We start from the raw sequence: 42,799 nt of genomic DNA on the forward strand, positions 1-42,799 counted from the left end.
CATCCCGAAACCCAATGCCCGACGCGCAGTAGCGCGGGCGATTCGACCGAAGCCGGCCAGTCCCAGCACCCGGCCCGAGACATCGCTGCCGAGAAGCAGTTCGGGCTCCCAGCCGGTGAACGCGCCGGAACGGACGAACGCATCGGCCTCGACGGCGCGGCGAGCCGTCGACAGGATCAGCAACATCGCGATGTCCGCGGTCGAATCGGTCAACACCCCGGGGGTGTTGGCGACAGTGATGCCCCGCTGGGTTGCCGCCGCGATATCGATGTTGTCGAATCCGACTGCATAGTTGGATATTCCGACCAGAGACGCCGACTCCAGCAACTCCGCGTCGAACCGATCACGCAATTGAGAGACGACCACGGAGTACTCACCCGATGCGCAGGCCTCGACCAACTGCTGGTGATCGACTTCCCGCAGGTCTACTTCTCCTGCGGCGCGCAGGATGTCCATGCCCGGCGCGGGTATCTCGGTGGTGACGAGGATTCGACTCATGCGACCCACTCGAAAGCACGGGCCTCGGAACGTGCACCTTGAACGGTTTTCGAACGCATGGGCTCGTTCAACTCGGTGAGCAGCTCCTCCGACAGAGTTGCTATGTCCGCCAGGGTTTTCGGCTCGAACCAGTCCGGTCGCGTCGCGAACAGGATGTCCTCCGACGAGGTGTTGCCGCTGGCCCCCGGCGCAAAGGGACAACCGCCGAGCCCGCCGAGCGAACCGTCGACCATCGTGGCTCCGGCCGAGATCGCGGCAAGGGTGTTCGCAACGCCCAAGCCCCAGGTGTCGTGACCGTGGAACACCACTCTGCGATCCGGAGTTTCGGCACGCACCCGAGAGATCAGCGAAGACACCTGAACCGGCACGGCCTGTCCCAGGGTGTCGCAGATGACGATATCCGTTGCGCCGGTTGCACGATCGTCGTTGGCTATCTCGATGACGCGATCCGGCGACACCTGCCCCTCGAACGGGCAGGTGAAGGAGGTCGCGATACACAGCTCGATCTCACCGTCCACCGATCGAGTGATGTCCACGGCGTCGGGCATCGCGGCCAGGGACACCTCGGTGGTCCGACCGATGTTGGCCTGATTGTGCGAGTCCGACGCGGAGAAGCAGTACTGAAAGTTGCGAGCCCCAGCGGCAGCGGCCTTCTCGACATGGCGTGGAGTGGCAACCCACACCCAGCATCGGGCGAGTTCGGCGGCGGTGAGCTCACCGATGACCTCGAGAGTGTTGGCCATCGGGGGCACCTTGTCGCCCCGCGCCATCGACCCGATCTCGAGCGACGGTACGCCGAGTTCGATGAGGGTCCTGATGATTTCGAGCTTGCGATCGGCGGGGAGCATCTTGCCGGTCAGCTGCAGACCGTCGCGCATCGTGACGTCGCGCAACTCTGCGGCGGGAGCGAAGCGATACATTTACAGGCCCATCTCTTCGTCGGTGCGGCCGAGCAGAGTCGAGAGTACTTCCCTGGTGTGTTCGCCCAGATCCGGTCCGACGGAACGAATCGGCAGGGACGCGTCGCCGATCACCGGGACGACGCCGACGAATCCGACGTCGGTCGGCTTGTCGCCTCCGGTGTCGACCGAGAAGTGCTGAATCATGTTGCGGGCGGCGTACTGCTCGTCGGCGACGATGTCCGCGGCGGTGTAGATCGGGCCCGACGGCACTCCGGCGTCGTCGAGAATCTTCAAAGCCTGCTCGCGCGAATGCAATCCGGTCCAGGCCGAGATGGCGGCGTCCAGCTCGTCGCGTCGACGCCATCGGCCGGCGTTGGAAGCCAGGTCCGGATCGGCTCCGAGGTCGGGGCGATCGATGGTCTCCATGTAGCGCTGGAAGATCGCGTCACCGTTGCCGGCGATGATGATCGAGTGACCGTCGTTGCACGGGTACGCGTTCGACGGGGCGATGCCCTCCATGCGGCCGCCCGTGCGCTCACGTTCGACTCCGTAGGCGAGGTAATCCGGAATCAGCGATTCCATCATCGACAGGATCGATTCGTTCAGCGCCACATCGATGGAACGCTGAGCCAACGTCAGCGGCGACTGCTCGTCGGGTGCCTGCGCCGCGCGCTGTGTCTGCCGCTGGAACAGTGCCATGACGCAACCGAACGCGGCGTACAGTCCGGCGATCGAGTCGCCGATCGAGACTCCCACTCGGACCGGTGGCCGGTCCGGATCACCCACGAGATTGCGAAAACCGCCGTATGCCTCTGCGACAGCGGCGAATCCGGGTCGCTGCGACATGGGGCCGGTCTGCCCGAAAGCCGATATGCGCGTGATGATCAATTCGGGATTGGCGGCAGACAGCACCTCCGGCGAGATACCCCATTTCTCCAGAGTGCCGGGCCGGAAGTTCTCGAGCACGATGTCGCACTTGGCAGCGAGGTCGACGACGTCCTTGCGTCCCTGTTCGGTGCGCAGGTCCAGCACGATCGACTTCTTGTTTCGATTGATCGTGCGATACAGCATCGACGTGGTGCCGGAGTAGAGCCGCCAGTTACGCAGTTCGTCTCCGGTTCCCGGCCGTTCGACCTTGATCACCTCGGCACCGAAATCGGCAAGCATGCGCGCCGCGGTAGGGGCGGCGATGTAGTTGCCGAGCTCGAGAACTCGAACTCCGCTGAGCGGCAATGCCATCGTGTTCCTTTCGATACTCACAAAATCAGGGCTCACAGGATCCAGCTCATCGGCACGATCAAGGCGATGGCGATGACCGATGCCACCGAGACGCCCACCGAGCACGTCTTGAGTGTGCCCCTGGTCGACTGTCCCATCAAGGACTGCAGCAGCCAGAAGGTGTTGCTGGTGACGTGCACGGCGAACAGCGATCCGGCACCGGCGGCGAGCGCGATGAACACCGGATCGAGCCCGATCAACGGAGCGACCGGTGCCAGAATGCCCGCGGACGTGATGGCCGAGATCGTCACCGAGCCCACGGCGATGTGCAACGCGGCAGCGATGACCCACACCATCAACAACGGAGCCGCGGTGCTGGCGGTGAAGTACTGGCCGAGGATGTCGCCGAGACCGGCCTCGTTGATGACGGCCGCGAGCGAACCACCGACACCGGTGAGGATGAGAATCTGACCGCTCTCGGCGAAACCACGGGCGAGAGCCTTCTCCACCCGGGCCTGACCGACGTGATAGCGGCCGATGAGGCAGGTCCCCACCAGGCCGATGAGCAGCGCGATGACCGGGCTGGCGATGAATTCGACCACCGGAACCGAGATTTCGGCGACTTCGAGAACCGCTCCGACTGCGATGAGAACGAGCGCGAGCAGCAACGGCGAGAGCAACACCAGCAGCGACGTCTGCTTCTCGGTGCGCACCTTCTGCGCCACGCCACCTCCGGTTTCGAGGGGCTCGTCGTCGGAATCGGCGGGCTCGGGAACCACAGGCTGCTCGACTACGGTGATCTGTTGCTCGTCCTTCTCCTCGTTCCACCAGCCGTGTCGGAAGACGAACGACATGATGGCCACCGACAGCACGACGACGGGAACGATCAGGATCAACCCGTAGATCATCATCTTGCCCAGGGGCACTCCGAGCAGTCCGGCCAGCGCGAGCGTCGCGACACCGGGGACCATGAACACGATCCCGCATTCGAGCGAAATAGCCAGTGCTGTAGCCATTCTCGCCGTACCGTACTTACCGATCTTGGGGGCGAGGTTTCGAGCGAGCGGAGCGGAGATCACCAGCAGCACGTCGAGGAAGATAGACTGCAGCACGGTCGCGATGGTCAGCGACAACGCGTACGGGAGCCGTTTGGGGCCGAACGTTTTCAGCAACGTGCCGACGAGTCGTTGAATGGCGCTCATCTCCTGCAGCACCGAACCCATCAGGACTCCGAAGGCGATGAGCAGCCCCACCTCGGCCATGATCTCGCCGAATCCGCCCGTGATGGTGTCGACGGTGGTCGACACTCCGAGCTTTGTCGCCAGACCCAGATACGCGGCCCCGAGAACCAGCGAGATCACCGGATTGAAGTGAAAACGAACGATGAAGACCACCACCGCCAGCACAGCGACGACGGTGTTGATCACGATCCACATGTCGGACATCGGCAGTTCTTCCCACCAGAGAGAGTGACCGTCGCCATCGAAGACGGACCGGTGTGATGCGTCGCACCATTGCTCACATTATGGGCACAGATTTACTTCGTGAGCAAGAGTGACCCCGACTTGCGGTCAGATGGGCTGTGCGCGCCGAACCGACAGCGCAGCTCGCGAGGCATCGAGTTCGACCGGGGAGCGCACCGCCAACTCGCCGACCCGCAAGATCCCGTCGGACAACGGTTCCACGCGAAGCCCGCCGCGACCGATCAACGCTTTACGGGCACCGTCGACCACCATCCGGTCCATCCACGCGCACGGGTGGGCCGGTCGTCCACCGCGAAAGCGGATCCAGCCGTCACCGGAGTCGAGCTCGAATTCCAGACCTCGCAACGGGTCGAGCTCGAGCCCACGCACTACGACGTTTCTTCTGGCCACGGCCGGGTCGGGGACCTCGACGCCGAGCACATCCCCCACTGCCTCCCAGGCCTCGACGGCCAGAAAGCTCACCGCCGCCTCGGTATGCGCCCGCACGCCGAAGAACCGATCGCCCCGGATGCCCTTGTGGGCCACGATCTCGACACTCTCCGGCAGGTCCGTCGGTACGTCGGCCGGGCCGTCCTTGGATCTGCCGAAATAGGCGTGTGTGGGCGCTCGCAGCAGCTGCACGATCTCGGCGCGGTACTCGAAGGACATGCCTTCGAGTCTGCCGTGTGCCCGTCCCCCGCTGTTCTCACCCGCGGGTAAGGAGAGATCAGTACACTCGCGACATGGCTGTGACGACCCGCGTGACCACATCGGACGGCATCATCGAGGGAAAGCCGGTGGGTGATCTGACCACCTGGCGAGGCATTCCCTACGCCGCCCCGCCCGTCGGACCGCTTCGTTTCAGAGCGCCCCAACCCACCGAGCCCTGGTCGGGTGTGCGCGACGCCACCGAGTGGGGCAATGCCTCCGTTCAGCACAAGCGCGGCACGATGCTCGCAGTGGGCAAGTACCAACCGTCGAGCGAGGACTGCCTGACGCTCAACGTGTTGGCCCCGAGCACACCGAGCGCGAGCCCGCGGCCGGTCATGGTGTTCATCCACGGTGGTGCCTACACGCTCGGCACATCGGCGACCCCGCTGTACGGCGGCGGCTCTCTGGTCCGCCGCTCGCTGAAGGACGGCGACGGCATCATCTACGTGTCGGTCAACTACCGACTCGGCGCACTGGGGTACCTCGACATGTCCCAGTTCTCCACTCCCGAGCGGCCGTTCGACTCCAACCTGGGCTTGCGGGATCAGGTTGCGGCGCTGGAATGGGTGCAGCGCAACATCGCGAACTTCGGTGGCGATCCGAACAACGTCACCATCTTCGGCGAGTCCGCAGGCGGCAATGCGGTCACCACTCTCATGACCGTTCCCGCCGCGAAAGGCCTGTTCGCGCAAGCTATTTCCGAAAGCTCCGCCCCGGGAATGACGGCCACCAAGGAGCGCGCCGATCAGTGGGCGCGCGAGTACGTCGGCTACCTCGGCGGCACGGTCGAGACCGCCACCGAGACCCTCGACAACGCCGAGGTGCTCCGGCTCGGCCGGGCGGGCACCAAACTCGGCCTCACCACCCTGCACCGCACCCCGGGGCTGCTCCCGTTCGGCCCGGTGATCGACGGCGACTTCCTCCCGGTCAGCCCGGTCGAGGCATACGCGAACGGAACGGCGCACCGCGTCCCGCTGATCATCGGCACCAATGCCCGTGAGGGAACACTGTTTCCGAAGTTCCTCGACGCTTTGCCCACCAACCCCGAGCGCATCACCAAGCTGTTCTCCCTCACCGATCCCGACGCCGAGGCCGTGGTCACATCAGGCTACCGGGGCTACCCCAACGAGCGGGCAGCCATCGACTTCGGCGGCGACTTCACCTTCTGGAAGCCCTCGCTCGAAGTGGCCGAAGGACATTCGCGTCATGCACCCACGTACTTCTACCGGTTCGACTTCGCCCCGCGGTCGATGAAGCTGCTCGGATTCGACGCCACCCACGGCTTCGAGTTGTTCGCCGTGTTCGGCATCAGCGAAACACTGTTCGGCAAGGCGCTGACGCTCGCAGGCGGACGGAAGGCCTTCGCCGAAGTCACCGAGCAGGTCCAGTCGAACTGGATTGCGTTCGCCACCAACGGAAAACCCCTCGAATCGTGGCCGGAGTACAACGAGACCGACCGCAAGACATTGATCTTCGACACCCGCACCCGGGTACAGAAGGACCCACGGAGCGACCGTCGCAAAGCGTGGGAAGGCTACCGGGGCTACGACAGCCAGAAGCTCGAGCCCGTCACTTGAGCAGTCGTGACATGCGACGGTCGGCGAGAATCTTGCCGGCCGTCTGGCACGTCGCGCAGTACTGAAAAGAGCGATCGACGTAGGCGACTTCGCGTACCGGGTCGCCGCACACCGGGCACGGAAGTCCGGTCCTGGCGTGCACGCGCATCCCCGATCTCTTCTCCCCCTTCAGACGCGCCGCATCCTGCCCGGCCGAGCGGGCCACCGCGTCGGACAGCACCGAGCGCATCGCCGCGTACAGCGCCCCGACGGCCTCGGGATCGAGCTTGCTCGAGGATGCGAACGGCGAGAGCTTCGCCACGTGCAGTATCTCGTCCGAGTAGGCATTGCCGATGCCGGCCAACAGCGACTGATCCACCAACGAAGTCTTCAGTCGCGCGGTGGTGCTGCTGAGGATCTCGGCGAATTCGAGCTCGGTGACCGTCAGCGCGTCGGGTCCGAGCCGGGCGATACTCGCCACCTGTTGCGGATCGCGTACCACCCACACCGCCAGCCGTTTCTTGGTCCCCGCTTCGGTGAGATCGATCGCGGGCGTCGCTCCCTCGGGGGTGAAGAAGTGGATCCGCAGCGCGAGGGGCCCTTTGCCCGGCTTCGGCGGCGCGGCGCTGGGGTTGTCCACCCACCGCAGCCATCCTCCACGCGAGAGATGGGTGATCAGCCAGAGGTCACCGGCTCGGAGCGCCAGGTGCTTTCCGAAGCGGGCGGCATCGGTGACGTCCTTGCCCTGCAGCTCGGTGATCGGCGGATCGAACGTCTTGAGAACGCTCAGCGCAGCGATGTCGATTCGGCCCATCACGGCTCCGACGGCATGCTCGCGCAGAAAGCCGGCAAGGGCTTCCACCTCGGGTAATTCCGGCATGCGTCCAGTATGCAGCTACGATGACCGTCGTGATGGTTCCGACTCCGTACGAAGATCTGCTGCGCCGCATCCTCGATACCGGGACGGCGAAATCCGACCGCACGGGAACCGGCACCACCAGCGTGTTCGGGCATCAGATGCGCTTCGATCTGGCAGCGGGCTTCCCGTTGATCACCACCAAGAAGGTCCACCTGAAATCGATCGTCTACGAGCTGTTGTGGTTCCTGCGCGGAGACTCGAACGCCACGTGGCTCCAAGAGCGCGGCGTCAGCATCTGGGACGAGTGGGCCGCTCCGGACGGCGAACTCGGCCCCGTCTACGGAGTGCAGTGGCGGTCGTGGCCCACCCCGTCGGGCGAGCACATCGACCAGATCAGCCAGGTCATCGAGACCCTGAAGACCGATCCGGATTCGCGGCGAATGATCGTCTCGGCGTGGAACGTCGGCGAGATCCCGCGGATGGCGCTCCCGCCGTGCCACGCGTTCTTCCAGTTCTACGTGGCCGACGGAAAACTCTCCTGCCAGCTCTACCAGCGCAGCGCAGACATGTTTCTCGGCGTGCCGTTCAACATCGCCAGCTACGCACTGCTCACGCACATGGTGGCGGCGCAGACCGGCCTCGAGGTCGGCGAGTTCGTCTGGACCGGCGGCGACTGCCACATCTACGACAACCACCGCGAGCAGGTCACCGAGCAGCTCTCACGCGAGGCGTATCCGTACCCCACTCTGAGACTGGCGCAACGGGATTCGATCTTCGATTACACCTACGAGGACATCGAGATAGTGGACTACCGGCATCACCCGGCGATCAAGGCCCCGGTAGCGGTGTGAGTGCACCGCACTTCGTCGGCCTGATCTGGGCTCAGACCACCGCCGGCGTCATCGGAGACGCGGGATCGATCCCCTGGCACGTCCCCGAGGACATGGCGCACTTCAAATCGAAGACGGCCGAGCATCCGGTGATCATGGGCCGTAAGACCTGGGACTCACTGCCCGCGAAGTTCCGTCCACTGCCGGGCCGTCGCAACATCGTGGTCACTCGCAACCCCTCGTGGACCGCCGACGGTGCCGAGAACGCACCGAGTGTCGCCGACGCCGTGGCCCTGGTAGGCGAGAGCCCGGTCTGGCTCATGGGGGGCGGCGAAATCTATCGCAGTGCAATGGATATCGCGACCCACCTGGAAGTGACCGAGGTCGATCTCGACGTCGAGGGCGATACGAAAGCCCCCGAGATTCCCGACGGCTGGGTCGCGACGGCAGGTGAGTGGCAGAGCAGCCGGGTCGACGGAACCCGATTCCGCTGGGTCGAGTACGGAAAGCCTACCCAACCTTCTTGAGCGCGTTCAGGATTCCCCCGTCGCGACTGCGAGCGGTGCGTCATACTGACGATCATGGACAAGAAGTCACTCACCGCCCTTGCCCGCCAACAGCTCAAACTTGCAGTCGGCGCGTCGAGTGGCCGCAGTTCACAGACGGTGTACGGCGGTCACCGACGCCACCTGCGGCAGACCGTGGTGGCACTGGCCGCCGGCAACAAGCTGGCCGAGCACGACCTCTCGGGCGAGTCCACCGTCCTGGTGCTCAGCGGCAAGCTCGAACTGATCTCCGGTGAGCGCTCCTGGAAGGGCTCGACCGGCGACCTTCTCGTCATCCCCGACGCCCGACACAGCGTCGAGGCCCTCGAAGACGTGAGCTTCTTGCTGACCGTCGCTATGTGAGCGCTTTCCGCACGACCAGCACCGGACAGTCCGCGGTGTTGACGAGCGCGAAACTGGTGGAGCCCAACAGCATTCCACCGAATCCGCCACGCCCCCGGTTGCCCACCACGATCAACGCCGCGGTTTCGGACAGTCCGCTCAGAACCCGCACCGGACGGTCCTGAGCGACGACGCGCTGCACCTCGACGTCGGGGAATCTCTCCTGCCAGCCGGCGAGGCTCTCTGCCAGCAGAACCTCCTCGCCGTCGGCGATGGCCTGCCAGTCCTTGGGCGCACGGCCGAACGACTGGGTGAGATCGACATCGGACCACACGTGAACCGCGATCAGCACGGCGTCCCGAGCGGATGCTTCGACGAACGCCCACTCGACCGCAGCCTGGTTGACGTCCGAGCCGTCGATACCGACGATCACCGGCCCCTCGGCAACCGGGCGGCCATCGATGTCGCGGCCTCGCACCACCGCGACCGGGGACACGCTGTGCGCGGCCAACGAGAGTGTGACAGCGCCGGTTTCGCTGGCCCCGATCACCAGCATCTCGGCCTGTGCCGAGACGCCGATGAGAACATCCATCACGCCGCCCTCGACGGCACTGGAGGTCACCTCGAAGGCTGGATCGTCGACGACCAGTGCGGCCAGCGTTTCTGCCGCCACCAACCTCGACTTGGCCGTGGCAACGAATTCGGTTGCTTCTCCTGCGAATTCGCTCAGGTCGACCACCCCCGGCATGTCGACGGCAGTGACGATGTGCAATCGCCGATCCCGTCGGTGAGCGCAGAGAGCCGCCCAGATCACGGCCTTGTCCGCTGCAGCGGATCCGTCGATACCGACGATGATCGGTCGAGAGCCTGTCACGTTTCGGGCCTCCGGTCTTGCGCGAGAACCAATCCTCGCGCGTATGACGAATAGGCGTTCAGGCTAGTCGATGGGGTCCGCCCGAGCGCCTCTTCGATTCGAATCGAACCGAAGAGGCACCGTTCCCACGGACCCCCCGGGGTATGTGGTGTCAGCTGGCGCGCAATGCGTTCGAGTATTCCCGGACTCGTGTGCGGCCGAGCTGGGTTGCGGCGTCCTGGGCGCCGAGATGATCGAGATAGTCGACCAGTTGGTCGCGACTGCGGGCTCCGGCACCGAGATCGGTGCGCTCGAAGATGCGCCACTGCGCCAACAGGGGTCGCAGAACATCGTCGAGATGGCGGCGCAGATCGTAGATTCCGTCCCGCGAGATGAGCATCGCGCTGCGCGCGAACCCCGGCAGGTTGGTGCCCGGCAGCTGAAAGTTCATGACGACCTCGGTGATCGCCGTGACGGTGAGCGACGGTGCCACCTCGAGCGCCGCAGAAACAAGGTCCGAAAAGAAGCGGACATGCAGGTCCTGATCGGCGACGATGCGTCCGAGCAGGCGATCGGCCACCGGATCGTGGCACTGAACGGCAGTGTTGCGATGGCAAATGCTCGACACCGACTCGTCGAGGGTGACCTGGGCCAGCGACCGGAGCAGATGCGCTCCGTTCATCGGGGCGTCGAAACCCACCGTCATGCACTGCGCTCGGGCTCGACCGAGGGCGACCGGATCGACGCTGCGGGTGGCGACCAGGTAATCGGTGACGGCCACTGCATGCCGGGTTCGTTCGTCGCTCCACTCGGTCAGCCACGACGGCCAGACCCCGTTCTCGAAGGCTGCAGTATCCCGCCGATACAGCGGAATGTTCTGTTCGACGAGCAGGGTGGTCACGAGTGCCGCTTTGGCAGCTTCGGTCAGGGTCGAGGGACGCGAACCCCAGTACATCTCGGCTCGGACGTAGTCGGCCGGTTCCCACAGAACGGCCTCGGCGCGATGCCGAGCCAGGTTGGCCTCGATGGTCGGCAACAGTTCTCGCAGTACCGCGAACTGCCCGATATCTCTGCGCATACCCGCCCCTTCGTCGCCCGCCTACCCACTCCGACGGAGACAAAGGTAGATCCGCCGAACTCGCACCGTGGAGCGCTTGCAGATTGTTTAGGGCAAGTCGCAAGCGCTCGGGGCGCGCGCTCGAGACAGGTCACAACGAGTTTTGCCGAAATGGTGGATCACGCGTTGATAACAACCTATGATCGACCCTGTTAGAGGCCAGGAAACAAACTTGAAGTACGAAAACGCCGCGGTTTCGTCGGGGATTGCATACATTGAGCCGCGGAAGCGCATCGATACGCGCAAGTAAGTTTGCTCTCCGATGACCTGAAGATCCCAACACGAAGGGTTGATCTGTGACCGTTCACAACTCGACTAGCCTCGGAATCATGGTCGCGGGTCAGCCTGCGTCGGCTCCTCTTCGCGACTTCCGTGCAGTGGCACGGCTCCTCGTGGGGCACTTCGCCGCCAACACCCCCTGCGGGTCGTTGCCGGGCGAACAGCTCCACGGCGACGTCACCGAATTCACCGTCAAATGCATCAGCATCGCCGTGCAGATGCTCGACGAACGGCGCGCTCCGGCCGAGTCCGACCTGGCCGAACTTCGCGTCAAAGCCAGCCAGTGGGCACGCGAGGGCGTGCCCCTCGAGTCCGTGCTCAGCGTCTACCACGAGGGCATCCAGATCGGCTGGAATCTGGTGTCCAAGAGGGCAGGTGAGGGCGACGCCGCTCAACTGATCGAGGCTGCGCGGATGTTCGTGCTGCTGTCGGAGAAGGTGTCCATCGCCGCCAGCAAGAGCTACGTCGAGGAGCTCCAAGCGGTGGCAAGTGAGCACCACACGGCAGCGCACACCCTGGTGACCTCGCTGCTCAGCGGCCACAACGCGGTATCGATGGCCCGTCAGTCCGGCATCGAACTCGCCGACAGCTACCTCGTGCTCGCCATCTCTGTTCCGCCGCACCCCGACGAGAACGATCCCAACATTCAGAAGACCGTCGCCGCCCGTAGAAAGCTGCGCCGCGTCCAGGCCGAGCTGGCCACGATCTGCGGACGCACTCCCCTGTCTCTGCTCAGCACCGAGGGTGGCACCGTGCTCATCCCCGGTACCCACGACGACGAGTGGGTCGAGGCCCTGGTGCATCGCATCGGTACCGCCGCCGAGGTTCCCGTCACAGTCACCGCCGAACAGGCCGCAACCGCCGACATCCCCACCGCAGCCGATCAGGTACACGAACTGCTGTCGTTGGCGCACCAGTTGCACCGCCCGTCCGGCCTGTATCGCATGGACGACCTGGTGCTGGAGTACCAGCTCACGCGGCCTGGCCCCGGCCGTCGCCACCTGACCCAGATCCTCGAGCCCCTCGATTCGTCCCCTGAGCTGCTCGAGACCCTCGAGATCCACATCTCCCACGATCTGAACCGTCAGCGGTCCGCTCGCCAGCTCCATCTGCACACCAACACCGTCGATTACCGCCTCAAGCGGATCGCGCAACTCACCGGGTTCGATCCCACCCGTCCCTCGGGAATTCGGCACCTGCAGGCCGCACTGGTGGCCCGGCGGCTCGAATCCTCGCGCGGCGCAGCGTGATCTGAGAACTCCGACCGGTTTCTCGACCCGACGGCAGGTAGCGTCGGAAGTATTCGAGGAGCAGGGGATCGTTGCATGACCAATTTGAAGCTCGAGCTGTCCGGTGTGGTCAAGGAGTACCCCACCGGCGAGCAACCGGTACGCGCGTTGGACGGTATCGATCTCACCATCGAGGGTGGCCAGTTCGTCTCGCTCGTCGCGCCGTCCGGTGCCGGAAAGTCGACGCTGCTGCACATGCTCGGCGCTCTCGACACACCGACGTCGGGTTCCATCCGGTTCGACGACGTCGAGGTCACCACCCTCGACGACAACGCCCAATCCGATTTCCGACGCCACCAGGTGGGGTTCGTCTTCCAGTTCTTCAACCTGCTGCCGACGATGTCCGCGTGGGAGAACGTCGCCGTGCCCAAGCTGCTCGACGGCACACCCATCAAGAAGGCCAAGACCGACGCGATGCGTCTGCTCGAGATGGTCGGACTCTCGAACCGATCCGAGCACCGGCCGGCACAGTTGTCCGGTGGTCAGATCCAGCGCATCGCGATCGCCCGGGCGTTGATGATGGATCCGGCGCTGCTGATCGCCGACGAACCGACCGGCAATCTCGATTCGAAAACCTCCCACAACGTCCTCGAGATCCTCGCCGACGTGGCGCACGCCAGCAACGGGCGTCGAGCAGTGGTGATGGCGACCCATGACCTCGAGGCAGCACGGTCCACCGATCGCATCGTCGGCATGATCGACGGTCGCGTCGAGACCGACACTCTGACGGCCGGCCTCGATCGGTGATAGGCACCGCGCTCAGCAGATTTCGAGTCATCAGCCTTCGCGATCTCCGCATGCACTGGGTGCGTTCGCTGGTCTCGGCCGGTGTCGTCGCCGTCGCGGCCGGGCTGCTCATCGCCGTCCTCGGCACGTACGGCTCCTTGACCGGCTCCGTCGAGCGGCTCGCCGTGTCGATCGCCGGTAACGCGAACTACGAGATCGTCGGTGTCACCGACTCCGGTTTCGATCAGAGCGAACTCGACGCCGTACGTGCTGTTCCCGGCGTCGAGACAGCGGTTCCACTGTTACGCAGCACCGTTCGGTCCGATGTCGGAGACCTGACGATTCTCGGTGTCGACTCATCCATCACGGCACTGCAATCCGATCTGGAAGGTGCCGTCGGAAACGCGTCAGGATTGCTCACCGATCCGGGCGGGGTGTTGGTCGGAGCCGCAACGGGTCTGACGCAGGGCGACACCGTCACCATCGACGATGTTCCGACCGCGGTGGTCGGCGTGGTCGACGGCCCCGGGACACAGCGCATCGGCGGGGGCATGTTCGCCGTCGCACTCGTCCCGACGGCTCAGACGCTCACCGACCGCCCCGATGAGCTCGATTCGATCTTCGTCCTCGGCAGCGGCGACTCTCTGCGCACCGACCTCGATACCGCATTGGCCGGCCGGGTGTCGGTGATGAATCCGGACTTCCGGGCCGACCGCGCGAACCAGGCGATGAGCCTGACTCGCAATGCGACACTGATGGTCTCGCTCATCGCGTTCGTCGTCGCGGCGTTCCTCGTCTTCAACGTCATGAACATGGCCATCGCGAAGCGTCGACCCACCATCTCTCTGCTCCGGGCAGTCGGCGGCCGCCGCGGCGACATCGTCCGCGACCTGCTGTTCGAGTCCGTTCTGGTCGGTCTCGTCGGCGGTGCCGTCGGAGTTCCGCTGGGAATCGTGATGGGCCGCATTGCAATCGAAAGGCTGCCGCCGTTCCTCTCGCAGGCCTTCGATGCGCGAATCGAATACGTGCTGCCCGGCTTCGCGATACCGGTGGCGATCGTCGCGTGCGTGCTGGCCTGCGTCGGGGCCTCGGCCGTCGCCGCCGTGCAGGTGTATCGCATCTCGCCGATCGAAGCGCTCGCAGTCGGCGGCGGAGAGACCTCCGGTGGCCCCGGTCTGCGATTCACCCTGGCCGCGACCGTGTTCGGTGTGTTCGCCGTCGCCGGATCCTTCCTCTTCGCCGTCAACGTCGACGGGCAGTTGACCCTCGGAGCCGGTGCGTTGTTCATGTTCGGCGTCGTCGCTCTGTGCGTCGGCGCGACCGGGCCGATCGTGTCCGTCACCGCAGCGGTCCCCCGCCGCTGGGGTGGTGCCGGACGCCTCGCGACCGCCACCATCGAACGCGCCCCGCGGCGTATCTGGGCCACCGTGATGACGATCGTGATCGCCGTGGGAGTCAGTGTGGGAGTGTCGGGTTCGCTGACCAACATGACCGACTCGGCAGCCGAATCGTTGTCGTCCTTGGCGAACACCGACCTGTACGTGTCGATGACCTCACCCGACGCCATACCGTCGGGCCCGATCGTTCCCGCCTCTGTCGACGACGCTGTCCGGGCGACGCCGGGGGTCTCTCGCATCGTCGAGGGACAGTGGGCATACGCGACGATCGACGGCGAGACGGTATCAATCCAGGGCGTCGCCGACGGTAGCAACGCGGTGACGCTCGCATCGCTCTCCGACGACGTGCGCGCGGCAGTGCTCGCCGGCGAGGGTGTGGTGCTGTCACAGGGGTTCGGCCGAACACTCGGTGTCTCGGTGGGCGACTCCATCGAGCTGCCGACGCCGACCGGGGTGCAGACCGTGCGGGTGCTGGACCTGGTCGAATACATCAACGCCGCCGGCGGGACGATGGCGATCTCGCTGGATTCGATGCAGCGTTGGTACGACCGGCCCGGGGCTACCTACCTCGAGATCAGTGTCGACGGAGACGTTGCGGCAGTACAGGATTCACTGCGCGCAGCGCTGCCACCCGAGGCGTTCGTCTACACCGGCGGCGCCGCACTCGAGGGAACGAGCGCCGCTATCCGACAGTCCGGGGCACTGGCCATCGCGTTGCAGTGGATCGTCGCGCTCGTCGCTGCCGTCGCGTTGCTCAACACGTTGACACTGTCGGTACTCGAGCGTCGACGTGAACTCGGCGTACTGCGCGCCATGGGCGGTGGCCGCGGAACCCTGGCGCGAATGGTGCTCGCCGAGGCGCTCTCGGTCGGCGTCGTCGGTGGTGTGCTCGGCCTGATCATCGGTGCGGGCCTGCAGTATCTGAGCACCCTGATCCTCGGAGCCAGCATCGGAATTCCGGTCGCCTACACCGCGAGCTGGTCGGTGCTGCTGTACGGACTCGTCGCCCTCGGCCTGTCGCTGTTGGGTTCGGCTCCACCTGCCGTGCATGCCTCTCGACTGAGCATCGTGGACGCCATCGCGGCGGATTAGATGGTGGGCGGGGCCTCGGGCGGGGATCCGCAGACGGGCTCCGGCCTCGGGATCCGCAAATGCGCTCGCGTTTGTCAGGTGCGAGCGGAATAGACAGCCAGTGGCCGGCGACTCTGCGCGCGTTTGGCGAATGCGCGCGCGTCTGTTCGAGGATGACCGACGCCTTCACCCGCGACATTCGACGCTTCGTCGGCATCGAATCGGCTGCCGATCACACCGCTCACCAGCACCGCACCGCCCTGAACTTGATCGCATCGCCGACCGGGACGGGGAGGAGCAGCGGCAACCTGCTTCACGATTGGCACGGTAGGCCGCTAGACTAGCGAGCGCGATGTGGGCCGGCTGTTCAGTGCGGCGGCAGACCCATCCGCAACCGATTGTTCGATGGATCGAAAGCCGTTGCTGGACAATGGCTTCGGATCAGCAGAACGATCACCAGCCTTCGTAGCTCAGGGGATAGAGCAACCCTCTCCTAAAGGGTAGGTCGCAGGTTCGAATCCTGCCGAGGGCACCACGAGTCGACTTCGCGCTCCACCCTCCCCAATTGCTGGCAACTGTTGCGCAGCCAGGAAACTCCCCGTACTATCGAACATGCATTCGAGTACTGGGGAGGAACTCGTGGTCACAGCTGTACAAGATTCACCGTTGACGTCCGATGAAGTGCTGCGCTTCGTTGCGCGTCTTCAGGCGTCCGATCTCGATGTCGACGCAGCAGCCGGCATCGATTTGATCTCCGCTCTCGAGACCGTCAAGAGCGCCAGCGTGGCAACCCAAGCCGTGGTGACCGACGCCGTTGCGACAGCCATCAGCAACGAACGCAGAGAGCGCGGAAAGCCGAAAGCCCAGTGGCGCAATGGTATTGCGTCACAGATCGGACTGGCTCGGCGCGAATCACCGAACCGTGGGGGCACTCACCTGGGCCTCGCTCGCGCTCGTGCACGAAATGCCGCACACCCTCGCGCGGCTGAAAGCTGGGGAACTCAACGAGTGGCGCGCCATGATCCTGGCTCGCGAAACTGCATGCCTCACCGTCGACGATCGCCGCACCATCGACGCACGACTGTGCGCAGACCCCGCCACTCTGGCCGGTGCCGGCGACCGCACCATCGAAGGCCGCGCCCGCGCACTCGCCAACGAACTCGACGCCGCCTCCCAGGTGAGACGACGCGCCAAGGCCTACGCCGGCCGCCGCACCAACACCCGTCCCGCACCCGAATCGATGGGCTTCTTCACGGTCCTCACCTCGATGGAGAAGATGGTCTGCATGTGGGCGACGCTGCGACGAGACGCCGACACCATCATCAACTCCGGCGGTGACACGCGAACCCGCGACCAGATCATGGCCGACCTCGTATTCGAGCGGGTCACCGGCGCATCCGCAGCACAGGGACCGCCGGTGACCGTCGACATCGTCATCTCGGATTCCACCCTCCTCGCCGGCGGTGACACGTCCGCATACATGCACGGCTACGGCGACATTCCGTCCGATGTCGCACGGCAACTGATCCGAGACACACTCGACAGTGAGACGCACGTCGCATTGCGCCGTCTCTACGCGCACCCGAAGTCCGGTGCGCTGACGGCAGTGGAGTCCACTTCGCGCGCATTTCCCACCGCGCTGGGACGCCTGATCGATCTCCGCGATCGCACCTGCCGAACCCCGTGGTGCGACGCACCGATCCGTCACCACGATCACATCAGATCGCACTCCGCGGGTGGCAGAACGAGTGCCGAGAACGGCGCAGGCCTTTGTGCCGCATGCAATTACGCCAAAGAAGGTGATGGCTGGACAGCCGAAGCATGGCGAGACAAACGCAACGCGCGACACCGCTACCGGCTCATCTCACCCACCGGGCACAGCTATGACTCGAGTGCGCCGCCGATGCCGGTGGTCGAGCTGTACAGCTCGACGATCGAGAACGTGATGATCACCGGTCTCTTCGACGGCGACGCCGCATGACGGGTTGCGGCGGGAAGATACCGAGCACCGACTCGGTTACACTCGTCAACGGCGCGCGTAGCTGCACGCCAGACGTCGTGGAATGCTCCCGAACCTCCATGTGCACCCTGCACAGGCTTCTCTTACGGCGATCGAAACTGCCCACCGGCAGTCTCGCCACCTTGCATCTCGGCCCGAAGGCCCGCAGGTGCAACACCCTGCCCGAAAGGCACTTTCCATCACTATGACGACCCCACAGACTTTTTCTGCACTCGGCGTACCCCAGGCCATCGCGGATGTACTCGCGAGCCAGGGCAAGACCGAGGCATTCCCCATCCAGGCCGACACCCTTCCCGACACACTGCAGGGACGCGACGTGCTCGGACGCGGAAAGACCGGCAGCGGTAAAACACTCGCATTCGCCATCCCGATGGTCGCTCGCCTCGCCGGCCAGCTTCCCGGCAACCGCAAGCCCGGCCGCCCCCGTGGCCTGATCCTCGCGCCGACGCGTGAGCTCGCCACCCAGATCGCCGTCGCGATCGAACCACTCGCGTCCGCGTACTCGCTCAAGGTCACCACGATCTTCGGTGGTGTCTCGCAGGTCCGCCAGGTCTCCGCACTCAAGGGTGGAGTCGACATCGTCGTCGCGTGCCCCGGTCGCCTCGAAGACCTGATGAAGCAGCGCCACCTCACCCTCGACGGCGTTCAGATCACCGTCCTCGACGAGGCGGACCACATGGCCGATCTCGGGTTCCTGCCCGTCGTCACCCGCATCCTCGCCGCCACCCCGGACAAGGGCCAGCGCATGCTGTTCTCCGCGACCCTGGACAACGGCGTCGACAAGCTGGTCAAGCGATTCCTGCACAACCAGATCACGCACTCCGTCGACGAGGCCACGTCGCACGTCGAGGCCATGACGCACAGCGTGTTCGAGGTCGACGGCGTCGAAGCCAAGAAGAAGCTGGTCCACCAGCTCGCCTCCGGCACCGGACGCCGCATCCTGTTCATGCGCACCAAGCACCAGGCCCGCAAGCTCGCCAAGCAGCTCACCGACGCCGGAATCCCGTCCGTCGACCTGCACGGCAACCTCTCGCAGGCCGCCCGTGACCGCAACCTCGCCGCGTTCTCCTCCGGCCAGGCCCGTGTTCTCGTCGCCACCGACGTCGCAGCCCGCGGCGTCCACGTCGACGACGTCCAGCTGGTCGTCCACGTCGATCCCCCGGCCGAGCACAAGGCGTACCTGCACCGTTCCGGCCGCACCGCACGCGCGGGAAGCGCCGGAGACGTCGTGACCGTCGTCCTGCCCGAGCAGCGCAAGGACACCGCAATTCTGCTGCGCAAGGCCGATATCAAGGTCACGCCCGTCCGCGTCACCGCCGACTCGCCCGCAGTGGCGAACCTCGTCGGTGAGCAGGCTCGCTACGTCCAGCCGATGCCGAAGGCCGAGCCGGAAGTTCGCGCCGCGAACCCTCGCAACAGCAACAACGCCCGACGCGGCGGCCCGGCCCGATCCGGTGGGCAGCCGCGCTCCGGTGGACAGCCCCGCAGCGGTGGTCAGCCGCGTAGCGGTGGCGGCGGACACAGCCGTCGTGCAGCAGGCCCCGCCACGAGCCAGCGCAGCCGCTGATCTCAGGCTGGCACACTGGAGCGGTGACCGTCAGCTCTTCCCACACGCCGAAGTCAGGGCCCCTCGGTCCGCAGGAAATGGCGACCGCTGCCGTCATGAGCAGCTTCACCGTCGCGTTGACGGTGATCGGTGTGCTGGTTCCGATGGCGGCGATCCTTCAGGTCGTCGCGGCGATTCCCATGTCGGTGGTCGCACTCCGGTATCGGACCCGCGCACTGGTCACCTCCGCGGTGGCCGGCACCCTCGTCGGTTTCGTTGCGGCCGGAACCCAGACGGCCATCACCGTCGCCAGCGCCGCCCTACTGGGCGGCCTGGTCGGGCGGGCGAAACGCAGGAAGCAAGGACTGTTCGGCGTTCTCGTCACCTCGATGGTCGTCGGGCCGGTGCTCGGGGCGTTGACCGTGCTGATGCTGCTCATCCTCGTTCCGTTGCGCGAGCTGTTCCTCGAAACGCTTCGCAACACGATGGAGGGCATTTCTCGGTTGCTCGAGGGAACGTCGGCGCTGCAGGGTGCCGCGGACGTGCTCCGCAGCAGCAGCACGGCCGTGCTCGACAACTGGTGGTGGTGGGTCGGCGGATCGATCGCCTTCGGCATCGTCACCGGAACGTTGTTCGCGTGGCTCATCCTCACCGCGATTCTGGACCGTCTCTCCACCATCCCCACCCCCGAGCCCCTGGCCTCGAGCACCGACGACGAGATCGGGCCGCTGCCGGTCACGCTCACCGCAGTCGGATTCCGGTACCCGGGAAGCACGACGTCCGCGTTGACCGGCGTCGACCTCCGCATCGACACCGGTGAATTCGTGGCGATCGTCGGCCACAACGGTTCCGGCAAATCGACGCTGACGCGGATCCTCGCCGGCCTCGAACCATCGGAGGGCACCGTGGACAGGCCCGGCTCGACCGGACTCGGACGGTACGGCGGCACCGCGGTGGTGCTGCAGCGCCCCGAAAGCCAGATCCTCGGCACCCGCGTCGCCGACGACGTGGTGTGGGGACTGCCGCCCGGCGATTCACGCCCCGACGTGGAGGCCTTGCTCCACGAGGTCGGGCTCGGCGGTATGGGAGCGCGCGACACGGCCTCCCTCTCCGGCGGCGAAATGCAGCGACTCGCCGTCGCCGCAGCACTTGCTCGCCGTCCCGCACTGCTCATCGCCGACGAGGCAACCGCCATGATCGACGCCTCGGGGCGCGAACATCTGGTCTCGCTCCTCGCCGAATTGCCCCGCAGGCACGCGATGTCGGTCGTGCTCGTCACCCACCATGTCTCGGAGACCGTCGCCGCGGATCGCGTCGTACATCTGCACGAGGGGTATCAGGTGCAGCACGACTCGACGTGGATGCACGCTCGGACGGAGAACCCCGCTGCGCTGCACGACAATTCGAGCGAACGTCTTCTGGAACTGAGCGGCGTGGCGCACACGTACAACCGGCGCACACCGTGGGCGCAGGTAGCACTGAACGGCATCGACATCACTGTCAAACGCGGTGAGGGTGTGCTTGTTCTCGGTGGGAACGGTTCGGGCAAATCCACTCTCGCCTGGATCATGGCCGGCCTCACCGGCCCGACCGAGGGCACCGCCCAGCTCGGCGGCAAGGCGATGACCGCACGTGTCGGCGATGTCGGACTCGCTTTTCAGCACTCTCGCCTGCAGCTGCAGCGGCGCACCGTATCCGAGGACATCGCTGCCGCGGCCGGTCCCGAAACAGGTTCTGCCACAGTATCGGCCGCGATGGATGCCGTCGGCCTGGACAGGTCGTTGGCGGCTCGCGACATCGATTCGCTCAGTGGTGGTCAGATGCGACGCGTGGTGCTCGCCGGGCTGATCGCGCGTCGGCCTCGACTGCTGGTTCTCGACGAACCGCTGGCCGGACTCGACCCTCCCGGCCGCGACGACATCATCGGCGTTCTCGCCGGACTGCGCGATCGCGGCGTCGCCATCGTCGTCATCTCGCACGACGTGGACGGTATGGACACCGTCTGCAGCCGCACCATCACGATGGCCGACGGCCACATCGTCTCCGATTCGATCCTGGGGAGCGTGCACTCGTGACCACCGTCGTACTGCGTCAGGTCCCGCGATTCTCACCGATCCACCGCCTGTGGGCCGGCACCAAACTCGTCGCCGTGCTGCTGCTGAGCATCACTCTCGTGGTGGCACCGACGTGGCCTGCCCTCGGAATCGTGTTCGCGCTGTTGGTCATCGCCGCGATCATCGCTCATGTCCCGATCACCGCAATTCCGCGTCCACCGTGGTGGATCTGGGCACTGTTCGGCGTCGGAGCTCTCATCAATCTGCCGATCGGCGGCGCGGCAGTGCTGGTGTATCTGCGCGCGACGCTGTTCATCTTCGTCCTGCTCGGCGCATCGATGATGATCGGCTGGACCACGTCGATGAGCGACATCGCCCCTGCGGTCTCCAAACTGGGCGCACCGCTGAAGAAGCTGAAGTTGCCGGTCGACGAGTGGGCCATCGCCGTGGCCCTGAGCCTGCGGTCGCTTCCGCTGCTGATCGAAGAGATGCGCACCCTCAATGCTGCCCGACGCCTGCGCCCCAAGCCGGTCGTCAACAGCGCGTCGGACAATTCTCTGGTCGACATCGTCACGACGGTGATGTCGGTGGCGATCAGGCGGGCCGACGAAATGGGTGGGGCCATCACCGCTCGCGGAGGTACCGGAATGATCACCGCCACCGACGCGCGGTTCAAGGCCTCGGACGCGGTGACACTGATCGTGGTGACTCTGGCGTGCGCCGCGGCGATCGCGATCAGCTTCCTATTGGGCTGACCTACTCCCCCGCGAGACGTTCGGTGCGCGAGTTCAAGGCCTTGACGAACACCTCCGGGATGTCGCGTGGATCCTCGGCGACATAGCTCGTTCCGCCGGTCGCAGCCGAGATCTGCTGCAGCGCAACCGGATCTGCGTCACTGGTGACGCCGACGGTGATGATCACGATGGGGCGCACCGGATCCTGTTCCTTCTGCAGCGACGCCAGCAGCTCGTCGAGGGAGATACTGCCCTCGTCTTCGTTGGCACCGTCGGTCAGGATGATGACGCTGTTGACGTAGTCGGGGTCGTATCCCTCCTTGACCCGCCGGAATGCAGCCAACGTGGTGTCGTAGAGCCCCGTTCCGCCGCCGACGAGAGCCGGAAGCCCCCGGATCGAATCGAGAATGGCGTCGCGCTGCGATTTTCCGTTGAACGTACCGTCGGCCTTACCCATCGGCACCAGCTCACGGTGGTCCTGCTTGCCACCACCGAGCCCGATCGAGAACGCCCACAACCCCATCTGCGTCTGATCGCTGAAGAGTGAGTTGGCACCTACCGACGCGTCCACGGTCAGCGCGATGCGGGTGGAGTCTCCCGATTTCGCGGCCATCGAACCCGACACGTCCTCGACGACGAGGGTGCGCAACGGCAGTGCGAGCACGGCCCAGTCCCGCAGCGTCGTCTCGATGGACAGCGGGTTCTTGATCTCGAGCGACGCGACGGACCCGACGCCTCGACCGTCGGGAAGCGGTGTGCCACTCGATGTTCGGAAGCCGGCTGCAACCAGGGTCTCAGTGGCAGACGCGGTGGCGAGAACCGAGCCCAGAGCGGCTCCGGCCTGCTTGACGCGGTCGTATTCGGGGCCGGCAGGCGCGGTCACGGCCAGCGGGTAGTTGAGGAAATAGCTGCCGGTCGGCGGAACCGACTCGGTCAGTCCCGCTCCCGGATTGTCGGCCTCGTACGCAAGCAGTGCCTGCTCGGTCGCCACGCTGGTGCCACCCTCGGCGGCCACCTGGGCCACCAGACCCGGGGTGTCGTGTGGAGTGTCCGCGATTCGTCCGAAGTCCTGAGCCATCGGGACCAGTGCCGCCGACACGGCCTTGGCGTCGGAGATCGCCACCTCGGATTCGGCCAGCGCACCGAGGATCGCGGCATTCGAGGCGCTGCTGGTCAGGGGATCACCGATGCGTTGCCCGGGAAGCTGGAGCACGCTGAGCCAGGTATCGGTCACCGGCGCGGCATCGGACTTCGAGACCAGGACCGGCAGCGTGTTCGCGACGGAGGCCTTGGCCAGCTCGGGAAGCGCACCGGTCGAGCGAAGAGTCTTGAGCAGCCACAGTGTCGAATCCGGTATCCACAGGTCCGGGCGATTTTCGGTTCCGGCGATCTCGGTGGCGGTGTCGGCGGGTCGTTCGGGGCGAACCTCGAAGTTCACGCAACCACGATCGAACTCGGTGGCCTGCGCGAGAATCTGCTCGACGGGCTCGGCGATGGAGGTGTCCACGGCGAGCGAGACGGTGTCGACGGAATCGCAGGAATCAGCACCGGACGCGCGGACGGCCTGAACGCCGAACCAGCCACCGACCACGACGACGACTGCCACCAACGCAAGCACCGACCAGATCGCGGCCGAACCGAACCGCCGAGCACTACCGCTGTGACGTCCCGACATCGATGCAACCCCCTGCTCGGCCCCCGCTGCACTCACAGGACGAGTGCAAGCGCACGCGCCCTCAGAAGTGACGCGACGCACAGCATAGTAGCCCTCTCAGCGACCGGAGCGACTTCTCAGCGCATTGACGAAAACGTTCGGGATCTCCGCGGGATTTCGTGCAACGAAGCTCGTACCGCCCGTTGCCGCCGAAATCTGTTGCAGCACACCGGCATCGGCGTCATCGGTGATTCCGATCGTGACGATGACGACCGGCCTGGACGGGTCCTGCTCCGCACGCAGAGTGGACAGCAGCTCGTCGAGCGCGATGCTGTCGGGGTCCTCGTTGGTGCCGTCGGTGAGGATGATGACGCTGTTGACCGCGTCGGGATCGTAGCCCTGCTGCACCGTGCGGAACGCTGCCAACGTGGTGTCGTATAGCCCGGTACCACCTCCAACCAGGGCCGGAAGCGTTCGAGTCTGCTGCAGCAGCACCTCACGCTGCGTGGTGTTGCCGACTTTTTCGTCCATTCGCCGGATCGGTGCGAGCTCACGGTAGTCCTGCGATTCGCCGCCGAGTCCGATCGAGAATGCCCACAACCCCATCGACGCGTTGTCGGGGAACAGTCGGTTTCCGGTTTCGCTGGCCTGCACCGTCAATGCGATACGTGAATCGGCCCCCGCGCTGTAGTTCATCGATCCGGAGACGTCCTCCATCACCAGGGTCCGCGACGGCAGCGCCAACACCTGGTACTGGCGCAGCGTCGACTCGGCGGCCTGCTGGTCGGCGATCGTCAGAGGCGTCACGTCACCGATCCCGCGATCGGAATCGAGGGGTGCGTTGTCCGCGGAGCGGAACCCGGATTCGGACAGAGCCCGCTGCCCCTGTTCGGATTCGATGGCCGTGGCCAGTGCCGTCCCGACGGACTTCGCGGTCTCGTGTCGATCCCCTGCGGGCTCGGTCACGGCCAGCGGAAAGTTGAGGAAGATGCTGCCCGTCGGCGGCACCGTCGCGCCCAGTTCGACGCTGTTGTCCTGCTGGTAGGCCAGGAAGGCCTGCTCGGAGACCACTGCGACACCGCCGTCGGCAACCAGATCGTCCAGCCGTACCGTCGGATCGGCCTCACCGCGAGTGGCGGCCTGGGCCTGAGCGATGGGGACGAGCGCCGCTCCGACCGAGTCCAGGGCGCTCTCGTCCGATCCGGCCTCGGCCACCGCCCCCAGGATGGCCGCATCGGACGTGGTGTTGGTCAGCGGGTTGCCGATGCGCAGACCTTCGAGCTTCAATGCGGTGAGCCAGGTGTCGAAGAATGGCACCTCGTCCTTGCGGGCCGCGAGCACAGCCGGGGTGCCGGCCACCGACTGACTCGCCAGGTCGATCAGCGACGCGGTGGACCGCACGGTCTTGCCGATCCACAGCGAGGAATCCGGAATCCAGAGAGAGGGAACATCGTCGCCCTTGGCGACCGCAGCCGAGACCTGACCGGATTCGGTTGCCGTGACCTCGATCCGAGCGCAACCGAGGCTTTCCGCGGACGTCTCGTCGACGATCTTCTGCAGCACCGGCGCGATGGCAGGGTCCGCGGCCAGAGAGTAGGACGCGGGATCGCCGCACTCGGAACCGAATGCCTTCTGCGCGACGACCACTCCGCCGCCCACCACGAGAAACAGGGCCACGGCCACGACGCCGTACTTGGCGAACCCTCTGCTGCTCGTCGCGGACGACGGGGCACTGTGTCTACCGGGCATCGCGGGCTCCTACTTCACTGGTCGTTCCACAGGCTCCACCCCTGCCGCGTCAGGCGTAGATCTTGACGAACGTCTTCAGCGAGTTCTCGATGTCGCCCTTGAGTGCGCGTGCGACGCCGGAGCCGATCGGACCGAACAGCGGCGCGCCGCCGAGGTTGACGTCGATGGTGATCTCGGAACCGTCACCCTTGGATTTCACGGACAGGTTCAGGCCGATCTTGACGCCGCCCTTACCGTTGCCCTTGAGCTCGAGCTTCTTGGGCGGATCGTAGGACTCGATCTTCCAGGACACCCGGTTGCGCATGCCCTTCACGCTGGCGACGGAGTCCAAGGTGGTGCCCACGGCCAGCTGCTCGGGCAGCTCACCGCGCCACGCTTCGTGGATGGAGAGCCACTGCTCGTATCCGGACAGATCGGACGCGTGCGCCCACGTCTGCTCGGGGGTGAGTGGGACGTCGAGGGAAACCTTCAGCTTGGCCACAGCAGGGATGGTAACCGCTGCACGAAAAATGTCCGTGTGAGGCCTTGCTCACACGGACATTTTCGGTGGAACCTGCTATCGACTAGTGAGCGCTGGCCTTCTCCGCACCGATACCGGTGAGGGAGCGAACCTCCATCTCGGCCTGCTTGTCGGTGTTCTCGGTGTCCTTCGAGATCAGTGTTCCGACGATGCCGAGGATGAATGCCAACGGGATCGAGACGATGCCGGGGTTGGAGAGCGGGAACCAGGCGAAGTCAGAGCCGGGGACCATCGACGTCGGCGATCCGGAGACGGCCGGGGAGAAGATGATCAGCACGATCGTCGAGATCAGGCCGCCGTACATGCTGAACAGTGCGCCGGTGGTGGTGAAGCGACGCCAGAACAGCGAGTACAGGATGGTCGGCAGGTTCGCGGCCGCAGCGACGGCGAACGCGAGTGCCACCAGGAAGGCGATGTTCTGCCCGTTGGCGAGGATGCCGAGGCCGATGGCCAGGACGCCGATGACGACGGCGGTGATCCGCGAGACCTTGACCTGCTTCTTGTCGTCGACCTTGCCCTTCTTGATGACGCTCGCATAGATGTCGTGAGCGAACGACGCCGAGGCGGTGATCGTCAAGCCGGCGACCACGGCGAGGATGGTCGCGAAGGCAACCGCCGAGATGACGCCGAGCAGGATCACGCCGCCGAGCTCGAAGGCCAACAGCGGAGCCGCGGAGTTCTGACCGCCGGCCGAGGCCAGGATGCGGTCGGGTCCGACGATCGCCGCCGCACCGTAGCCGAGCACCAGGGTGAACAGGTAGAACGCACCGATGAGCGCGATGGCCCACACGACGCTGCGACGAGCTTCCTTGGCGGTGGGCACCGTGTAGAAGCGCATCAGCACGTGCGGCAGACCCGCGGTGCCGAGCACGAGTGCGATACCGAGCGAGAGGAAGTTGATCTTCGAGGTGGCACTGCCGCCGTACTGGGCACCTGGCTCGATGACGTCACGGGCTGCGACGGCCTCGTTGGCCGATCCGGCCACCATGGTCTGGGCGCTGCCGAGCAGCTCGGAGAAGTTCAGGCCGAACTTGGCGAGCACTAGCACCGTCATGAACGCCGCACCCGCGATGAGCAGAACGGCCTTGATGATCTGGACCCAGGTGGTGCCCTTCATGCCGCCGATGAGCACGTAGGCGATCATCAGCACACCGACGATCGCGATGACGATGGACTGTCCGGTGCGGTCGGAGATGTCGAGCAGCAGTGCGACGAGTCCGCCGGCACCGGCCATCTGAGCGAGCAGGTAGAACAGCGAGACGGTCAGGGTCGACAGCGCGGCCGCGGTACGAACCGGGCCCTGCTTGAGCCGGAAGCTCAGTACGTCCGCCATCGTGAATTTGCCAGTGTTCCTGAGCAATTCGGCGACGAGGAGCAGCGCGACGAGCCAGGCGACGAGGAAGCCGATGGAGTACAGGAAGCCGTCGTAGCCGTAGACGGCGATGGCACCGGCGATACCGAGAAAGCTTGCTGCAGAGAGGTAGTCACCAGCGATTGCGACGCCGTTCTGCGGTCCGGAGAATCCGCCGCCTGCGGTGAAGAACTCCGCGGAGGTCGCGTTCTTCTTCGATGCTCGAATGACGACGGCCATAGTGATGATGACGAACGCACCGAAGATCGCGATGTTGACGAGCGGTTCACCGACTGTTGTATCGGCGGCCTGGGCGAGAATATTCACGGCGGGAGTGGAGCCTGCGGAATGACCAATCATCAGTTTTTCGCTCCCTGGGAGGCTTCCATCTCGGCGCGCAGGGCTGCGGCGCGAGGATCGAGTTCACGGTTGGCGAACTTCACGTAGATGCCGGTGATGGCGAACGTCGTGACGAACTGGCCGAGGCCGAGCAGCAGCCCGACGTTGATGTTGCCCCACACCTTGGTCGACATGAAGTCGACCGCGTAGGTGCTCAGCAGCACGTAGATGACGTACCAGACCAGGAAGAACCCGGCCATCGGGAACACGAAGCTACGCAGACGACGCCGAAGTTCCTGGAACTCTGGACTGGCCTGCATGTCGACGAACGCTTGCGCGTCCGGTGGCGAATTGGTTTCCGGTGCGGTCACCTTGGACTCCTGAAGTAGATGTGAGCTGTAGCTGACTTGGAACAGTAATGAGAGTCAGGTCACAAAATCAGGAGGTGGTGTCGATCACACGATGGGAAGCGGGAGTGTGCGCCGAGCGGTCGAGAATGGCAGTTGAGCGGCTCTGCGGCGGGAGTGGAGCCTGCGGAATGACCCAGTGCGGGAGTGGAGCCTGCGGAATGACCCAACGAAACAGTGGAGCCTGCGGAATGACCCAGCGGTCTCAGAGTTCGCGCTCGCGGTCTTTGCCCATGTCGAGGCCCTCGGGTAGGTGCAGTCGGGCGAAGATGCGGGAGATGTCGGACGGGACGGTTTTTCGGGTGGCGAGGCTGACGGCGATCATCGCGGCGAAGGCGACGGGCACGCTGACGGCGGCGGGGTAGCCGAGAATCGCTGCTGCCCAGCCTCCGAGGACGCCGTCGGAGATGGGGGTGACGACGGAGATCGACGCGGCGACGAGAGAGATGCCGCCGCCGAGGAACAGTCCGGCTGCCGCTCCCGCCGCGGTGAGTCCGCGCCACCAGATGCCCAGTACCAGCAGGGGGCACAGGGTGGACGCGGCGACGGCGAAGACGAGCCCGACGGTGCGCGAGAGGTCCAGGGAGACAACGCCGATCGACAGCGCCAACGGCACGGCACCGGCGAGAATCGCGGCGACGCGGAAGTCTCGGACCTTGCCCGAGAGAACGTCGGTACTGAGCACCCCGGCGATGCTGACCAACAGACCGGATGAGGTCGACAGGAAGGCCGCGATGGCACCGGCGGCCACGAGAGCGGCCAGCAGTTGGCCCGGTATTCCGGACAGCACCGAGCCGGGCAGCAGCAGCACTGCGGCGTCGGATGCTCCGGTGATCAGCAATTGCGGCACGTACAGCCGGGCGAAGACGCCGAGCACCGTCGGGAACAGGTAGAACATGCCGAGCAACGCCAGGACGGTGAGCGAGGTCAACCGCGCCGCTCGGCCGTCCGGGTTGGTGTAGAACCGCACCAGCACGTGCGGCAGGCCGAGGGTTCCGAGGAACGTGGCCAGAATCAGCGAGTAGACCTGATAGAGCGGATGCGCTCCGCCCAGTCCCCCGCCGGGCATCGCCCACGCTCGGTCGGTGGTCGGCGCGCCTGCGACGACGGGAACGGGCGATCCGGCGTCGAGCGTCAGCAACGTGCCCGAGCCCAACCGGTGTTCGCCTGCGTCCAGTAGCACTCGCCCGTCGACGCTCTCGTCGTCGAGGGTTCCCGCCACCGACACGACGATCGGCGAATCGACCTGCACGAGAACGTCGGTGGTGATGTCGACGACGGTCTGCTCGGACACGGTCGGCGGGGCGGGGCTGCCGACGCTACGGTCGTCGGCGAAGAAGTGCACGGCCAGCACCAGTGCCGGGATGGCGATCGCGGTCAGTTTGAGCCAGTACTGGAAGGCCTGGACGAAGGTGATCGAGCGCATGCCACCGCCGACGACGTTCGCGATGACGATAAGTCCCACCGCCAGGGCCCCGACCCACCCCGGCACCCCCAACAGAATGTTCAGCGTCAGGCCTGCGCCTTGGAACTGCGGCACCAGGTACAGCGCGCAGATGACCACGACCACCAGCATCGCCACGGTGCGCAACCATGGCGCGCCGAGCCGGAATTCGACGAAATCGGGCACCGTGTACGCGCCGCTTCGACGCAGCGGAGCCGCAACGAACAGCAGCAGACCCAGGTAGCCGGCGGTGAACCCTACCGGGTACCACAGCGCATCGGCCCCGTACTTCGCGATGAGCCCCGCAACCCCGAGAAACGATGCAGCAGAGAGGTATTCACCACTGATGGCGGCGGCGTTCCAGCGTGGACCGACGCTTCGCGAGGCGACCAGGAAGTCGGAGGTGGTGCGTGCCAACCGAACTCCGTAGATACCGATGCCCACGGTGGCCACGGCGGCCGCCAGCAGCGCGATCACCGTCGCGATCGGAATGGACCCGTTCACCGAATCTGCCCCTTCTCGCCATGCCCTGCACGGGAACGGCGCACTTCGCGGACGGTAGCGAAATCGACGACATCTCGGGGCGTGCAGTGGGACGATCTACCGATGCAGTGGACGAGCGCCACCTGATGTCCGTGACGGCAGCCGTTTCTGCGTGTCTTCCGTTGGCGGCCGGGGCGCTGATCGCACACCTGCCCACCACGGCGATGGCTGCCGCCCTGGCCACACTCAACACCGGTTCCGTACTCGCTCGGTTCACCGCCGGATGGCTGGTCGGCGTCACGGTCGTCGCCACGGCGGGCTTGGTGGTCGTGGACACCGCGGTGGTGGCCTCGGACTCGTCCGCCTGGGTGCGGTGGTTGAGAATCGCGCTCGGCGTCGCTCTGCTGATCCTGGGTGCCCGCAAGCTGATCGAGCGCGTACGACACGGCCCGGCCCGCGAGGAACCGGGATGGGTGGACAGAGCACGTCGCCTCGACGGTGGCAGGGCATTCGCGACCGCATGCCTCCTCGGATCGGTCAATCCGAAGAGTGTGGTCATCGCATTGTCGGCCGTGGCGGTGATCGTGGACGCGTCCTCGGCCGTGGCCGTCCAGGCGGCGGCTCTCGTGGTGTTCGTGGTGGTGTCCAGCCTCGGTGTAGCGGCACCCGCACTCGCGTTGCTCGTCTTCCGCGACCGTGCCCGCCGGCCACTGAACGCGGTCGTCGACGGATTCATCGCGCACAGTGGCCTCGTTCTGGCCGTGATCCTGTTGGGCCTCGGCACGTACATGACACTGAACGCCCTCTGATCCCTCGGCGACGTCAATCATCGGTCAAGGCGGTGAAGTCCTGCTCGTTGCGTTCGGCTCGACGCGTGTACACCCAGCCGACACCGAACAGCAACGGATAGATCGCCACCCCCAGCACCAACCACGGCAAAGCGATGCCGAACGGCGCGACGTCGGTGAAACGGGCGAGCAGCATGCCCAGCAACGGAATTGCGAACAGAATCGACAGCGTCATCACCGCGAGGCGCACCGACAGCAGCAACTGGGCGCGAACGAGGCTGCGCACCAAAGCGTCGCCCACCTCGGTCTGCTCCTGTACTTCGACGCGGGTGCGCACCATCCGTGCGCCGCGACGTTGCGAGAGCACCACCCGCTGTCGGTGCGGCTGGCTCACTGCCGATCCCTCGTCACCGAGACGACCACGATTGCAGCGGACCGCGAACCAGTCTGTCCTTGAGTTCTCTGGCGTGCCGTCGGCTCACCGGCAGTTCGCAGGCAGCGAGGTTACCGCTGGCCCGCAGGCACACCACCAGACCCGAACCGACGCTGCGGATCCCCGTGACCAACCGCAGCGAGACCAGGTAGGAGCGGTGTACGCGCAGGAATCCGGCATCGGCCCAACGACTTTCGAGGGCCGAGATGGGTATGCGCACCAGGTGTGAGCCGTTGGAGGTATGCAGTCTCGCGTAGTCTCCGTCGGCTTCGACCCACGCGACCGACGACCGGTGCACCAGGGTGGTGGTTCCGCCGAGTTCGACGGGAATGACCTCGTCGGCCGAGGTGTCCGCGGACTCAGCGGGTCGACGCCGCGCGAGCAGCACCCGGCGCAGCGCCTCGGTGAGCCGATCCTCCCGCAACGGCTTGAGCAGATAGTCGACGGCACCGAGGTCGAAGGCAGCCAGTGCTCGGTCGTCGTGGGCGGTGACGAACACGACCGCGGGGGGCCGCGCGAATGCCGACAGGATGCCGGCCAGTTCGAGGCCGTCGAGCCCGGGCATGTTGATGTCGAGGAAGACCGCGTCCACCACTGGTTGCCCCGGGGCGGCGGTGTTCTGGATCTGACGTAGGGCAGTGGTGGCGTCCTGCGCTGTGAACACCTCGGCGACGGTCTCCTGCTGGCGCAGCAGGAAGGCGAGTTCGTCCAGCGCCGGGCGCTCGTCGTCGACGGCGAGGACGACCAATCCGCGGCCGGGGTTGTCTTTGGCAGCCTGAGTCATGCCCGCACTCCCGGCCTGAATTTGGGCACCCGCATGCTCACTTTGGTGCCTGCGCCCGGTGCGGTGTCCACGACGAGACCGTAGTCGTTTCCGAAGGCTGCCCGCAGCCGATCGTCCACGTTGGCCAATCCGACATGGGCCGCGTCCTCGGTGTGCAGGCTTCCCGAGCGCAACACCTCGGGGTCCATCCCCACACCGTCGTCCTCGATACTGATCACTGCGTCGGTGCCCTCGTCGGCGGCGATGATCGTCACGCGGCCGCCGTCGGCCTTACCGGACAGGCCGTGCCGGACGGCGTTCTCGACGAGCGGCTGCAGCGCGAGAAACGGCAGGGCGACGCCCAACACCTCGGGCGCGACCTGCAACGTGACCTGCAGGGAGTCGCCGAAGCGGGCACGTTCGAGCGTCAGGTACCGGTCGATGTTGCGCAGCTCGTCCGCGAGCACTGTGAACTCTCCTGCGTTTCGGAACGAGTATCGGGTGAAGTCGGCGAACTCGAGCACCAGCTCCCGCGCCCGATCCGGGTCGGTGCGCACGAACGACGCGATCGTGCCCAATGCGTTGTAGATGAAGTGCGGACTGATCTGTGCGCGCAGGGCCCGCACCTCGGCTCGGTCCAACCGCGCTCTCGACGCATCGAGTTCGGCGAGCTCGATCTGCCCGCACGCATAGCGAGCGACCTCGGCGATGGCACCGAGCATGCCGGGCCCGGGCTCGGCGACGACAGCGGCCCCCAACACCCCGACCACCGGAGACTCGTCGACGACCAACGGCTGCACCACCAGCGCTCTGACCTCGTGGATCGACCCGAGCGGCAGACGCACCAGGACGCGCCGCTGCCCGTCCACCGCCCGTTTCGCCGCCTCGACGAATGCCGGTGTCAGCTCGTCCCACGGCCCGTCCCAGGCCAGCAGCGAACCGTCGGGATCGCAGATGCCCAGTGCGTCCGCACCCGTCAGCACCCGCAGATGCGGCGCGGCGGCGGCGGCCGAACGAGCGTCGAGACCGTCACGCAACGGCTTGGCCGCCAGCGAGGCGGTGTGCAGGGTGGCGTGGACGGCCCGCTCGGCAGGTGTGGTGAGGTCACGTCGACCGCGCAGGCTGATCACGGCGATCACCGAGACGATCACGGCCACGATCACCGCCAGTGCCGCCAGTGCCGCGGTCATCGCGCGCACGAGGTCGAGGTGGGCACGTTCAGGAAGCGTTCGACGAGCCAGTCGACTCCGATGCCGTTGGCGGCCAGTTCGGCATGGCCCTGCTCCGGTTCGGAGCGAAGCTCGACATCGTCGCCGAGTGCGCAGGCCCGCGCTACCGCGTCGCGGGTCCACCGGGGATCGATGAGGTCGTCGCGTTCGCCGACCAGGACGAACAGCGGTACCCCGGTGCGAGTGGTCGGTAGCGCCTCCGATTCGAGCCACCGCGTCATCCGATCCGATGCCTCCTCGGAGTCCGGGAGCGCATCGGCCGGATCGAGGACGGCCCCGGCGTCGGCCTTGGAGAAGCCGAGCAGGTCACTGCAGGCGGTCAGTGCGGTCACGTTGTCGGCGAACGTGCCGCGGATGTAGTCGGAGCGTTCGGCACTCGGATCCGCGGTGCGCAGACCCTCGTAGAGATACGGCACCAGCAGCTGACGCGGCACGCTCTGCTCGGTCTCGGGCGCGAAGAATCGCGTCAGATCGGCCGTGGGCGAGAGCGCCGCGGCTCCGACCAGTTGCAGACCGTCGCCGTAGTTCTCGTTGCGCTCGGCTGCCGCCCAGACCGCTTGTCCGCCTTGGGAGGTGCCCACGGCACCCCACCTGGTGCCGACGTCGGGAACCACGTTGCGGGCCGCACGCACCGCGTCGATCACGTCGTACGCTGCGGCGTCCCGGTCGAGGTAGGCGGGGTCACCCGCCGTTCCGAGGCCCTGGTAGTCCGTCACCACCACCAATGTTCCGCGTTCGAGGAACGGCGTCACCAAGCCGATGGTGCCCAACAGGTTCGGGTACAGCGAGGGCGCACACTCGTCGGTCACACCGGTGGTTCCGTGCCCGACCGAGACGATCGGCCAGCCTCCCGGCGGCGCAGACCCGTTGGGCACGAACACCGTTCCCGAGGTTTCCGTGCCGCCTCCGGTGACCCCGTCGGTGGTGCGGTAGACGATTTTCGTGGCGGTCGCGCCGAGGTAGGCGACCCCGATGTCGACCTGACCGAGCAGCATCGAGGACACGATCTCACCGCGTTCCGAGCCCTCGGGTGCCGGAGCGGAGCCTGCGGACTGCACGGGGGCCGGGTCGACCGATTCGGCGGCGGGAGTGCTGCACGCGGCAAGGGCGAACACCAGTGCCGCGGCGACCACCGGTCCGGTCGACCTCACTGTCTCTGCGCTCCTACATTGCGTTCGTCTACGTCGTGCGTCGTGCGATGCGGGCTTCCGCCGCAATTTCTTCCACGTCCAAGCCATTCAACACTGCCCGCAGAGCTTCGTCCTCCAACTCCCCCGAGTCGCGGGCCGCGATGAGCGCCGCCCGCTGCGCGACCAGGACGTTGTGCCGCAGCGAATCGAACAACGCCCCTGCCGCCGCGATTCGCTTCTCGCGATCCTCGGTCTCGTCGGCATCCAATCGAGCGCGCACCGAGCGTCGGACTCGCTCGATCACCTCCGCGACACGTTCGCTGTCCACTCCGGCAATTCCGTCCTTCGCCGCGCGCTGGAGATAGTCCTCCGCCGCGGTACGGGCGATGGCCTGCGAGAGAAGGCGCTGATTGTCGTTGCGCTGTTGCTCGAGTGGATCTGCGACGTCGAGTCGACGGATCAGCAGCGGAAGCGTCAGCCCCTGCAGCAGCAACGTCCCGACCGCGACGACGAAGGCCACGGCCTGAATCACTGCGCGGCCGGGGAATTCGTCGCCGAGCACGGTGGTCAGCGGCACACCGGCCGCCGCAGCGAGCGTGACCACCCCACGCATGCCCGCCCACGAGAGCACGAGGTTCTGCTGCCACGTGAGACCGGCCTCGCCTGGAGACGATCGTCGAAACAGCTTACGAAGCAGTATGTCTCGACCGGAGTTTGCGAAGATCCACGCCGGACGCACCGCTATGAGCGCGACGAGCACCAGCAACGCATAGGCGAACACGTGGTGGACCGGCAAGCCCTCACGTCGGACTTCTTCGATGACGAACTTCAGCTGTAAACCCATGTAGGCGAACACGAATGCTTCGAGCAGAAGATCCAGCGTGGGCCACACCTGCCGTTCCTGAACCCTCGTGGACACCGAGACGTCGGCGGTGACGCGGCCCAGAACGAAGCCTGCCGTGACGACGGCGAGCACACCGGAGGCATGAATTTCCTCGGCCGCCAGATAGGCCGCGAACGGTAGGACGAGTCCGAGCACAGTCTCGAGCGCCGAGTCGGCGATCCGGTTTCGCACGAAACGAACGAGGCGCGAGAGGACGAATCCCACCAGCACACCGCCGACGATCTCGTACAGGAAGAACAGCACCGGTGAGCCCAGTTCGATTCGACTGCCCGTCACCGACGCGACGGCCAGGGTGAACAGAGTCAACGCGGCCGCGTCGTTCACCAGGGACTCGCCGGTCAGGATCGCCATCATCCGCGCGGGCAGACCCAGCTTGCGGCCGACGGCGACGGCGGACACCGCGTCGGGCGGGGCGACGACGGCACCGAGGACCAGAGCCGCACCCAAGGTCAGCTCCGGGATCAGCAGATTGGCGAACCAGCCGACGGCCACCGTCGTCACGATCACCATGACCAGTCCGAGCCGAAGGATCTGACCGAGGTTTCGCCTGAACGTGACGAACGAGAAATCCAGCGCGGCGGAGTACAGCAGCGGCGGAAGCACCACGCCGAGGATCAGCTGAGGCGACAGGCTGACGTGCGGCACCCCGGGAACGAACGAGGCGATGGAGCCGACGGTGACCAGGACGAGCGGGACCTGCAGATCGATGCGCCTGGCGAAACCGGCGACTGCGATCGCGAAGATGACTACGAGAAGAAGAATCGGTCCGTCCACCCCGACGATTGTGCCGTCAGCCGCACCCCGGGGTACGACCGACGGCCACGATCACCGATGCAGAAGACCGAAAGGTCCTACTTGTCCGGAATCGCCTTCTTGACTGCGTCCTGAACTTTGTCGACCTTGTCGGAGTACTTGCCGCCGGTCTTGTTGTCGATGAAGTCCCCAGCCTTCTCCACGACGTCGTCGATCTTGTCCGAGTTCTCGGCCGCAAGGTCCTTGCCCTTGTCGACCATGCCCTTCAAATTGTCTGCGAAGCCCATGAAACTCTCCTGCCGGTCGGGTGCAACGGAACACCCGGAAGCCTACGTTTCGTTCTGCCGATTGCGTAGTACCGATCCGAATCGATGAGCCACCTCGACGAGCGCGATACCGATGCCGCCGATGATCAACGCACTGGTGGTGGCTCCGACGTTCGACGGATCGAGCTTGAAGAAGGTGCGGCAGAACGGGATTGCGAACAGCAGCAGATAGCCACCGACCGACCCACCGAGCAGCAGGATCTTCCACCAGTTGTAGGGCCGCGCGACGACGGCCAACACCCACAGCGCGATCATGATCAACGTGATCAGCGCGGTGGTACTGGCCTGCGTCACCTGGGTCTCGCTGGCGTTGGGGCCTGCGTAGACCAGCAGGTAGGAGACGAACGTGCACGAGCCGACGATCAGACCGGACGGGACGGCCAGCCGCATCACCCGCGAGACGAATCCGCTGCGCGCCCGCTCGTTGTTGGGCGCGAGCGAGAGAACGAACGCCGGTATTCCGATGGTGAACCATGCCGCGATCGTCACGTGCCGGGGCAGGAACGGATACGGAATCGGCTCGAAGTGGAAGATCTGGGAGAGCACACCCGAGAGCCCGATCAGAAACGCCAGCAACACCGAGTACACGGTCTTGGTGAGGAACAGATTGGACACACGCTCGATGTTGCCGATGACGCGTCGCCCCTCCCCCACGACGTAGGGCAACGTGGCGAACTTGTTGTCCAACAACACGATCTGCGCGACGGCTCGCGTGGCCGCACTTCCCGAACCCATCGAGACGCCGATATCGGCGTCCTTGAGTGCGAGCACGTCGTTGACGCCGTCTCCGGTCATCGCGACCGTGTGGCCGCGAGATTGCAACGCGCCCACCATCGCCCGCTTCTGATCGGGCCGGACCCGACCGAACGTGGTGGAGGACGCCACGGCGTCGGCCAGCTTCTCGGAGTCCTCGGGCAGATCACGCGCGTCGATCGGAGCGTCGCCGCCGGGCAGCCCGAGCGAACCCGCGACCGCACCGACCGAGACGGCATTGTCGCCGGAGATGACCTTGACCTCGACGTGCTGGCTTGCGAAGTACTCCAACGTGTCTCGGGCATCCTTGCGCACCTTCTGCTCGAGAATCACCAGTGCTCGCGGTGTCACCACGCCGGGTGCCTCGTCGTCGTCGACCGAGCGGTCCGAGCTGGCGAGCAACAACACCCGTAGGCCACGCGAGCCTGTTTCCTCGGCGCGACGAGCGATGTCGGAGGAGGCGTCGAGCAACACGTCCGGTGCACCGAGCAGCCAGTTCCCGTGGTCGCCGCAGGACAGTCCGCTCCACTTCTTGGCCGAGGAGAACGGGGCCACGGCACTCTGCGTCCACCCGGGCGCGTCCGGATACGCTTCGCCGACGGCCTGCACGCTCGCATTCGGCCGCGGATCGTCGTGCGCCAGAGATGCGAGAGCCGCTGTGACGGAGTCGGAATCGTGCTCGTCCATCAGCATCAACTCGGACAGCCGCATACCGTTCTCGGTGAGGGTTCCGGTCTTGTCCGCACACACCACGTCGACGCGGGCGAGGCCTTCGATCGCAGGCAGCTCCTGGACCAGGCACTGCCGCTGACCGAGTCGGATCACGCCCACCGCGAACGCGATGGACGTCATCAACACCAGGCCCTCGGGCACCATCGGAACGAGCGCGGCGACCATACCGTTGAGGGCCGGCTTCAAAGCCTGACCGCTGGAGAACAATTGGTTGTAGATGATCAGCGCGCCCGCCGGAATCATCAGATACGTGATGAACTTCAGGATCTTGTCGATACCGCTGCGCAGCTCGGACTTGACCAGCGTGAACTTACTGGCCTCCTCGGCGAGCTTGGCCGCGTACGCATCTCGGCCCACCTTCGTCGCACGGTACGCCCCACTGCCTGCGACCACGAAGCTTCCCGACAGCACCTGCGTTGCTTCGAGTTTGTGCACCGTGTCGGCCTCGCCGGTGAGCAACGACTCGTCGACCTCGAGGCTGGCGCTCTCGATCACCTCGCCGTCGACGACGATCTGATCACCGGGACCGAGTTCGACGATGTCGCCGAGCACGACCTCGTCGGGGGGAATCTGCTTCGAGACGCCGTCGCGTCGAACCTGAGGCTTGTTCTGTCCGACGATGGCCAGCCGATCCAGCGTGCGCTTCGCGCGAATCTCCTGCACGATGCCGATGCCGCTGTTCGCGACGATCAACAGCCCGAACATGCCGTCGATCACCGAGCCCGTCGAGAGCACGATGATCAACAGCACACCGAGGATCGCGTTGATACGGGTGAACACGTTGCCGCGGACGATGTCGCGAACCGACCGAGAAGCACGGGCCGGAACGTCGTTGGATTTTCCCTCGGCCCTGAGCCTGGCGACCTCCGCCTCGGTCAGCCCGGTGTCCCGCTGAGCATCGGCCTCGATAGACATGCGTGCAGCTTAAACCCGCTCAGCCGAGCCGAGACCACCAGCGATCGTCGTGCAGGGTTCGGGTGCCGTCGATGCGCTGGCCCGGCATCGGCACTGCCACCTGCACACCGACGTCCTGCGCAGCGGCGTGCAGCCGCACGATCGGCTCGGACCACGGATGGAAGGCGAGGTTGAACGTGGCCCAGTGAATCGGAACGAAGATGCCCGACGCCGTCAGGTCGATGTGCGCCGTGACTGCTTCCTCGGGATTCATGTGGATGTCCGGCCACCGGGCGTCGTAGGCCCCGACGGGCAGCAGCGTCAGGTCGAAGGGGCCGTAGTTGCTGCCGATCTCGGCGAACTTCGGTGTGTAGCCGGTGTCGCCGCCGAAGAAGACGCGTCGAATCGGACCGGCGAAGGCCCAGGACGCCCACTGCGTCGAGTCCCGGGTCAGACCGCGGCCGGAGAAATGCCGAGCCTCGGTGCACGTGACGGTGAGGCCGCCGATGTTGGTCTGCTCGTCCCAGTCCAGCTCGATGATGCGCTCGTCGGGCACCCGCCACTTACGCAGGTGAGCGCCGATGCCGAGCGGCACGACGAACGGAGCCGACTGTGTACTCGCCAGCTTCTGCACCGTCGCCTTGTCGAGGTGGTCGTAATGATCGTGGGAGATCACGATGGCGTCGACCGTCGGTAGGTCGACCAACTCGACCGGCGTCGGATGCAGCCGTGCCGGGCCCACCACCGAGGACGGGGACACCCGGTTGCTCCACACCGGATCGGCGAGGACGCGATAGCCGTCGACCTCGACGAGCACACTCGAGTGGCCGTACCAGGTGACGGCCAGCTCGCCCGCGTCCACCGGCGCGATGGGCGGCGCCAACGGAATCGGACGTTGCGGCCTGCCCTTGCCGCGTTCGGTGATCAGCGAGACGAACATGTTCTGCTGTCCCTTCTCGCCGCGCCCCGGTACGTAGCTGGAACTGGGGTCGGAGTTGTGGAACCGGCGATCGCGGTATCGCGGGGATCCGGCGGCATACGGAGTGATGTGCACGCGTCGGGCACCGATGGCCGACGGCAGACCCCACAGCGCACGCGCCAACCATGCCCCGCTCAGTGCTGCCGTTGCTCCCAGAACGAACTTCGTCTTCGTCACGGCCACCACATTAGGCGGCGCCGACGTCTTCGCAGCTCACCCGTAGTCTTGCCGTAGAATATTCGCGTCGGTTTTGCTGCTAGAAGGGGAGACATTGAGTACCGAACAGCTCGAATTCCAGGCGGAGACGCGCCAGCTCCTGGATCTGATGGTGCACTCCATCTACTCCAACAAGGACAGCTTTCTCCGTGAACTGATCTCGAACTCCTCGGACGCGCTGGACAAGCTGCGCCTGGAGTCGTACCGCAACAAGGACCTGGACGTCGACGTCTCGGATCTGCACATCGAGATCGACATCGACGCTGCGGCCCGCACGCTGACCATCCGCGACAACGGCATCGGCATGTCGCGCGCCGAGGTCATCGACCTCATCGGCACGCTGGCCAAGTCCGGCACCGCCGAGGTTCGCAAGAAGCTCAAGGAAGCCAAGGACGCCGCCGCCTCCGAAGAACTGATCGGCCAGTTCGGCATCGGCTTCTACTCCACGTTCATGGTGGCCGAGAAGGTCACGCTGCTCACCCGCAAGGCGGGCGAGAGCACGGCCACCCAGTGGGAGTCGACCGGCGAGGGCACCTACGAGATCACCGACGTCGACGACGCCCCGCAGGGTTCGTCGGTGACGCTGGCCCTCAAGCCCGCCGACGAGGAGGACCACCTCCACGATTACGCGTCCGAGCGCAAGATCAAGGAACTGGTCAAGAAGTACTCCGACTTCATCGCCTGGCCCATTCGCATCGACGTCGAGAAGCGCGTCAAGAGTGAAGAAGAGGGCGGCGAGGACACCGTCACGATCGAGACGGAGACGATCAACTCTCAGAAGGCTCTGTGGACCCGCTCCAAGGACGAGGTGTCCGAGGAGGAGTACAAGGAGTTTTACAAGCACGTCAGCCACGCCTGGGACGAGCCGCTCGAGGTCATCCCGTTCAAGGCCGAGGGCACGTTCGAATACCAAGCGCTGCTGTTCATTCCGTCGCAGGCACCGTTCGACCTGTTCATGCGCGAGAGCCAGGCCGGCGTGCACCTGTACGTCAAGCGCGTGTTCATCATGGACGACTCGCAGGAACTGCTGCCCGAGTACCTGCGCTTCGTCAAGGGCGTAGTCGACGCAGCGGACCTCTCGCTCAACGTCTCTCGCGAGATCCTGCAGCAGGACCGGCAGATCCGTGCGATCCGTCGACGCCTGACCAAGAAGGTGCTCTCGACGGTCAAGGAACTGCAGAGCGAGCAGCCCGACAAGTACAAGACGCTGTGGTCGCAGTTCGGCACGGTCCTCAAGGAGGGCCTGATCTCCGACGCCGACAACCGCGAAACCCTCTTGGGCATCTCCTCGTTCGCGTCGACCAACTCCGAGGAGGGTGTGACCACCCTCGCCGAGTACGTGGACCGGATGAAGGACGGCCAGCAGCAGATCTACTACATGACGGGCGAATCCCGTCAGCAGATCGAGAGCTCTCCGCACATGGAGGCCTTCAAGGCTCGCGGGCTCGAGGTGCTGCTGCTCACCGATTCGGTCGACGAGGTGTGGGTCGGCAACGTCACCGACTTCGACGGAAAGTCGTTCCAGTCCATCGCCAAGGGCGAGGTGGACCTCAACACCGAAGAGGAGAAAAAAGAGTCCGAGGCCAAGCGCGAGGAGCAGGACAAGGAGTTCGCCGACCTGCTCACGTGGCTGACCGAGACCCTCGGCGAGGACGTCAAGGAGGTGCGCCTGTCCACCAGGCTCACCACGTCCCCGGCCTGCGTCGTCGGCGACGAGTTCAGCTTCTCCCCGCAGCTCGAGAAAATGTACAAGGCGTCGGGCCAGTTCGTGCCGACCTCCAAGCGGATCCTCGAACTCAACCCGACCCACGACCTGGTGACGGGACTGAAGAAGGCCCGCGAGGATCGCAGCGATGACCCGCACCTCGCCGAGACCGCCGAATTGCTCTATGCGACGGCACTTCTCGCCGAGGGTACCGAGCTCAAGGATCCGGCGAAGTTCTCGCGTCTGCTGGCCGAGAGGCTGACGCGGACCATCTGAGTGCCTGCGGCAGTGGTGTGGTTATGTGCCCCAGGCGGCACTTAACCGCGCCACTGCGGCCAAGCAACGAAAGGCCCGACCGTGAGAGAACCTGTTCTTACCGAACGACAAGGCGACGTGGTCGTCTGGACGTTGAACAACCCCCAGGCCCGTAATCCCATCTCCGAGGCGGAGACCATCGACGCCCTCGAGGCCGCGATCGCCGACGCGAACGGGGATCCATCGATCAGGGTTGCCGTCCTGACCGGTGCCGGTTCGGCATTCTCGTCGGGCGGGAACGTCAAGCACATGCGGGACAAGCAGGGAATGTTCGGTGGCAGCCCGGCCGAGTTGCGGCAGGGCTACCGCCACGGCATCCAACGAATCCCGAAGGCGTTGTATCACTGCGAGATTCCCACGATCGCCGCGGTCAACGGCCCTGCCATCGGAGCAGGCTGCGATCTGGCCTTGATGTGCGATCTCCGAATCGCCTCGACCACTGCGACATTCGCCGAGAGTTTCGCCAAGGTGGGCATCATTCCCGGAGACGGTGGGGCCTGGCTGCTCCCCCGGGCCATTGGCATGGCACGGGCGAGCGAAATGGCGTTCACCGGCGAGGCCATCGACGCCGCCACGGCATTGGAATGGGGCCTGGTCTCTCGGGTCGTCGAGCCCGAGGATCTGCTCGACGCTGCCCACACACTGGCTCGGCGTGTGGCGGCCAACCCACCGCAGGTACTGCGTATGACGAAGAAATTGTTGCGCGAGGGCCAGCAGCAGAGTCTGGAATCCTTGCTCGAACTCTCCGCCGCCTATCAGGCCATCGCGCACCACACCGAGGATCATGCCGAGGCTGTCGACGCGATGCTCGAGCGTCGCGATCCAGAGTTCCGAGGACGCTGACTCGCCAGGTGAGTGGAAACTCGGGACGGGTTCACGTGGTCGTCGCAACGAGCAGTCGTTTGTTGTACTCCTCGAGTGG

General features: G+C 65.6%; 36 protein-coding genes, 1 tRNA gene and 1 pseudogene (1 of these 38 running past the window's edge). 15 read left to right on the top strand and 23 right to left on the bottom strand.

The features are described from left to right. The 5 genes from QM590_RS09255 to QM590_RS09275 form a co-directional block, all read right to left on the bottom strand. Positions 1-498, bottom strand: the 5' portion of a protein-coding gene (locus QM590_RS09255) for a 2-hydroxyacid dehydrogenase (RefSeq protein ID WP_269594605.1). It extends 492 nt beyond the left edge of the window; 498 of the gene's 990 nt are visible here — the first part of the coding sequence; it begins with the start codon at positions 496-498; the stop codon falls past the left edge of the window. Continuing rightward, on the bottom strand, positions 495-1,418 hold the full coding sequence (locus QM590_RS09260) for a hydroxymethylglutaryl-CoA lyase-like TIM-barrel protein (RefSeq protein WP_269594604.1): 924 nt from the start codon (positions 1,416-1,418) through the stop codon (positions 495-497). Before QM590_RS09260 ends, QM590_RS09255 begins: the two co-directional genes overlap by 4 nt. Further along, on the bottom strand, positions 1,419-2,639 hold the full coding sequence (locus QM590_RS09265) for a CaiB/BaiF CoA transferase family protein (protein WP_068050101.1): 1,221 nt from the start codon (positions 2,637-2,639) through the stop codon (positions 1,419-1,421). Positions 2,640-2,671: 32 nt separating this feature from the next. Then, the gene (locus QM590_RS09270) at positions 2,672-4,063 is read right to left on the bottom strand and encodes a GntP family permease (protein WP_269594603.1); all 1,392 of its coding nucleotides are present in this window, start codon (positions 4,061-4,063) and stop codon (positions 2,672-2,674) included. Between the two features lie 126 nt (positions 4,064-4,189). Next, a complete protein-coding gene (locus tag QM590_RS09275) occupies positions 4,190-4,750 on the bottom strand; it encodes a molybdenum cofactor biosysynthesis protein (protein ID WP_269594602.1) in 561 nt (186 codons plus the stop codon). A 74-nt stretch (positions 4,751-4,824) separates the two neighbouring features. On the opposite strand from QM590_RS09275, the gene QM590_RS09280 reads away from it, so the two are divergent. Continuing rightward, positions 4,825-6,369 carry a carboxylesterase/lipase family protein gene (locus QM590_RS09280; RefSeq protein ID WP_149405102.1) on the top strand — a complete coding sequence of 515 codons (1,545 nt, stop codon included), beginning with the start codon at positions 4,825-4,827 and terminating at the stop codon, positions 6,367-6,369. Here the strand turns inward: QM590_RS09280 and QM590_RS09285 are convergent. Next, positions 6,362-7,228, bottom strand: coding sequence for a DNA-formamidopyrimidine glycosylase family protein (locus QM590_RS09285; protein WP_269594601.1), 867 nt, complete (start codon positions 7,226-7,228; stop codon positions 6,362-6,364). The genes QM590_RS09280 and QM590_RS09285 overlap by 8 nt on opposite strands. 29 nt (positions 7,229-7,257) lie before the next feature. On the opposite strand from QM590_RS09285, the gene QM590_RS09290 reads away from it, so the two are divergent. From QM590_RS09290 to QM590_RS09300, 3 genes are read left to right on the top strand one after another with little or no spacing between them, the layout of a single operon-like run. Beyond that, positions 7,258-8,058: a thymidylate synthase gene (locus QM590_RS09290; RefSeq protein WP_269594680.1), complete on the top strand. Its 801-nt coding sequence runs from the start codon at positions 7,258-7,260 to the stop codon at positions 8,056-8,058. Continuing rightward, positions 8,055-8,564: a dihydrofolate reductase gene (locus tag QM590_RS09295; RefSeq protein WP_269594600.1), complete on the top strand. Its 510-nt coding sequence runs from the start codon at positions 8,055-8,057 to the stop codon at positions 8,562-8,564. The genes QM590_RS09290 and QM590_RS09295 overlap by 4 nt, the downstream gene beginning before the upstream one ends. Before the next feature lie 54 nt (positions 8,565-8,618). Continuing rightward, positions 8,619-8,945 (top strand): cupin domain-containing protein, encoded by a 327-nt coding sequence (locus QM590_RS09300; protein ID WP_032395790.1) that lies wholly within the window; start codon positions 8,619-8,621, stop codon positions 8,943-8,945. On the opposite strand, the gene QM590_RS09305 is transcribed toward QM590_RS09300, so the two are convergent. Together QM590_RS09305 and QM590_RS09310 are read right to left on the bottom strand one after the other, a co-directional pair. Continuing rightward, positions 8,938-9,798 carry a universal stress protein gene (locus tag QM590_RS09305; RefSeq protein WP_149405099.1) on the bottom strand — a complete coding sequence of 287 codons (861 nt, stop codon included), beginning with the start codon at positions 9,796-9,798 and terminating at the stop codon, positions 8,938-8,940. The genes QM590_RS09300 and QM590_RS09305 overlap by 8 nt on opposite strands. 151 nt (positions 9,799-9,949) lie before the next feature. After that, positions 9,950-10,855: an acyl-ACP desaturase gene (locus tag QM590_RS09310; RefSeq protein ID WP_269594599.1), complete on the bottom strand. Its 906-nt coding sequence runs from the start codon at positions 10,853-10,855 to the stop codon at positions 9,950-9,952. Positions 10,856-11,190: 335 nt separating this feature from the next. Here QM590_RS09310 and QM590_RS09315 point away from each other — a divergent pair, with 335 nt between their 5' ends. The 3 genes from QM590_RS09315 to QM590_RS09325 all read left to right on the top strand — a co-directional run bounded on the left by QM590_RS09315 (position 11,191) and on the right by QM590_RS09325 (position 15,677). Continuing rightward, complete coding sequence (locus tag QM590_RS09315; protein WP_094633082.1) at positions 11,191-12,423, top strand: PucR family transcriptional regulator; 1,233 nt, start codon at positions 11,191-11,193, stop codon at positions 12,421-12,423. Positions 12,424-12,507: 84 nt separating this feature from the next. Next, positions 12,508-13,209 (top strand): ABC transporter ATP-binding protein, encoded by a 702-nt coding sequence (locus QM590_RS09320; protein WP_269594679.1) that lies wholly within the window; start codon positions 12,508-12,510, stop codon positions 13,207-13,209. A gap of 50 nt (positions 13,210-13,259) precedes the next feature. Beyond that, positions 13,260-15,677 (top strand): FtsX-like permease family protein, encoded by a 2,418-nt coding sequence (locus tag QM590_RS09325; RefSeq protein ID WP_269594598.1) that lies wholly within the window; start codon positions 13,260-13,262, stop codon positions 15,675-15,677. Between the two features lie 74 nt (positions 15,678-15,751). On the opposite strand, the gene QM590_RS09330 is transcribed toward QM590_RS09325, so the two are convergent. Next, entirely contained in the window at positions 15,752-15,973 is a 222-nt protein-coding gene (locus QM590_RS09330; RefSeq protein ID WP_269594597.1) for a hypothetical protein, read from the bottom strand. Between the two features lie 142 nt (positions 15,974-16,115). Here QM590_RS09330 and QM590_RS09335 point away from each other — a divergent pair. From QM590_RS09335 to QM590_RS09355, 5 genes and pseudogenes are all read left to right on the top strand, one after another. After that, a tRNA-Arg gene (locus tag QM590_RS09335) sits at positions 16,116-16,191 on the top strand. Between the two features lie 131 nt (positions 16,192-16,322). Next, positions 16,323-17,637 (top strand): annotated as a pseudogene (locus QM590_RS09340) (HNH endonuclease). 223 nt (positions 17,638-17,860) lie between these two features. After that, positions 17,861-19,243, top strand: a complete 1,383-nt coding sequence (locus tag QM590_RS09345) for a DEAD/DEAH box helicase (RefSeq protein WP_269594596.1) — start codon at positions 17,861-17,863, stop codon at positions 19,241-19,243. 23 nt (positions 19,244-19,266) lie between these two features. Beyond that, complete coding sequence (locus QM590_RS09350; RefSeq protein WP_317813281.1) at positions 19,267-21,297, top strand: DUF2232 domain-containing protein; 2,031 nt, start codon at positions 19,267-19,269, stop codon at positions 21,295-21,297. Next, complete coding sequence (locus QM590_RS09355) at positions 21,294-22,031, top strand: energy-coupling factor transporter transmembrane component T family protein (RefSeq protein ID WP_269594595.1); 738 nt, start codon at positions 21,294-21,296, stop codon at positions 22,029-22,031. The genes QM590_RS09350 and QM590_RS09355 overlap by 4 nt, the downstream gene beginning before the upstream one ends. Position 22,032: 1 nt before the next feature. Here QM590_RS09355 and QM590_RS09360 read toward each other — a convergent pair whose 3' ends face one another. From QM590_RS09360 to QM590_RS09385, 6 genes are all read right to left on the bottom strand, one after another. Then, positions 22,033-23,721 (bottom strand): VWA domain-containing protein, encoded by a 1,689-nt coding sequence (locus QM590_RS09360; RefSeq protein ID WP_269594594.1) that lies wholly within the window; start codon positions 23,719-23,721, stop codon positions 22,033-22,035. A 60-nt stretch (positions 23,722-23,781) separates the two neighbouring features. Further along, positions 23,782-25,413 carry a substrate-binding and VWA domain-containing protein gene (locus tag QM590_RS09365; protein WP_269594593.1) on the bottom strand — a complete coding sequence of 544 codons (1,632 nt, stop codon included), beginning with the start codon at positions 25,411-25,413 and terminating at the stop codon, positions 23,782-23,784. Between the two features lie 49 nt (positions 25,414-25,462). Next, positions 25,463-25,894, bottom strand: coding sequence for a type II toxin-antitoxin system Rv0910 family toxin (locus QM590_RS09370; protein ID WP_269594592.1), 432 nt, complete (start codon positions 25,892-25,894; stop codon positions 25,463-25,465). A gap of 82 nt (positions 25,895-25,976) precedes the next feature. Then, positions 25,977-27,644 carry a monocarboxylic acid transporter gene (locus QM590_RS09375; protein WP_269594591.1) on the bottom strand — a complete coding sequence of 556 codons (1,668 nt, stop codon included), beginning with the start codon at positions 27,642-27,644 and terminating at the stop codon, positions 25,977-25,979. Next, complete coding sequence (locus tag QM590_RS09380) at positions 27,644-27,943, bottom strand: DUF485 domain-containing protein (RefSeq protein ID WP_269594677.1); 300 nt, start codon at positions 27,941-27,943, stop codon at positions 27,644-27,646. Before QM590_RS09380 ends, QM590_RS09375 begins: the two co-directional genes overlap by 1 nt. 292 nt (positions 27,944-28,235) lie before the next feature. Further along, on the bottom strand, positions 28,236-29,978 hold the full coding sequence (locus QM590_RS09385; RefSeq protein WP_269594590.1) for a sodium/solute symporter: 1,743 nt from the start codon (positions 29,976-29,978) through the stop codon (positions 28,236-28,238). Between the two features lie 20 nt (positions 29,979-29,998). Here QM590_RS09385 and QM590_RS09390 point away from each other — a divergent pair, with 20 nt between their 5' ends. Beyond that, positions 29,999-30,766 (top strand): GAP family protein, encoded by a 768-nt coding sequence (locus QM590_RS09390; protein WP_269594589.1) that lies wholly within the window; start codon positions 29,999-30,001, stop codon positions 30,764-30,766. A 13-nt stretch (positions 30,767-30,779) separates the two neighbouring features. Here QM590_RS09390 and QM590_RS09395 read toward each other — a convergent pair whose 3' ends face one another. The 8 genes from QM590_RS09395 to QM590_RS09430 all read right to left on the bottom strand — a co-directional run bounded on the left by QM590_RS09395 (position 30,780) and on the right by QM590_RS09430 (position 39,818). Beyond that, a complete protein-coding gene (locus QM590_RS09395) occupies positions 30,780-31,085 on the bottom strand; it encodes a hypothetical protein (RefSeq protein ID WP_269594676.1) in 306 nt (101 codons plus the stop codon). A 67-nt stretch (positions 31,086-31,152) separates the two neighbouring features. After that, complete coding sequence (locus tag QM590_RS09400; RefSeq protein WP_094639503.1) at positions 31,153-31,962, bottom strand: LytR/AlgR family response regulator transcription factor; 810 nt, start codon at positions 31,960-31,962, stop codon at positions 31,153-31,155. Continuing rightward, a complete protein-coding gene (locus QM590_RS09405) occupies positions 31,959-33,131 on the bottom strand; it encodes a sensor histidine kinase (protein WP_094639800.1) in 1,173 nt (390 codons plus the stop codon). The genes QM590_RS09400 and QM590_RS09405 overlap by 4 nt, the downstream gene beginning before the upstream one ends. Next, entirely contained in the window at positions 33,128-34,321 is a 1,194-nt protein-coding gene (locus QM590_RS09410) for an alpha/beta hydrolase family protein (protein WP_269594588.1), read from the bottom strand. Before QM590_RS09410 ends, QM590_RS09405 begins: the two co-directional genes overlap by 4 nt. 28 nt (positions 34,322-34,349) lie before the next feature. Then, the gene (locus tag QM590_RS09415) at positions 34,350-35,978 is read right to left on the bottom strand and encodes a Na+/H+ antiporter (RefSeq protein WP_269594587.1); all 1,629 of its coding nucleotides are present in this window, start codon (positions 35,976-35,978) and stop codon (positions 34,350-34,352) included. Positions 35,979-36,055: 77 nt separating this feature from the next. Then, positions 36,056-36,244, bottom strand: coding sequence for an antitoxin (locus QM590_RS09420; protein WP_068051116.1), 189 nt, complete (start codon positions 36,242-36,244; stop codon positions 36,056-36,058). Between the two features lie 42 nt (positions 36,245-36,286). Beyond that, positions 36,287-38,683, bottom strand: a complete 2,397-nt coding sequence (locus tag QM590_RS09425) for a cation-translocating P-type ATPase (RefSeq protein ID WP_269594586.1) — start codon at positions 38,681-38,683, stop codon at positions 36,287-36,289. 19 nt (positions 38,684-38,702) lie between these two features. Then, complete coding sequence (locus QM590_RS09430; protein ID WP_094686777.1) at positions 38,703-39,818, bottom strand: MBL fold metallo-hydrolase; 1,116 nt, start codon at positions 39,816-39,818, stop codon at positions 38,703-38,705. A 94-nt stretch (positions 39,819-39,912) separates the two neighbouring features. On the opposite strand from QM590_RS09430, the gene htpG reads away from it, so the two are divergent. Then, positions 39,913-41,838, top strand: a complete 1,926-nt coding sequence (gene htpG / locus QM590_RS09435) for a molecular chaperone HtpG (RefSeq protein WP_269594585.1) — start codon at positions 39,913-39,915, stop codon at positions 41,836-41,838. A gap of 81 nt (positions 41,839-41,919) precedes the next feature. Then, a complete protein-coding gene (locus tag QM590_RS09440) occupies positions 41,920-42,720 on the top strand; it encodes a crotonase/enoyl-CoA hydratase family protein (protein WP_269594584.1) in 801 nt (266 codons plus the stop codon). The last annotated feature ends 79 nt before the right edge of the window (positions 42,721-42,799 follow it).

The sequence above is a fragment of the Rhodococcus sp. IEGM 1372 genome (assembly GCF_030056835.1).
Taxonomy (GTDB): domain Bacteria; phylum Actinomycetota; class Actinomycetes; order Mycobacteriales; family Mycobacteriaceae; genus Rhodococcoides.

What these genes read in the sequence shown, in the direction of transcription:
- QM590_RS09260 (WP_269594604.1), bottom strand. Translation starts at nt 1,418, where the DNA reads ATGTATCGCTTCGCTCCCGCCGCAGAGTTGCGCGACGTCACGATGCGC.
- QM590_RS09265 (WP_068050101.1), bottom strand. Translation starts at nt 2,639, where the DNA reads ATGGCATTGCCGCTCAGCGGAGTTCGAGTTCTCGAGCTCGGCAACTAC.
- QM590_RS09270 (WP_269594603.1), bottom strand. Translation starts at nt 4,063, where the DNA reads ATGTCCGACATGTGGATCGTGATCAACACCGTCGTCGCTGTGCTGGCG.
- QM590_RS09275 (WP_269594602.1), bottom strand. Translation starts at nt 4,750, where the DNA reads ATGTCCTTCGAGTACCGCGCCGAGATCGTGCAGCTGCTGCGAGCGCCC.
- QM590_RS09280 (WP_149405102.1), top strand. Translation starts at nt 4,825, where the DNA reads ATGGCTGTGACGACCCGCGTGACCACATCGGACGGCATCATCGAGGGA.
- QM590_RS09285 (WP_269594601.1), bottom strand. Translation starts at nt 7,228, where the DNA reads ATGCCGGAATTACCCGAGGTGGAAGCCCTTGCCGGCTTTCTGCGCGAG.
- QM590_RS09300 (WP_032395790.1), top strand. Translation starts at nt 8,619, where the DNA reads ATGGACAAGAAGTCACTCACCGCCCTTGCCCGCCAACAGCTCAAACTT.
- QM590_RS09310 (WP_269594599.1), bottom strand. Translation starts at nt 10,855, where the DNA reads ATGCGCAGAGATATCGGGCAGTTCGCGGTACTGCGAGAACTGTTGCCG.
- QM590_RS09325 (WP_269594598.1), top strand. Translation starts at nt 13,260, where the DNA reads ATGCACTGGGTGCGTTCGCTGGTCTCGGCCGGTGTCGTCGCCGTCGCG.
- QM590_RS09345 (WP_269594596.1), top strand. Translation starts at nt 17,861, where the DNA reads ATGACGACCCCACAGACTTTTTCTGCACTCGGCGTACCCCAGGCCATC.
- QM590_RS09365 (WP_269594593.1), bottom strand. Translation starts at nt 25,413, where the DNA reads ATGCCCGGTAGACACAGTGCCCCGTCGTCCGCGACGAGCAGCAGAGGG.
- QM590_RS09375 (WP_269594591.1), bottom strand. Translation starts at nt 27,644, where the DNA reads ATGATTGGTCATTCCGCAGGCTCCACTCCCGCCGTGAATATTCTCGCC.
- QM590_RS09380 (WP_269594677.1), bottom strand. Translation starts at nt 27,943, where the DNA reads ATGCAGGCCAGTCCAGAGTTCCAGGAACTTCGGCGTCGTCTGCGTAGC.
- QM590_RS09390 (WP_269594589.1), top strand. Translation starts at nt 29,999, where the DNA reads ATGCCCTGCACGGGAACGGCGCACTTCGCGGACGGTAGCGAAATCGAC.
- QM590_RS09395 (WP_269594676.1), bottom strand. Translation starts at nt 31,085, where the DNA reads ATGGTGCGCACCCGCGTCGAAGTACAGGAGCAGACCGAGGTGGGCGAC.
- QM590_RS09400 (WP_094639503.1), bottom strand. Translation starts at nt 31,962, where the DNA reads ATGACTCAGGCTGCCAAAGACAACCCCGGCCGCGGATTGGTCGTCCTC.
- QM590_RS09405 (WP_094639800.1), bottom strand. Translation starts at nt 33,131, where the DNA reads ATGACCGCGGCACTGGCGGCACTGGCGGTGATCGTGGCCGTGATCGTC.
- QM590_RS09420 (WP_068051116.1), bottom strand. Translation starts at nt 36,244, where the DNA reads ATGGGCTTCGCAGACAATTTGAAGGGCATGGTCGACAAGGGCAAGGAC.
- QM590_RS09425 (WP_269594586.1), bottom strand. Translation starts at nt 38,683, where the DNA reads ATGTCTATCGAGGCCGATGCTCAGCGGGACACCGGGCTGACCGAGGCG.